Source organism: Streptosporangium sp. NPDC003464 (assembly GCF_053588315.1).
Genome location: NZ_JBSFPS010000031.1, coordinates 1 through 50,514, shown reverse-complemented (window position 1 = coordinate 50,514; position 50,514 = coordinate 1). Strand labels below are relative to the sequence as shown.

The following is a 50,514-nucleotide window of genomic DNA, read 5'->3' as shown; positions in this document are numbered from 1 at the left end:
CCCTCAGTTGATGCCCAGGCCCACGCGATGCTGTCGTGATCGCCGAGGTGGGCCGCGACGACCTGCGCCACGACGCCCACCCCGAACAGGATCAGGATCAGCGTGCCCGCGAACTCGGCAGCCATCTCAGCGGCGAGTACGGGGGCTTTCCTTGGGTTCGCCATGTATGCCCCTTCTCGAAGCCGTACGGCTCGCCCTTGCCGCGGGCCGCCTCCCGGGACGGGGACCGGTCACGGGCGGAGCGCCGGGGCCTCACGCCCGCCGGCCGGAGAACTTCCCCCACGGCCGGCGGTCGCCGGACCCCCGGGCGGTCGCCGCGCCTCAAATGCCGGACGGCATTTTCCGATCGCTATTGAGATCTCCGGATATGCCACCGATAACACGTATTCGACCATCAACAGATGGTGCGGACTGCCTAAAGAACAGCACTGACCAGCACGTCGGCGCCGGCGCCGCCCGATCACACGGCGGACGTCTGACGGCGGGTCACCAGCCAGTTGACCACCCACAGGAGCAGGCCGACGCCCATCAGGACGCCCGCCCGGATGTAGACCTCGGCGGGCCGGCCCGTCAGGGGACTGGCCAGGACGAACGCCAGGACGGCGCCGAGCACGGGCAGGATCGTCGGCACCCGGTAGTGCGGGTGGTCCACGGTGTCCTTGCGGAGCACGAGGACGGCCACGTTCACGACGGTGAAGACGCACAGGAGCAGGAAGGCGGTGGTGTCGCCGAGCCCCGAGATCTCTCCCGTCGAGATCAGGGCGATGGCGAGCGCCGTGGTGAAGAGGATGCCGACCACGGGGGTGCGGCGGCGCGGATCGACCCGGCCCAGGGCGCGCGGCACGACCCGTTCGTTGGCCAGGCCGTACACCAGACGGGAGGCCATCATCATGTTGATCAGCGCGGAGTTCGCCACGGCGAACATCGCGATCACCGCGAACAGCTGGGGCGGGAAGCTGATCCCCCCGGCCTTGACCACCTCGAGCAGGGGCCCGGACGACTTCTCCAGGACCCGGTAGTCGACCAGGAGGGAGGAGGTGAGGGCGACGAGGATGTAGATCGCGCTGGTGATCGCCACCCCGAGGAAGATCGCGCGGGGGAAGTTGCGCGAGGGGTCCTGGGTCTCCTCGGCCATGTTCACCGAGTCCTCGAATCCGACGAACGCGAAGAAGGCGAGGGCGGTGCTCCCGAGCAGGGCGATGAACAGGCCGCCCTCCTGGTCGGTGCGGATCTCGGTCAGCCGGGCGGGCTCCCCCGCGCCGGTGGCGACCGCGTACACACCGATGACGATGATCACCACGAGCCCGGTCAGCTCGATGAGCGTGAACACGATGTTGGTCTTCACCGACTCCGACACGCCGCGGTAGTTCAGCAGCGCGACCGCCACGATGAAGACGATGCCGACGATGACGCCGGGCACCGTGACGAACGTCTTCAGGTAGTCGCCGCCGATGGCCCGCGCCGCCGCGCTGGCCGAGGTGAGCCCCGAGCACATCACCGCGAAGGCCACCATGAACGTCAGGAACGGCGTCCGGAAGGCGCGCTGGGTGTAGAGGGCGGCTCCGGCCGCCCGCGGATATTTCGTCACGAGCTCGACGTAGGACATCGCCGTCAGCACGGCGATCACGAACCCGATCAGGAACGGCATCCACAGCGCGCCGCCGACCTTGCCCGCGACCTTGCCGGTGAGGGCGTAGACGCCGGTGCCGAGGATGTCGCCGACGATGAAGAGGAGGAGCAGTCTGGGGCCGATGGCCCGCTTCAGGGATACCTGCCCGGCCTCGGGGGTGGGGGATGTCATGCCCGATCCCGTTCCCCGCTCCAGGCTCCTGACACGGCGATCTCCGGGATTTCACACCGCCGGTCCGGCACCGCCGCGGGCGGCGGTCACCGGCCGTCCCGCACGCCCTTCCCCTCCGCCCGCGTGCCCTTCCCTCCCCGCCCGCTCGCCCGCCCGGCCGTTCCGGACGGCCGCTCCCGCGCCGGACCGGGGTGTGGTATCAATTAAATGACCAAATAATCGAATCTGGTCATCTTTTGAACGAACGGCGGATGAGACCGTGGAACCACGGACCAGAAGGGCGGGGCGGCCACCCCAGGACGCCTCCCACCGGCTGGAGCGGGCCCACCGCATCCTCGACACCGCCGCCGACCTGATCCTGCGCTGGGGTTACGACAAGACCACCATCGAGGACATCGCGCGGCGGGCCGGGGTCGCCAAGGGCACGATCTACCTGCACTGGCGGACACGCGAGGAGCTGTTCGCCGCGCTGCTGCGCCGGGAGCGGGTCGAGATGCTCTCCCAGGTGCGGCTGCGCGTCGAGGAGGGAGCCGGCACGCTCCGCGACCTGCTCAGGCTGCTGGCCTCCGAGCTGCTGAGGAGACCGCTGATGAGGGCGAGCCTCCTGGGCGACTCGGAGGTGCTGGGCAAGCTCACCCGGCTGAAGCGGGACCGCGCGGCCACCGCCGACCTGCCCGCCGGGTTCGAGGGCTATCTCAGCGCGCTGCTCAGGCTCGGCGCGCTGCGGACCGACCTCTCGCCCACCGAGCACATGACCACGCTCGCCTCCGTCCTCTACGGCTTCCTGCTCGTCCCGCCGATGCTGCCCGCCGGGTACGGGCTGCCCGACGAGCGGCTGGCCGAGCTGCTGGCCGATGTCGGGAGCCGGGCGGTGGAGCCCGGCGGCCCGATCCCGGCGGCCGGCGCCCGCGCGGTCCCGCGGGCGACCCTGGAGTTTGTCGACTTCGCCGTGGAGACCGCCCAGCGGAAGCTGCGCGCCTCTCTCGGCACTGAGGAGAATGCGACGTGAACGTCCTCCCCCTGCACGACGCGGCGGCCGATCTCGCCCTGGCGGGCGGTAAGGGGGCCTCGCTGGCCCGGCTGGCCCGCGCGGGCCTGCCGGTCCCCGGGGGCTTCCACATCACCACGGACGCCTACCGGGACTTCGTCTCCCGCGACGGCCTGCACGGACTGATCATGCGGGCCCTCGCCGACGCGTCCCCCGAGCAGGCCGCGCCGCGGATCGCGGCCCTGTTCGCCGGGCGCGAGATGCCGCCGGAGACCGCCGCGGAGATCCTCGCGGCCTACGCGGAGCTCGGCGACGACACGCCGGTCGCCGTACGCTCCTCCGCGACCGCCGAGGACCTTCCCGAGATGTCGTTCGCCGGGCAGCAGGACACCTACCTCAACATCCGGGGCGAGGCCCTGCTCGACGCGGTCAGGCGCTGCTGGGCCTCCCTGTGGACCGCGCGCGCCATCGCCTACCGGACCGGCAACGGCGTCCCCCACGACGACGTGGCGCTGGCGGTGGTGGTCCAGGAGCTGGTGCCCGCCGACGCGGCGGGCGTGCTGTTCACCGCGGACCCGGTCACCGGCGAGCGCGGCAAGATCGTGATCAACGCCTCGTGGGGCCTGGGCGAGGCCGTCGTCGGCGGACAGGTGACGCCCGACGTCGTCGTGGTCGACAGGGCCGGCGGCGAGGTCGTCGAGGAGCGCGTCGGCGACAAGGCTGTCATGACGGTCCGCACGCCCGGCGGCACCCGGGAGGAGCCGGTGCCCGAGGAGCTGCGCCACCGGCCCGTGCTCGACCGGGCGCAGGCCGTACGGCTCGCGCGGATCGGGACCCGGATCGAGGAGCTGTACGGCACGGCCATGGACGTGGAGTGGGCCGCGCACGACGGGGCGTTCTTCATCGTGCAGGCCCGTCCGGTCACCGGGCTCAGGCAGCCGGTCGAGGAGTGGAACGACAGCCTGACCGGCGACTACCTGTGGACCGGCGCGAATCTCGGCGAGGCCATCCCCGACGTGATGACGCCGTGCACGTGGTCGCTCGTCCAGATCTTCATCCACGAGGCCATGTCCGCCTCGGCCCTGCCCGGCTTCGACCTGGTCGGCAACATCGGCGGCCGGTTCTACATGAACCTGAGCGTCGTGTTCTCGATGGCCAGGGCGCTGGGCATGCAGGGCCGGATCAGCGCGACCGAGCAGGTCTTCGGCAAGCTCCCGCCGGGCCTGGACGTGCCACTGCTGCCCACCTCACGCCGGCGGATCATCAAGGCCGTGCTGCCGCTCGCCCTGACCCTGCGCAGGAGGGTGGCGGCCGGCCTGGAGAGGATGCCCGGCTTCCTCGCCACGGCGCAGCGGCGCTGCACGGAGCTGCGCGAGCGGGCCGCGACCGCGGCCACCGCGGACGAGCTGGCCGAGCTGTGGGAGCAGGAGCTGCTGCCGTACTTCGTCGACGCCTGCCGGATGCTGGAGGCCGCCGGACGCCAGGGCGGCAGCTCCCTGGTCTGGACCCGCGACAGGCTGCGCAGGATGGTGGGCGAGACCGACGCCGAGGCCATGCTCACCGGGGTCAACTCCGACGGGGAGCTGGCCAGCCTCGGCCCGCTCGTCGGCCTGGAGAAACTCGCCCGGGGCGAGATCGACCGGGAGGCGTTCGCCCTCGCCTACGGGCACCGCGGCCCGCACGAGTTCGAGGTCTCCGTCGCCCGCCCCGGCGAGGACCCTGACTGGATCGACGCGCAGCTCGCGGCCATGTCCGACACCCCGCACGACGCGGACAGGCTGCTGGAGCGCCAGCGGGAGGCGCGGGAGGCGGCCTGGGCGCGGTTCGAGAAGCGCCGGCCCGTGAAGGCGGCGAAGATGCGCCAGCGGGTGAGCCGGTGGAACGCGATCGTCCGCGACCGGGAGACGACCCGCTCGGAGGTGATCCGCGCCTTCTGGGCACTGCGCGCCTTCGTCCGGCGGGCCGGAGAGCTCACCGGCCACGGTGACGACCTCTTCTTCCTGTCGATCCAGGAGATCGTCGCCGTCCTGCGCGGTGACGGCGCCCCGCCGGCGGAGGTGGCGGTCCGGCGGGCGACCTACGAGCGCTACGCGGCCCTGCCCGCCTACCCCACGCTGATCGTCGGCCGTTTCGACCCGGTCCGCTGGGCCGCCGACCCCGACCGGCGCGGCGACATCTTCGACGCCCGGGGCGGCGGCGCCCCGGTGAGCGACACGGTGACCGGCTTCCCCGGCGCGCCGGGCGTCGTGGAGGGCGTGGCCCGCGTCATCGCCGGCCCCGAGGACGGCGACCGGCTCGCCCCGGGCGAGATCCTCGTGACGACACTGACCAACATCGGCTGGACCCCGATGTTCCCCCGCGCCGCCGCCGTCGTGACCGACATGGGCGCGCCCCTGTCGCACGCCTCGATCGTCGCGCGCGAGCTCGGCATCCCCGCGGTGGTCGGCACCGGGAACGCGACCATGCGCCTGCCCGACGGCGCCAGGATCCGGGTCGACGGCGAGCGTGGCACGGTAGAACTGCTGACGACGTGACCGCGCTCCGGCGCCGGTGAGGGAGTCGGAGGGAGAATCGATGGGTGTGGGACGGAGCCGTACGGGAGCCGGCCGTGGGTGAGACCGCGGCGGCGCCGGCGATGGATGGGCACGGCGGATGCTGAAACTGGACCGGCTGGTGAACGTTCTCGGTGGTTACGGCGCCCGGCTGTGCTGCGCTCCCGCCTCGCGGGAGGTGGAGCTGCGCAGCGTCGTGGTGCACGATCCGACCGACACCCGCCCGGCGACCGGTGACGTGTTCCTGTCGGTCGGCGTGGACTCGGCGGCCGACGCCGTACGGCTGGCCCGGGCCGCGCGCGCCGCGGCGCTGCTGGTGCGCGGTAGCCCGCCGCTCGACGGCGACGCCCTGGCGGACGCCCTGGACAGCGGGATCGCCGTGCTGCTCGTGGAGCCGGAGGTGTCCTGGAGCCAGCTCTTCGGCGTGGTGTACGGCCTGGTGCTCGAAGGCCGCGAGACCGAGGCGGGGCGGGGGCCGACCGACCTGTTCGCCTTCGCGGACACCCTCGCCAAGGAGATCGGCGGCGCGGTGACGATCGAGGACCAGATGTCACGTGTCCTGGCCTACTCCGGTTCGCAGCAGACCGCCGACCCGGCGCGGCTGGAGACGATCCTGGGCAGGCGGGTGCCCGACACCATGCGCCGGCTGTTCGAGCGGGAGGGCGTCTTCGCGCACCTGACGACCTCCGACGAGCCGCTGTTCGTCGCCCCCTTCCCGGCGCACGGCCTCAGGGGCCGCATGGTCGTCGCCGTGCGCGCCGGCCGCGAGCTGCTCGGGTCGATATGGGTCGAGTGCGAGCACCCGCTGGCCGGCGAGCGCCGGACCGTCCTGGGCGACGGGGCGCGGGCGGTCGCGCTGCACCTGCTGCGCTCCCGGGTCAGCGCCGACCTGGAGCGTCAGGTGGAGTCCGACCTCGTCATCCGGCTGCTGGAGGGCACGGCCGACGCGCCCGCGGTGGTCAGCAGGCTCGGCCTGCCCCGGGGGCGGTTCCGGGTGATCGCCCTTCAGGCGCACATCGCCGAGGAGCGGCATGCCGCGATCCTGCTGGCCTTCGAGCGCGCGACCACGGGCTTCGGGTGGTCGCGGCCGGGGCGCAGCGCCCTGTTCGGCAACACCCTGTACACGCTGCTGCCCTGCGAGAACGACGTCACACCCGCCCGTGACTGGCTCGCCGCGATCGTGGGCGTCCTGCCGCGACAGGTCACCGTCTTCGCCGGCGTCGGCGGGGCGGCGGGGCCCACCGAGCTCTCCGCGAGCAGGCAGGAGGCCGACGAGAGCCTCGCCCTGCGGGCGGCGCGGCCCGGCGGCGACCTGGCGGTCGTCTACGACGACTCGTGGGACGAGATCCTGCTGCAGCGCCTGCGCGCGGCCGCCTCCTCGGGGCGGACCCCCGCCCGCGGCCCGGTCGCCGAGCTGACCCGGCACGACGCGGAGCACGGCACCCGCTACATCATGACGTTGCGCGCCTGGCTGGAGGCGCAGGGGGACCTGGCCGTCGCCGCCGGCCGCCTCGACGTCCACCCCAACACCGTCCGCTACCGGCTCCGGAAGATGGCCGAGATCACTGACCTGCAGCTCGAACTGCCGGAGAAACGGCTGGCGATGATCATCGCGCTGGCCGTCGGCCAGGGCAGGCCGTCCTGATCCCTCCCTGTTTGTCGGAGCCGGACAACGCCTCCCCCGGTGCTTGTCCAACACGCACAGACCGTTCCGCCGTCACGGCGGCGATGCTCGTCTCACGCGGGCGACGCCCGTGGCAGGCAGCGCATGTCAGAGCGGAGAAGTGGTCATGGGTATCGATGGTGGGCCGCGCACGGCGGTGGTGATCGGCGCCGGTGTGGTGGGGCTGTCCACCGCCTGGTTCCTGCAGGAACGCGGCGTGGACGTCACCGTGGTCGACCGTGACGGGGTGGCCGCGGGCGCGTCGTGGGGCAACGCGGGCTGGCTCTCGCCGGGACTGGCCATCCCGCTGAACGAGCCCGGGATCCTCCGCTACGGCCTGCGCTCCCTGCTCGACCGGAGCGCCCCGCTGCACGTGCCCGCCACCCCCGACGTGGGGCTGTGGTCCTTCCTCACCCGGTTCGCCATGAACTGCACCTGGAAGTCCTGGGGCCGCGCCGTCCAGGCCAATCTCCCGTTCAACGAGGAGTGCCTGGAGGCGTTCGACGTGCTCACCGCCAACGGCGTCGAGGCTCCCACGGTGGAGGCCCCGATCATGGCCGCGTTCGAGAGCCCCCGGCAGGCCGTGGGCCTCCTGCACGAGCTCCAGCGGATCAACCGGTCCGGCCTGGAGATCCAGTACACCGCCTTCGAGGGCGACGAGGTCGGCCGGCAGGCGCCGCAGCTGTCCTCCCGCGCGCGGGCCGGGATCCGGCTGGACGGGCAGCGCTACGTCGACCCCGGGCAGTTCACCCAGTCGCTGGCCCGCTCCGTCACCGCCCGCGGCGGCACGATCCGCTCCGGCTTCCGGGTGACGGAGGTGCGCTCCGGCTCCGGCGGGCACACCGTCCTGTCGAGCGAGGGAGACTCCGTCGGGGCCGACGTCGTCGTCCTGGCCACCGGTGCCTGGCTGAACGGGCTCGGCAAGGAGTGGGGGGTCCGCGTGCCGGTGCGCGCCGGACGCGGCTACTCCTTCACCGTGCCGACCGAGCAGCCCGTGCGCGGGCCGATCTACCTGCCCGCCGTCCGCGTGGCCTGCACGCCGTACCAGGGCAAGCTCCGCGTGGCGGGGACGATGGAGTTCCGCGACGCCGACGCCCCGCTGTACCAGAGGCGGGTCGATGCGATCATCGCGTCCGCCCGGCCGCTGCTCGACGGCGTCTCCTGGGAGGAGCGCACCGACACCTGGGTCGGCCCGCGCCCCGTCACGCCCGACGGCCGGCCCCTCGTCGGCGCCACCCACGCCCCCGGGCGATATGTCGCCGGCGGGCACGGCATGTGGGGGCTCACCCACGGGCCGATCACCGGGCGCATGCTCGCCGAGCAGATCACCACCGGCAAGCAGCCCGCGGCCCTGCGCGACTTCGTCCCCACCCGCTGAGGCCCGGCCCGGCCGGCGCGGTGCCGCCGTACGGCTCCCGCCCGGCCGGGAAGAGCTCCGGGCGGGGCCATGCCCTACTATTCTGCGATGCTTGATCACAAGTATGACGATCTTGACAGCGCCATCGCGAACGGGGACGTCCCGGGCCTCTTCGAGGCCATGGGCGGGCTTTGGCAGGCCGCCCAGCAGGCCGGCCCCGGCGATCTGAGCCGCGTCGTGGCCCGCGCCCCCGGCCTCTTCGAACAGCTGCCCTCCATCGGGCTGCGGGCGCACCTCGCCGTGCTGTTCGGCGGGCTGGCCGAGCTCGGCGCCGACCCCGCCCCCCTCGCCGGGCAGCTCGGCGAGGGCCTGACCGAGGCGCTGGAGCTGGTCGTCGAGTACGCCGCGGTCTGGAAGGACGCCGTCCCCGAGGAGCCGCCGCCGATGGAGAGCAAGTCCTTCGAGGTCTCCGTCCCCGTGCTCGCCCCTCTCGTCGGTGACGAGCACGCCCAGCGGCTGGCCCAGGGCTGGGCCGAGATCGGCCAGTGGAAGATGGCGGCCATCACGATGCTGCAGAGGTCCAGCACGGTCCGGGGCCACCTGGCCGGCAGCGAGCGGCTCATCGAGGCGATCACCACCGCCACGACCGTGGACCACGATCTCGACTGGCCCACCCGGCTGCTCGCCGTGCTGGACGACGAGCCCCTGCTCGTCCTGCATCCCGCCACGGGGCGCGGTTACGAGCTCACCATCGGCGGCATCGGCGACAACTTCCAGCTCCACACCCTGCTCGCCGACGCGCTCGGCGACTCCCTCGGGGTCGACAGGCCCGACCCGAGCTGGGTCGCCTCCGCCGTCGACGGCCCGCTCGAACCCGAGGTGTGGCCGATCCGGGGCCAGTTCAACCTGGTCGACGCCTACGGCTCCGCGATCTGGAACGAAGGGGTCCCCGCGGACATCCCGATCTTCGAGGGCCGGCGCGTGGTCGTCCTCAAACCGCCGCCCTACCCGCGGACCTGGAACATCGGGCGGCTCTACCCGATGATGCGCCCGCTCCTGCGCGTCGACAGGCCCCTCCCTCCGGAGGAGGCCGCCACCTGGCTGGGGAAGATCGCCTCTCACGCGTGAGCGCCGGAGGGGCGCCCTGCCACGTGTGAGCGCGGAGCAGGCGCCCCGCCACGCGTGAGCGCCGGAGCAGGCGCCTCGTCACGTGTGAGCGTCGGAGAGGTGCCCCGCCACGCCCCGCACGAGTGAGTCGCCCCGCCGGAACGGGCACTTCTGCATATTTCAGCAAAAGTACTTAATCCTCAATCAAAAGTATTGACGCTGCTGCCGTAAGTACTTACATTCACGGCAAAAGAACTCCAAAGGGAGAAGCTCGTAATCTTCGCGGAACAACGGGCGCGGAGGTACGCACGACGGTCCCGGCAGCCGGCGGCCGGAAGTCTGTGCGTCACCGGTCGCCGCGCCCGCTGAGGGGCGTCGACCCGCTCCCCGGGCCGGGGCCCGGCCGCCCGCGCGCCCGGACGGCGCCGTCCCCCACCTCGGCGGCGTCCCGCCCGGGCGCCACCGCCCGACCGTCCAACGTCCTACCGGCTCGCCGCTGAACCTCCGGTGGCGCGGTCCGTCCAACGCGCATGCCGTCCTGCCGCCGGCCCGCTCGCGTGCCGTCCGGCCGTGCCCAGATACACCCATGCCCAGATACACCCCCACGCCCAGGTAAACCCCCCATCCCTGGAGAGCCCGTGTATCACAGGAGAAAACGGACACCGAGCGCGGCGCTGGCCGCTGTTCTCGTCGCCGGCGCCACAGCGTCCGCCCTGGCCGCCGGCGCCCCGGCGGCGCACGCCGCCGTCATCGACCCGGCGGACTACCAGCAGGTCACCCTCGCCAAAGGCGTGGCCGAGATGGGCGAGCCGATGTCGCTCGCCGTACTGCCGGACCGCTCGGTCGTCCACACCTCCCGCGACGGCGCGCTCCGGCGCACCGACGCCGGCGGCAACACCTCCGTGGTCGCCACGCTGCCGGTGTACAACCATGACGAGGAAGGTCTCCAGGGCGTCGGAGTGGACCCCGCCTTCTCGTCCAACCGGCACATCTACCTCTACTACGCGCCGCCGCTGTCCACCCCGGGCGGCGACGCCCCGGCCACCGGCTCCGACTGGTCGGCGTGGCAGGGCGTCAACCGCCTGTCACGGTTCACCCTCACCACGGACTGGAAGCTCCAGGCGGGCAGCGAGGTGAGGATCCTCGACGTGCCGGCCGACCGCGGCATCTGCTGCCACGTCGGCGGGGACATCGACTTCGACGCCGCCGGCAACCTCTACCTGACCACGGGCGACGACTCCAACCCCTTCGACTCCGACGGCTACAGCCCGATCGACGAGCGCGCCGGCCGCAACCCCTCCTACGACGCGCAGCGCACCTCGGCGAACACCAATGACCTGCGCGGCAAGGTGCTGCGGATCAAGGTGAACGGCGACGGGAGCTACTCGATCCCCTCGGGGAACATGTTCCCGCCCGGCACGTCGGGCACCAGGCCCGAGATCTACGCGATGGGGTTCCGCAACCCGTTCCGGATGAGCGTCGACAGGTCGACCGGTGTCGTCTACCTCGGCGACTACGGTCCGGACGCGGGCGCCTCGAACGCCTCCCGGGGGCCGAGCGGCCAGGTCGAGTTCAACCGGATCACCGGGCCGGGCTTCTACGGCTGGCCGTACTGCACCGGCGACAACACCGTGAACGAGACTTACAACGAGTACGACTTCGCCTCCGGCGCCTCCGGCGCCAGGTACGACTGCGCCGGCGGGCCGACGAACAACTCCCCCCGCAACACCGGCCGGCCCACCCTGCCGGCCGCGAAGCCCGCCTGGATCAAGTACGGCGGCGACGCCGGCTCGCCGCCGGAGTTCGGCGGCGGCTCCGAGTCGCCGATGGGCGGCCCGGTCTACCGCTACGACGCCGCGTCGAGCTCGGACGTCAAGTTCCCCCAGTCCCTGAACGGCGTGTTCTTCGCGGGTGAGTTCGGCCGGGGCTGGATCAAGGCGATCGAGGTCGGCTCGGACGGCTCCCGCGGGGCCATCAGCGCCTTCCCCTTCACCGGCAAGCAGGTGATGGACCTGGCGTTCGGCCCCGACGGAGCGCTGTACGTCCTGGACTACGGCACCGGCTACTTCGGCGGTGACGCCAACTCGGCCCTGTACCGCGTCGAGTACATCGCCGGCCGCAACCGGGCGCCGACCGCGAAGGCGGCGGCCGACCGGACCTCCGGGCAGGCGCCGCTGACGGTGGCCTTCTCCTCCTCCGGATCCTCCGACCCGGAGGGCGGCGCCCTCACGTACTCGTGGACGTTCGGCGACGGCGGCACCTCGACGGCGGCGGCCCCCTCCCACACCTATACCGGCAACGGCACCTACACCGCCACGTTGAAGGTCACCGACCCGCAGGGCGCGACCGGCACGGCAAGTGTGATCATCACGGTCGGCAACACCGCCCCGGTCCTCACCATCACCTCTCCGAAGAACGGGCAGCCGTTCACCTTCGGTGACACGGTCCCCTACTCGGTCACGGTGACCGACCCCGAGGACGGTCCGATCGACTGCTCCAAGGTCACGATGACCTACCTGCTGGGCCACGACAGCCACGGACACGCCATCACCTCCAAGACCGGCTGCACCGGCTCGATCGCGACCCAGGTGGACGGTGAGCACTCCACCGAGGCGAACACCTTCGGCATCTTCGCCGCGGAGTACACCGACGCGGGCGGCCTGAAGGGCACCGCCCAGGCGACGCTGCAGCCCCGGCACCGCCAGGCCGAGCACTACGGCTCCGCGTCCGGGGTGGACCCCATCAACCACACCGGCGCCGAGGGCGGCAAGACGGTCGGCAACATCCACAACGGTGACTGGATCGCCTTCCAGCCCTACCAACTGGACGGCGTCACCTCGATCACCGCCCGTGTCTCGTCCGCCGGCGCCGGCGGCACGCTGGAGGTGCGGGCCGGTTCCAGCACCGGCACCCTGCTCGGCTCGGTCCCGGTGCCGGTGACCGGCGGGTGGGAGACGTTCCAGAACGTCACCACGGCCCTGGCGAAGGGGCCCGCCGGCACCACCGCCCTGTATCTGGTGTTCAAGGGCGGCTCCGGCGCGCTGTACGACCTCGACGCGTTCACCCTGTCGACCGGCACCCCGCCGGCCCGCACCGGTCCGGTCAGGGGGCTGGCGGGCAAGTGCCTGGACATCAGCGGAGCCGCCACCGCCGACGGGACCAAGGTCCAGCTGTACACCTGCAACGGCACCGGCGCCCAGCAGTGGACGGTCACCGGCCAGATCCTCAAGGCCCTGGGCAAATGCCTGGACGTCTCCGGCGGCGGCAGCGCCAACGGCACCAAGGTCCAACTGTGGACCTGCAACGGCACCGCCGCCCAGAACTGGACCGCCCAACCCGACAGCACCCTGAAGAACCCCAACTCCGGCCGGTGCCTGGACGTCGAAGGCGCCAACCCCGCCGACGGCACCCAGACCATCATCTGGGACTGCGGCAACCAGGCCAACCAGAAATGGACACTGCCGTAGCCGTCCCGACCTGCGGCCCGCCGTCGGGCCCCGGGGGTTCCGGCGGCTCCGTCCCGGAAGCTTCGGCGGCTCCGTCCCGAAAGTTCCATCCCGAGAGTTTCATCCTGAGAGCTTCATCCCGAGAAGGGAACGCAAGGTGAGAAACTTTCTGCGCCGGGTGTTGCCCCTGACGGTGGCGGGCATCACGATCATCGCCTGCACCGGCACAGGTCTGGCGGCATCGGCCGCCGACAGCGCCTACAAGGTGCTCGTGTTCTCCAAGACGGCCGGATTCCGGCACGACTCGATCGCCGCGGGCATCCAGACCATCCGCGACCTGGGGGCGGCCAACGGCTTCGCCGTCGACGCCACCGAGGACGGCGGCGCGTTCACCGCCGCCAACCTGGGCCAGTACGCCGCGGTGGTCTTCCTCAACACCACCGGCGACGTGCTCGACGCCGGCCAGCAGAGCGCGTTCGAGTCCTACATCGGCTCGGGCAAGGGCTTCGCGGGCGTCCACGCGGCCGCCGACACCGAGTACGGCTGGCCGTTCTACGGCGACCTCGTCGGCGCGTGGTTCGCCTCGCACCCGGCCATCCAGCAGGCCACCGTCAAGGTCGAGGACCGGGCGCACGCGGCGACCGCGCACCTCGGCCAGACCTGGCCCCGCACCGACGAGTGGTACAACTACCGCACCAACCCCCGCTCCAGCGCGCACGTGCTCGCGGCCCTGGACGAGACGTCCTACTCCGGCGGCTCGATGGGCGGCGACCACCCCATCACGTGGTGCAAGGCCACGGGCGGTGGGCGGTCCTTCTACACCGGCGGCGGCCACACCGTCGAGTCGTACGGCGACAGTGCCTTCAGGGCCCAGTTGCTGGGCGGCATCCGGTACGCGGCCGGCCAGACGGAGGCCGACTGCCGGCCGGAGACCGGCTACACCAGGTTGTACGACGGCTCGACGGCCGGCTGGTCCCAGGCCGGCCCCGGCGGGTTCACCAACGCCAACGCCACCCTCACCTCCACCGGCGGCCTGGGCATGCTCTGGTACTCGGCCAGGGAACTGCGCTCCTACTCGCTGAAGCTGGACTGGAAACTGGCCGGCGACGACAACTCCGGCGTGTTCATCGGCTTCCCCGCGAGCGACGACCCGTGGTCGGCGGTCAACAACGGCTACGAGATCCAGATCGACGCGACCGACTCCGCCGACCGCACCACCGGCTCCGTCTACGGGTTCAAGTCGGCCGATCTCGCCGCCCGTGACGCCGCGCTGAACCCGCCGGGAGAGTGGAACACCTACGAGCTGCTGGTCGAGGGCGAGCGGGTGCAGGTCTTCCTCAACGGCTCCAAGATCAACGATTTCACCAACACCGACCCGGCGCGCAGCCTGCAGCAGGGCTACATCGGCATCCAGAACCACGGTGACGGCGACGAGGCCGCCTTCCGCCACATCCGTCTCAAGGAAATCGGCGCGTCGCAGGACAGGACCATCGAGGCCGAGTCCTACAGCGCGGTCAGCGGGGCCTCGCCGTTCAGCAAGACCGGCGCGCACGGCGGCAGGACGCTCGGCTACATCGATCCCGGTGACTGGTCGTCGTACGCGGGCGTCGACCTGACCGGCGTGACGGGGTTCCGGGCGAGGGTCGTCTCCGGCGGGCCTGGCGGCACGATCCAGGTCCGGACCGGCTCGGCCACCGGCCCGATCCTCGGCACGGTGAACGTGCCGAACACCGGCGGATGGGAGACCTTCGCCGATGTGCAGACCGGCCTGACCGGCGTGCCGTCGGGTGCCCAGACGCTGTATCTGACCTATGCGGGGACCGGTGCCGGCCTGTTCGACCTGGACGACTTCACCCTGTCGACCGGCACCCCGCCGGCCCGCACCGGTCCGGTCAGGGGGCTGGCGGGCAAGTGCCTGGACATCAGCGGAGCCGCCACCGCCGACGGGACCAAGGTCCAGCTGTACACCTGCAACGGCACCGGCGCCCAGCAGTGGACGGTCACCGGCCAGATCCTCAAGGCCCTGGGCAAATGCCTGGACGTCTCCGGCGGCGGCAGCGCCAACGGCACCAAGGTCCAACTGTGGACCTGCAACGGCACCGCCGCCCAGAACTGGACCGCCCAACCCGACAGCACCCTGAAGAACCCCAACTCCGGCCGGTGCCTGGACGTCGAAGGCGCCAACCCCGCCGACGGCACCCAGACCATCATCTGGGACTGCGGCAACCAGGCCAACCAGAAATGGACACTGCCGTAGCCGTCACCGGGGACGGACGCCCCGTGGCCGTCGGCGCCGGGCGACGGCCACGGCCGGGCAGGCGGCCACGGCCGTGGAGGCGGTCCCCGGCCCGATAAGCGGTCCTGGCCAGGTAGGCGGTCCCGGCCGGGTAGGCGGCCACAGTCGGGAGGGCCGGTAACCCGGTGGCCGGGCGGTAGCCGTACATGGCACGGTAGGACGATGTCCGATCTCAGCACACTGCCCCGCTCGGTCGCCGAGGCCGTCGCCGCCGAGCGGGACGGCCGGCGGTTGCGCCACCTGTTCTTCTGGGGCCACCGGCCACCGCGTGCCGGCGGTGTCGGGGCCGGATGCCTCAGCCAGTGGTGGGAGGCCGCCTTCACCGTGGACGGGCACGTCTTCCGGTCGGCCGAGCACTACATGATGGCGCACAAGGCGTGGCTGTTCGGCGACGGCGAGACCGCCGCGCGGATCCTCGCGGCCGGGCACCCCGCCGAGGCCAAGAAGCTCGGCCGCGAGGTCCGCGGCTTCGACGAGGCCGCGTGGGACGAGCACCGCTACGAGATCGTGGTGCGCGGCAGCACCGCCAAGTTCGGCGCCCACCCCGAGCTGAAGGACTTCCTGCTCGGCACCCGTGGCCGGGTGCTGGTCGAGGCCAGCCCCGTCGACCGGATCTGGGGCATCGGGCTCACCGCCGACGACGCACGCGCCGCCTCCCCCGCCACCTGGCGGGGCCTGAACCTGCTCGGCTTCGCCCTCATGGACGCCCGCGACGCCCTGGAGGCCCACGGCGCCCCGGAGGCCCGCTACGCCCACGACGCTCCGGAGATCGCACCGGGAAACGCTCCGGAGGCCGCATCGGGAAACAGGGCCGGCCGCGGGCGGTGATCCACCGACCGCGGGTGGCTGGGACAATCTGTCCATGACACAGGAGCCGACGCGCGATCCGCAGAGCGAGGGCGAGAAGCTCGTCGCCGCCGCGCACGCCGGAGACAGGGAGACGGCACGCCGTCTCACCAGTGCGTTCGTCATGGGCGGGCACATCGACGAGGGCCTCCCCCACTGGGAGCGGGCGGCGGCGGCCGGGGACGCCTTCTCCGCCTTCACCCTCGCCCGCTACCGCAAGATCCGCGGAGACCGGCCGGCCGCCGAGCGGCTCTACCGCGGTGCCGCCGAGACCGACGCGGGCTGCGCGTACGGGCTCGGCGTCCTCCTCAGGGAGAACGGCGACCCCGAGGCCGCCCACTGGTTCCGGCGCGGCTGGGAGCTGGGCGACCTCGACTGCAAGATCGAGCTCGGCAAGCTCCTCGCCCGCGAGGGGAAGCTCGACGAGGCGCCGAAGTTCCTGATGAGCGACGCCGACCTCGGTGACATCGCCGTCTTCCGCTGGGTGGAGCTCTTCGAGCGCATCCGCGGCGACTTCGACCGGGTCGACGCCGACCTCGCGGCGGCCGAGCAGGAGGGCGACGCGGAGGCGGCGGCCGAGGCGCTGTATCCGCTGTCCGGCATGGAACGCCACTTCCAGGACTACCCGGGCCTGCTCGACGAGGCCGAGGGCTACTACCGCAGGGCCGCCGCCCTCGGCAGCGCGCCCTCGCTCGTCGACCACGCGATCCGCGTCGAGGAGGTACGGGCCCGGGACCGCTGGCCCGAGGCCCGCGAGCTCCTCCTCCGCGCCCACGGGCAGGGCTACGACGGCGCCGCCTACGTGCTCGGCGTCCTCCACGAGCAGCGCGGCGACCTGGCGGAGGCCGAGCGCTGGTACGCGGACGCGGCCGCCGCCGGTCACGAGTCCGCCCAGTGGAACCTCGGCAACCTGTGCAGACGGCAGCGCCGGCTCGACGAGGCCGAGCTGTGGTTCCGCAGGGCCGGCGAGAGCGGCGAGGACGTGGCGGACCAGCTCGCCACCGTCGCCCGGCTGCGCGAGGAGGACGCCGTCCCCCCCGACCGGGATCTGCGCCGCCTGCCCGAGCTGCGCCGGCAGGCCGAGGCCGGCGACGTGCGGGCCGGATACGCCTACGGGCGGATGCTGCACGCCTGGGGCGGTGCCTCCGCCCGCCACATGGCCGCCTGGTTCAGGCCCGCGGCCGAGGCGGGCGACGCCGAGGCCGCCTTCCGGCTCGGCGAGCTCCACAAGGAGCTGCGCGAGCCCGAAGCGCGCGACCACTGGCACCGCCGCGCCGCCGAGCTCGGCCACCACGAGGCCTGTTTCGCCATGGGCATGCTCTCCCACCACCACAAGGACTGGCAGGAGTCCGAACGCTGGTTCGTGCGCGCGGCCGAGGACGGCATGGGCCTGACCGCGATGTTCGCGGGCAAGCTGAAGGCCCAGCGCGGCGCGTACGCGGAGGCGGAGCCGCTGCTGCGGCATGCCTGGGAGAAGGGACACGACCGCGCGTACGGCGTCGAGACCGCGGGCTACTACGGCATGGTGCTGCACCGCCTCGGCCGGCCCTCCGAGGCGGTGCCGCTGCTGCGGATCGCCGCCGAGCGCTGGCGCGAGGTCAGGCGGCGCTACGACCCGGACGACCTGGAACTGCTCGCCAGGATGGTGGACCCGGGGAAGGAACTCGCCGGGGCCGAGGCCGCCCTGGTCGACGGATAGCCACGGGCCGGCAGCCGGACACGGCCGAAGGCGCCCCCCTCACTCCGCGACCGCCCCGCCCAGATCGAGATCGTCGTCCTGGGCGGTCGGCGGCCGGCCCCGACGCTCCCGCGCCGTGCGGCCGCCGCGCAACCGGACCAGCCAGGCCGGCGCGGAGCCCCCGCCCGGCCCGAGGCGGTAGGCGCCCAGCAGCCAGTCGGCCAGCCGGTCCCGGTCGATGACGATCATGTCCTGCTCGCGGGCCGTCCGTGCGGCCTGCGCGCTGAGACGGTGCGAGGTCACGAAGACGCCCTGATGGTCTCGGTACGGGCGGGCCTGCAGCGCGCCCACGAAGTCGCGCACCGCGCCGGGACCGATCGCCCGCGTGTAGTACTTGCACTGGATCGCGTACGGCCGGCCGCCGGGTGCGACGCCGAGGACGTCCACGCCTCCGTCCCCGGCACCGCCGACGACACGGACCCGGCCGAAGCCGTCGCGCCGCAGCAGCTCGGCCGTCAGCTCCTCGAACCGGCGCGGATCCAGCCGGTCCAGCTCGGCGCGTAGCAACGCGTCCCTGCGGTAGGCCGCACCCATGTGGCGCACCACGAAGGCGGCGGCGGCCAGCAGCACGGCGAGCACGGCGGCGACGCCGAGCAGCGTCGTCCAGACCGATTCCAGGGCCTTGAGCGCCGCGGGCGCCACGACGATGACCGCCAGCGGGACGATCAGCCACAGCGGGCTGATCCCGCTCTTCTTCCGGCTCCGCCGGGTGGTGCGTTTCCGTGCCGGTGGTCTACGCCTCGCCATCGGAGCCTCCAGGAGGAGAACGGGAGAAGACACCGAGTGTGAACGACGGCTCCGACAGAATCCGCCACACCGGTACGGCCACACCGCGCCGTGACGTCCCAGCCGGCCCGCGCCAGTACGGCCACGCCGGTACGGCCACACCGCGCCGTGACGTCCCAGCCGATCCGCCCGGCCGACCTCCCGGAGCCGGTCCACTCAGCCATCCTCCCGAGGCCGGACGGTGAGCTCCTCTCGTCCGAGGCCGATGGCATGACCCGTCCGGTGGCGGGCCCGGGAGGCGGTGAGGGGCCGATCACCGGCCAGCTCACACCGGCCGTGTGGTCCGGACCGATCAGCGGACCGCTGTGGACAGCCGGCGAGACCGCCGTACCGACTGCCGACTGCCGAATGCCGAATGCCGAATGCCGAATGCCGACTTTGGTCGTAGCACGCACGCCCAAAGTTCGATGTGCGCCATCGGCCGGATTCCTACGATCGAGGACATGATCCCGACCGTGGCGCCGACGTCCAGCCGCATCCAGGGAATCGATGCGGTGCGCGGCTTCGCACTGGGCGGCATCCTGGTCGCCAACATCGGTTTCTTCGCCGACCCCGGATACTCCGTCGGCGTCGGCACCATGCCCATCAGCGAAGGGCCTGTCGCCCTCACCGTCAGCACCCTGGTGCTGACGAAGTTCTACGTCATCTTCTCGTTCCTGTTCGGCTATTCCTTCACCCTGCAGATGCGCGCGTGGGGCGAGAAGGTCAGGGTCCGCACGCTCCGCCGCTGCCTCGGCCTGGCCGTCCTGGGCGTGGTGCACGGATTCCTGCTCTGGATCGGCGACATCCTCACCCTCTACGCCGCACTGGGTCTCCTCCTGCTGGCGATGCGCAACCTCCGGCCCAGGACCGCCGTCAAGGCCGGTTGCTGGATCATCGGCGTGACGGCGGTGCTCTGGCTCCTGCTGGCCGGGCTCACCCTGCTCGACCCGGGCGGCGGAGCGGGCCCGGTCCCTGATCCGGCGGCCGCCGCCCGGGCCGAGGCGCTGGTCACCGGAGGGCCGCTGAGCTTCCTGCGGTTCCAGGCCGAGACCTATCCGATGCTCGCGATGTTCGTGTGGATCGGCCAGGGGCCGATGGCGATGGCGCTTTTCCTGTTCGGCCTGGCGGCCGGCAAGTCACGGCTGTTCGAGGAGCCGGAGCGCTGGGCCCACCTGGTCCCCCGGATCCTGTGGCTGGGTTACGGCGTCGGCCTGCCCGGCGCGATCTTCTTCACCTGGTCGTCCCAGGCGTACGGCGCCATGGAGCTGGTCGGCGTGGCGGTCAACAACGTGACCTCGCTGCTGCTGTCTGCCGCCTACGTGGTCACCCTGCTCGAACTGGTCAAGCGCGTCCCGGCGGTCGGCAACGCGCTGGCCCCTGCCGGCATGGTCGCGGCCTCCAACTACATCGGCCAGTCGGTGCTGGCCTGTCTGGTCTTCACCGGATACGGCCTGGCGCTGGCGGGTGAGCTGGCGCCGACAGCGGTGATGGGTGTGGCCGCGGCGATCTACGCGATCCTCCTGACGCTGAGCGCCTGGTGGCTGCGTCACCATCGGCGGGGCCCGGTCGAATGGGGCCTCAGACGCCTCACCTTGCTCTCCGCGACTCCGCCGCGGCCCCGTGGACCGTCATCCGATCCTGCGGCCGGAGCCACCGCCGGCGCGGACGCCGCCCTCGGCCGGCCCGGCCGGGTCGACGATCCCCGGCTGCCGTGACCACTCCGCCGATGTCCGCGGCCGGAGGAACGGGCGGGACCCGGAGCCGGCCGGGCTGCTCCGGGACGCCTACCGGCGGCGCCTGGAGGCTCCGGAACCGGCCGGACCGGCGGCCGGGTAACCGTCCACGTGCGTGAAGGTGCCGCCGATCCGCGGCAGAGCATGATCAGAAATTCACAACAAGATCGAAATATGTCACTCCACCGTTATATACAGCAAATTTCGTCGCCACATAAATTGATCAATGATCCGCCGTCAATAACAGGGAGAACAGATGAATCTCCGACTGAAAATGCTGGCCGGAACCACCCTTCTCGCGTTGGGCGCCCTTACCGCGACCAACTCGGCGAGCGCGAGCGTGACCACAGCCGCCGGCTGCTCCGCGATACCTCCGACCTACATGGATTTCCAGAACAACACGCCCGTACATTCCTGGTACAGCGGGAGCAGCAGCGTAATCGGTTGGATCTCCACCTCTAAGCTCATTGAGGCCTCATGCATCAGCACCGCCGGCATGCAGTGGTGGAAGTTCTCCGTGGGCAGCGGATACGGATATGTCTACGACGGATACCGCGTTTGATCCCGGTCGGCAGGTGAGCATTCCATAAGCTCCCCTTCAGGGGCCCCCGTCTCGGGTCCGGGTCATGTCCCGTGCGATCGCCACGTGAAACGGACCGGCCGCGAGCCCGGTGTGCGGTAGGACCCCGTGGACGGCGGCGTAGGCGCAGCTCATGCCGGTCGCCACACCGGGGATCCGCCCGCGCCGGGCAGACGGAAAGATCACCGATCTCGGAACCGCCCGCGTCGAGGTGGAATACGCTGCCTCCGTACTGCCGGCCCCCTGGCCGGCGGCGACGGCACCGATCCCGGCTGCCCGCGCATCCGTATCAGACCGAGGAGCCTCCCCGTGGAATTCCAGCCGATCGAGCGCAGCGCGCGGGCGTTCCAGCAGACGGTGACCGCAGAGGAGATCCAGGCGATCTGCCACCGTGTCTTCGGCGCCGGAGCCCGTGCCGTCTCCGCCGTCGAACTGGGTCTGGGGATGTACAACACGACCTACCGGATCACCGTGACCGGGCAGGAACGACCGGTGATCCTGCGGGTCGCCCCGGAGCCGGAGCGGCAGTTCCGGTCCGAGCGGCAGCTGATGCGCAACGAGTACGCGAGCGTGCCGTGGCTCGCGGTGATCGCGCCGCTGACGCCGCAGGTGATCGCGGCGGACTGGTCACACGAGGTGATCGGCCGGGACTGGATGGTCCAGAGCCTGCTCGACGGCGTGCCCGCCCCGGACCGCCTCGGCGCCTATCCGCGCTCGGCCTGGCCCGGCTTCTTCCGGCAGATGGGCGCGATCGCCGGAGCGGTGCACGCGGTGCGCGGCCCGCACTTCGGCCCCGTCGCCGGCCCGTCGCACGCCACCTGGGGCCAGGCGGTGATCGCGTCCCTGGAGGACATCGCCGCCGACCTGGACGGTATCGGCCTGGACTCCGCCGACGTGCGCAAGGTGGCGGCCGTGGCCGCCGAGCACCACCCGCTCCTCGACGAGATCACGGAGCCGCGCATGCTCACCGGCGACCTGTGGACCGTCAACGTGATGCTGGACGCCACGGCCCCGGAGCCCGTGATCACCGGGGTCCTGGACATGGACCGCACCTTGTGGGGCGATCCCGCGGCGGACTGGACGATCCGGATGGCGCTGGCCAAGCCCGGCACCGAGCGGGACGCGTTCTGGGACGGCGACGGCTACGGCGCGCTGGACCGCTCCGCCTCCGCGGTGTGGCGCTCGCGGATCTACGAGGCCCGCCATCTCGGGGCCGTCCGCCTGGAGCGCCACCGCCTGGGCAGCGCCGAGGGTGTCCGCGGCACCTACGACGACCTGGCCGCCGTAGTGGCCGAGCTGACCTGACCGCGATGCCGTCCAGCCGCGACAACACTTACAGCGAGACGTGATCGACGGCCGCTCCGGCACTCATTCGGCACAGCGCTGATCCACCGGGGGCCGCCCGGTGCGGCTGCCGCGCCGGAACGTGACGCCCCCGCCGACGTCCGCCCCGGCCGGCGGTCATCCGGCCATGGCGCGCCGGCAGCGGGCCAGTTCCGCGCGCAGGTCACGGCGGAGCGCCCGGTCCAGGCCGGGCTGGGCGAGCGCGTGGGCGAAGTCACGGGCGGCCTCGTCCCACCGTCCCAGCCGCATCAGCGCCGTGCCCCGGTTGTAATGGGGCACCGGCGCCGCCGACAGCGCCACCGCCCGGTCCAGGTCGGCCACGGCGGCGGCCACGTCACCGCGTTCGAACCGGACGGCGGCCCGGTTCGTCCATGCCTCGACCAGCTCCGGATCACCGGCCAGTGCCCGGGTGAGCAGTCCGTCGGCTTCGGCGAGGCCGCCGCGCTCCGAGCGGATCAGCCCGAGGGTGCACAGCAGCGCGGGCTCCTGCGGGGCCAGCGCCAGCCCGGCCCGCGCGTCCGCCTCGGCCGCGTCGAGCGCGCCGCGCTCCACCTGCAGGTTGACCAGGGCGATCCGGGCGTCGAGGTGCCCGGGGTCAACGGCGAGCGCGCGCTCCAGGTCGTCGCGCGCCCGCTCGGAGCGGCCCCGCTCCTGCTGGAGCACGGCCCGGTTGTAGTACGCCTCGGGCAGGTGCGGGCCCAGGCGGATCGCGGTGCCGTAGTCCCTGATCGCGGCCTGGGAGCGACCCGCCGCACGGTGCAGGGCGGCCCGGTCCACGTAGTACTCACAGTTGCCGGGGTCGTGTGCGATCACGGTGTCGAGGTCGGCCAGGGCCTGCGCCGGATCGCCCAGGGCCAGGTGCACCTGCGCCCGGTTGTGACGTAACCGGGCCAGGTCCTGCGGGCGCTCGCCGGGGGCGAGCACCGCCGTCAGCCGGGCCAGCCCGTCGTCGATCAGCCGCAGCGCGCGGGCGGGCTCACCCGCCCTGCTGTCCAGCAGCGCCAGGCCCTGCTCGTAGAAGACGGTGGACAGCACCCGCTGCCGCGGGTCGTTCAGTCCGGCGGCGAGGTGGAGCGCCTGTTCCAGCCAGTGCCGCGCCTGCGCCGCGTCCTGGTCGGCCGCCGACAGGTGCCTGGCGTACAGCATGGCGGTGGCGTACGCGGCCGACATGGTGATCTTCGGGTCGTCAGTGGCGGCGCGCGCCTCGTGGTAGAGGTCGAGCGCTTCGGCGGCGCGGTCCAGCGCCGCCAGTGCGGTGGCCAGGCCGGTGGTGAACGCCCACCAGTGCCGCAGGTCGCCGTCCGGGGTGACCGTGGCGCGCCCGCGCCGGGCGGTCCGGGCCGCGTGGTGGTAGAAGCCGCGGGCCAGGCTCTCGCCCAGAGCCGTACGCATCGCCTCCGGCGCCGGGTCGGCCGCTGCCGGCTCGCGGGCGCCGCCGTCGCGCAGGTCCAGGTGCACCGGGGACGGCCCGATCCGGCGGATCAGCGCGTCCAGCAGCTCGCGGGTGGTCTCGTCGGCCTCGCCGACGTGGTCGAACCGCACCGTGACCGGGTGCCGGAGCGTGTCCGCCCAGGCCGCCACGTACTCCGCCGCGCCGTAGGCCAGACAGGCGGTGCGCCGGGCGGGATGGAACCGGATCGGCTCCTCCTCGGCGGCCGGTCGTGCCGTGCGGTCGAGCCAGGGTGCGATGGCGTGCAGCTCGACCTCATGGCGGGCCGCCAGGCGGGGACGGTCGGCGGCGATCCGGGCCAGGAAGGCCGAGACCCCGGCGTACGGGCCGTGGTCGCGGTGGCAGTCGTAGCCGCCCGGCCCGCCGGTCACGGCCGGGCCGATCGCCGCAGGGGCGGACGCCCGAGAGCGCCCGCCGTGTCGGCAGCTACCAGCACCACTCGATCCAGAGCCGGCGGGCACCGGACATCAGGCGCAGCGCGCTCTTGCGGCGGATGGGCATCTTCTTCATGAGCACCTCCGTGTGATCCACTTCAGGACTGCCCAGAGCATAATCACGATCAACGGAAATATGAAGACTGCTCGCGATCGCAGTGGCGCGGCAGACGATCACGACACCCGCGAACAGCCGGATGCAGCAAGTTCTCATCGCCCCCACGAGGGGCCGCAAAGAGGTGGCCTCGCCCCCGCTCCACGACCGTGGACGGGCACGAACTTCTCCTGGTGGACGCTACGCCGCCGGATGGCCGCGGCACGTGCTCGCCGCTCTAGGCGTCCAGCGCGGCCAGGGTTTCCCGTAGCCAGCCGATCTCGGTCCTGCTGGTCGCGGTGGCGATCGTGAACAGCCCCTTGCGGAACGGGTCGTCGAAGTCGGCGGCCCGCAGGGGCCGGTCGCCCTCCCAGAAGAAGCTGGCCGGTTCGGTGAGGAAGGCCAGCCTGCGTCGGAGCACACCCGCCTGGAGCGTGGGCTCGCCGAGGTGGCGCAGGAATGCCAGCATCGTGAACCAGCGGTTCTCATCGGTGATGAACGGCTCATCCGGTTCGGCGAGCCGCCGCCGCAGCTCGGCGCGCCCGGCGTCGGTGAGGATGAGCACGTGCCTGGGCGCGGCCTGGGCACCGGGCTGCAGGTCGCGTTCGAGCAGGCCGTCGCGCTCCAGGCGTTTGATCGCCGGGTAGAGGGTGCCGTCGGCGATGGGCCGGACGTGGCCGGTCAGGGCGGCGACGCGTTTGCGCAGCTCGTACCCGTGGAGCGGCTCGTCGTAGAGGAACCCCAGGATCGACAGCTCAATCATGCCGCTATGCTACCCCGAAGACTTAGTACATCGATGACTATGTATCTCGGAGGAGATGGTTATGAGGGACGCACAGGTGCTGCCGGACGGGAGCCGCATCCGCTGGGCCGAGGTGGCCGGGCGGGAGCCGGTCCGGGTTTACGTGCACGGGCTGGGCGCGGCGGCGGCGCCGTACTTCCTGGAGGCCGCGAGCCGGCCGGAGCTGGCCGGGCACCGGAGCCTGTTCGTGGACCTGCTGGGGTTCGGGACCAGCGACCGGCCCACCGGGTTCGGCTACACGATGGAGGAGCACGCGGACGCGCTCGCGACCGCGCTGCGGGCGGCGGACGTGCGCGCGGCGCAGGTTGTCGCGCACAGCATGGGTGGGGCGATCGCGGCACACCTGGCCGAGCGGCATCCGCAGCTGGTGGCCGGGCTGGTGCTGGTGGACTCCAATCTGGACCCGATCGAACCCGCGCTGCGGCCGGGCAGTTCGGGCATCGCCACCTACACGGAGGAAGACTTCGTACGGCGCGGCTGGGACGAGACGCTGGCGCGGGTCGGGCCGCATTGGGCGGCCACGATGCGACTTGCCGGACGGGAGGCGCTGTACTGGAGCGCGGTCCACCTCACGCGGGCGAACACGCGGGAGCGGCTGCGGCGGCTGCCGATCCCACGCGCCTACCTCTACCCGGAGGCGGACGGCGAGCCCATCGGGGCGGCCGAGCTGGTGGCCTCCGGGGTACGGCTGATCGCCGTCCCGGACACCGGCCACAACATCATGATCGACAACGTGGAAGGGTTCGCCCGGGAGGTGAGCGGCCTTCTCGTGGGATCGCAAGCGGGTTGACCGTCCCCCCGCTGGGATCGCAAGCGGCTTGGTCGGCCCGCCGTCCCGCCCCGCAGGACCGCGAGCAGGCTGACCGGACCCATCACCCCGCCTCACAGGAGGGCGAGCGAGCAGGCCAACCGCAGACGCTGTGCACAGCAGGAACCGGAGCAGCAGATCGCATTGCCGCGAGCTCTCCAGCGCAATCGCCGGCCACAGTTCGGGCAGCGCCGCGCCTCGGCCACAACCGCCATCATCCGTCGCGGCTCAGGAGCCGAGCGGCAGGCGACCCAAGCCGTTCTTCGCGGTCATGCACTACGCCGGTCTACGTCCCGAGGAAGTCGTCAACCTCCGTACGTTCAACGTCATCCTTTCTACGCCAGATGCATCGCCGGTCAGGATGAGAACGCCCGGCGCCGGATCTCCGACGCGCCCAGGGAGACGTGATCCCGTGGGGAGGCATCGGGAAGAGTCAACCGGAAACGATCGGTGACAGTCGGATACGGCCGGACATGACGAAAGCGCCCCTGACTGTAAATACGCAGGTCAAGGGCGCTTTTCGTATGATCACGAGGGGTAGGGCGGGCGGGACCCGAACCCGCGACCCAGGGATTGTGAGACACGAATACAAAAAACCTGCGACCATGCCGTCTAGCTGCGACAACGCTTATGGCGAGACGTGTCTGAGGGGAGACTTGAACCGTTCGCCTGTCTCCTGCATGGCCAGGTAGAGCCATAGGCGGAGAAGGCCGGCTGGGCCGTTCAGGTGATGCGGCCGGTCCAGTACGAGTCCGCGGCACGGAAGATCGTGAACAGCCCGCTGTCGAAGTACGGGGAGACTCCCGTGTCGTAGCGACCCGTCGCCGTCGGTGTGGGAGACGCCGGTCGTGATGCCGTTGAGGTAGCCGAGGCGCTCGTCGTCGCTGCAGCTCTCGCGAAGTGGCAGAGGTACGCCTCGGATCCTCCCTACGGTGATTACGAGACGGCGGCCGGACGGTTGCGCGTTGCCGTGTATGCGCTCGCTGTCAAGGAACACTACACGCTCTGGTAAAGACTCTGATGATCAGCCGCAAGCATACTGAGCAGGTCGGATCCACCGAACGGGTTTGACGCCGTCAATTTCCAAAGGCTTCTCAGCATAGGGGCAGGGAATGAAAAGAAGTCTCAAGCGATGGGGTGCCCTCGGCGCCGCGGCCGTCTCCCTGGCAGGGGCCATGGTCATCACGGGCGGGGCCACATCGGCGCACGCGGACACCCGGTGCAGCTGGGGCTGGATCTGGATCAACGACAGCTCCGGCGGAGACCCCAAGACGCAGGCCCGCGGCCACTCCCACGACACCGGCAACCACTACGTCCGCGACTACGGATGGGACGCGGTTTCGGGGCAGTACATCTGGAACTGGTGGGCCGACAACGACGGCGGGTCGGACGGTGACACGGCGGACACCTATTTCAGCTCGCGCTGGTGCAGTAACGCCCCGTGGTAGTGGCACTCACGAAGGAGCGAGACCCCGGTCCGTGAAAGCCTCCCCGGCCACGGGGGGGAGGCGTCGAAGAAACGTCGGCGCTCTTCCGTCGCGGACCGTCGCGGACCACGGGCGCGGGTGGGTAAAAGCGCCGGTCCGTCGGCCAGGAAGAGCACCTTGGCAAGACACGTCGTGGCCTTCCCGGTTTTCCCGGGAAGGCCATTGCCTTCCCGGGAGTTTCCGTTCTTGTTCGAAAGGCGTTTCACCTTCGGAAAACCTCGATGTTTGAACGATCCCTCCGGCCGCCCCGGACGGTTGCGGCGCCATGGCGCCCCATTCGCCGGGTTATGCCGTGCGGATCTTCCACACGATGCCGTTGAGGACGCGCCGGTCATCTTTACCGGGTGTAAGGGGCATCCCAGTCCCGAGACACCCCTACCAGTAAGCCTTCAGCCCGGTCTTCCTCCGGTGCCGGCCCGCTGCCGCCACTTCTCCAGGAGCGTCGGCACCTCCAGCCGGAGGAACTCCAGGAACTCCTGGCTCTCCGCCAACCGCGCCGCCGCCCGGCTGCCCGTGCCCGTGCCCGTTACCTCGATCCCGTCGAGCAGGGTCCGTTCCCACTGCCTGAGCAGTGTCTCCTTATGGTTATGGGCGATGCTCTGGCACCACACGTTGCCGCGCATCCGGTAATGATCATGGCGTGCGCCCGGCTCGCACTCCCGGATCATCGGAGCCGTCTGCGCCAGGCAGCGGACGGCGCCCGAGATCGCGGCTGGGCTCACCTGAAGGAACTCGGCTGTCTCGGCGGCGTGCAGCTCACCCTCCTCGGCCACCGGGATCGCGGCCCAGGCACACGCCGGCATCCGGGACATACCGGGCCCGGTCAGGTCGAGGGCGAAGCGCTCGACGGACCGTCGCACCGCCTCCTCGTCACGTCCGGGGCCGGCCACCCCGCGCTCCGCTGACTCTGCCATGTCGATCTCATTCTGCAGCCGACCGTGACAGCGAGTTTATACACTTCTAATTTTTTATTAATTTGTAAAAAATGTGTAGCTTGGGAATGTGATCAGCAACCGCAGCCCCCAGGAAACCATGGACCGCGAAAAGATCACATTCGCCGGTGCTCAGGAGGTCATGACGGCCCACGCGAGCCCGAGGGCCGGCACGACGGACCGAAGTGCCTCGACGTGCCGCGCAGCGTCGTTACGCCCCGCCTGGACGGACTGCCCGCCTCCAGCCGGTCGGCCATGTGGGTGATGGCGCGCCTGCCCGGTTCCCACGATGTGGCCCGCACCCTCCGTTACCGGTTCTGGCATCCACCCCGACGTTCGCCGCCTGGCCACCGCCCGGCCGGCCGCCGGCGCCCACACCACCTCGGTACAGGACGCCGGTGCGGGCAAGACTGCCGTGGTGTCGCCGACCGGGTCCGGCGTCCCCGAGGCGGCAGGACGGCGTCCACTCGTGCCGCCATCGCGAGACCCATTGAAACGCAACCGATGTGTCATGAGAGGTGCTCGATGAACTTCATCGCCTTGCAGAGCACGGACCTACCCCCCGGTCAGCGATTCGACTGGTGGTGCGATCTGATCAGCCATGACGTGGCCCCCACCCGGATCACCAGCGATCACACCGACGACTTCAGGGCCACCGCCGGGGCCGTGGACCTGAACGACCTGAGGATCACCACCATGTCCTTCCCCGCGCTGAGATCGGAGCGCACCCCGGCACTGATCCGCCGCTCCGACCCGGAGATGTACGAACTCACCCTCATCACGGGGGGCGAGATGTGGATCTCTCAGGCGGGCAAGGACGCCAGAATCCATGCCGGGGACCTGGTCATGTGGGACACCTCCCGCCCATATGACGGGCGTGGCCTTGAGGGAACGTCACGGGCGATGATCCTGCACCTGCCGAGAGCCCAGCTGCCCCTGCCCGTGAAGAAGGTCGACGAACTCCTCGCCCGCCGTATGCCCGCGCGTGCCGGTATGGCGGCGATCCTTGCCCATTACCTCAGGAGCCTGGTCCGCCAGACTTCCTCGATGGCGCTTCTGGACGTGAGGCGGCTGGGGACGCTCACTCTGGATCTGGCCATGGCCTTCCTCGCGCACCGCCTGAACGCGCAGGACCGCCTCCCGCTCGAGACCCGGCAGCAGGCGCTGAGGGTGCGCATCCGGGCCTTCGTCGAACACAACCTCGCCGACCCGCACCTGTCTCCCGCCTCCATAGCCGCCCACCACCACATCTCCGTGCGTTACCTGCACCTGCTCTTCCAGCGGCCGGAGACCACCGTAATGGCGTGGATTCGGCAACGCAGGCTGGAGAACTGCCGCGCGGACCTCGCCGACCCCCGTCTGCGAGCGCACTCCATACAGGACATCGCAGCCCGATGGGGGTTCACGCACGCCACGGACTTCAGCCGCTCCTTCCGCCGGGCGTACGGGATGCCCCCCAAGGACTACCGCCACTCCATGCTGGACTCCCCGTGATTCCCGAGGGCTGACGATCTCCCCGAAACTTCGGCACGTATTCGGCACAGCCAACCGCAGAGAGCCGGGGGCAGCCGTGAACAGCCGGACACGACGAAAGCGCCCCTGACTGTAAATACACAGGTCAGGGGCGCTTTTCGTGTGATCACGAGGGGTAGGGCGGGCGGGACTCGAACCCGCGACCCAGGGATTATGAGTCCCCTGCTCTAACCGGCTGAGCTACCGCCCCTCATGCATGCCGTACTGCCGCATTCAACCAAAGGTCCGGCCGGTTCGCACATCCGCCGGGCGGGGCGCGTTCAAGATGTGACCTTCGGCGGCGGAACCGGCGTTCCGGGGAGTCGCTAACCTACGAGGGGACGTTGTTTAGGAGTGTTGGATCATGCGCGTTATTGAAGCTTTTCGTGAGTCGTTCGGCGTGGAGCCGCAGGGGGTGTGGCACGCTCCGGGGCGGGTCAACCTGATCGGCGAGCACACCGACTACAACGACGGGTACGTACTGCCGTTCGCGGTGCCGTGGGGGATCACCGCGGCGGTCACGCCGCGCGAGGACGGCGCCGTCCGGCTGCGGTCGCTCCAGGCGGGCGAGCCGGTGACCGTCGAGAACCTCGACCAGGCCGAGGGCTGGGCGCGCTACGTCATCGGGGTGTTCTGGGTGCTCCGCGAGGCCGGGCATCCGGTCAGGGGCGCGGATCTGGTGATCGACGGGGATGTGCCGCAGGGGGCGGGACTGTCGTCGAGCGCGGCCCTGGAGGTGGTGGTCGGGACGGCGCTCAACGAGCTGTACGGCCTGGGCCTGACGAAGATGGAGATCGCCCTGGCCGCCCAGAAGGCCGAGAACGACTTCGTGGGCATGCCGTGCGGAATCATGGACCAGGCCGCCTCCGCCCTCGGGGAGGAGGGGAAGGCCCTGTTCATGGACTGCCGGAGTCTCGGCACCAGGAACATCCCGTTCGACCTGGCCCAGCACGGTCTCCAACTGCTGATCATCAACACCGGGGTCCACCACGAGCTCGCCGACGGGCAGTACGCCCGGCGCCGTCAGGACTGCGAGAACGCCGCCAAGCACCTGGGGGTGGCCGCGCTGCGCGACGTCACCGACCTGGCGGGCGCCCTGAGCAGGCTCAGCGGCGACGAGCGCAAGCGCACCCAGCACGTGGTGACCGAGAACCACCGGGTCGAGGCGCTGATCGGACTGCTGCGTGCCGGAGCCGTGCGGGAGATCGGGGCCCTGCTGAACGCCTCCCACCTGTCGCTGCGCGACCAGTTCGAGGTGTCCTGCGCCGAGCTGGACGTGGCCGTGGAGTCGGCGGTCCGGGGCGGGGCCAGAGGCGCGCGGATGACCGGCGGCGGGTTCGGCGGGTCGGCGATCGCGCTGGTGGCCGACGACCGGGTGGAGGCCGTACGGGAGTCGGTGACCCGGGCCTACGCCGAACGCGGCTGGGCCGCACCGGAGATCTACCCCGCCACCCCGGCGGCCGGAGCTCGCCGGCTCCACTGAGGGGATTCTGTTATCTTGGTAACATGGTAACAGTCGAGCGCACCCAGACCGGGCTCCGGATCGAGAAGAACGTCCTGAAGGTCCTCAAGGGCCTCGCCGAATATCTGGACATGTCCCTCGGCGACCTCGTCGAGGGCATCGTCCTGCACTCCTTCGAGGGCAAGGCCCCCTTCTCCCCCGAGACCATGGCGAAGATCGATCAGCTCAAGGCCGTCTACGGGCTGACCCTGACCTCCGCCGACGCGCACCGACTGGAGGAGGGGCGATGAGGCTCACCGGCACGCTCACCGTCGGCCTCCCGCCACGCGAGGCTTTCCGCCTGTTCACCGCGCGTGGCGAGCGGGACTGGGCGGCGGGCTGGGAGCCGCGGTTCCCGGTCCCGGTCGACGACGACACCGTGCCCGGCACCGTCTTCGAGACCGACGCCGACGGGCGGACCACCACCTGGATCGTCACCGGCCGCGACGAGGGCGTGAGCATCTCCTACGCCCGCCTCACCCCCGGCCACCGGGCGGGGACCGTGACGGTCGCCCTGACGGGCGGCGAGGGAGGGAGCGAGGTGACGGTCACCTACGACCTCACCCCGCTCACCGGCGAGGCCGCCCGGGAACTGGCGGAGTTCGCCGACGGCTACCCCGCCTTCCTCCGGTCGTGGCAGGAGGCGATCGAGAGCCTGCCACGCGGCACCTGACAGCCCCCGACCGACCCGCGGCGGCGGGACGTCACCGGGGACGTCACCGGGGACGTCATCGCGCCGTCATGACGGGCCGCCGTCCGGCTTCCGCCCGCCCGAAGGCCATTCCGGCATCAGCGGCGGCCCGTTCTCCTCCACGCCGCGGACCAGCCGGCGCAGCAGGCCGTCGAGCAGTCCGAGCTCCGCGGGGCCGAGCGTGCCGAGCAGGGCCCGCTCCGAACGGTCCCCCTCCTCCATCCGCTCCTCCCACACCGCGCGCCCCTCTGCGGTCAGCGCGACAAGCAGGCGGCGGCGGTCGCCGGAGTCGTGCGCACGGGTGATGTAGCCGGCCTGCTCCATCCGGTCGAGCCGGTTGGTCATCGTGGCCGGATGGGTGTCCAGCCACTCGGCCAGCAGTGACGGCGCCACCCGGTAGGGCGGCCCGGCCGCGACCAGATGGTGGAGCACCTCGAACTCCCAGGGCTTGAGCCCGGAGGAGGCCAACCAGCCCTCCTTGTTGCGCCTGAGCAGCCGCACGAGCATCTGCATGCGCGTCACGATCCCCTCGATCTGCGGATCGAGGTCGGACAGCTCGCGCGACCAGTGCGCGATGTGCCGATCGACAGAGTCCGGCCCCGGGGCGCCGAGCCGATCGGCGGAGTCCTGCGCTGACATGCCCACAGGGTAGCGGCCATCGTTATACGGATGCATATATTTTGATTTCGTAGTAACTTCCAGCCATGACCCCCTTACGAGATCCGCGCTTCCGCCTGCTCTGGAGCGGTCAGGCCCTCTCCCACATCGGCGACGCCGTCACCCCCGTCGCCCTCGCCCTGGCGATCGTCACCGCGACCGGCTCGGCCACCGACCTCGGCCTGGTCCTGGCCGCCCAGTCGACGGCGACGGTGGCGCTGATGCTGCCCGGCGGCGTCTGGGCCGACCGGCTCCCCCGCCAGCGCGTGATGCTGGTCGCCGACCTGGTCCGGGGGCTCGCCCACGCCGTGATGGGCGTCGGGCTGATCACCGGCACGGTCGGCACCCTCCACCTGGCGGCGCTCGCCGCGCTCTCCGGCGCCGCGTCGGCGTTCTTCCTGCCCGCCACGACCGGCCTGCTGCCCGCCACCGTGGCCCCCGAGCACCTGCCCCGGGCCAACGCGCTCATGGCGATCGCCAACCGAGGCTCCACGCTGCTCGGCCCCGGGATCGCCACCGCCCTCGCACTGACCGCCGGGCCCGGCTGGGCGCTGGTCCTCGACGCCGCGACGTTCGCGGTCAGCGCCGTGCTGCTGAGCCGCCTCCGGCTCGCGCCGGTCCCGCCCGTGCCGCATGAGCGCTTCGGCAGGCAGCTCGCCGAAGGCTGGGCCGAGCTGCGCCGCCACCGGTGGTACTGGACGAACCTCGTCGGCCACTCCCTGTGGAACCTGGGCCGCTGCGTCCTGATCACGATCGGCCCGCTGATCGCCGTCACCGGCCTCGGCGGCGAGCTGGCCTGGGGGACGATCGTGCAGGGCGGCACGGTCGGCGCCCTCTGCGGGGCGCTGCTGGCGCTGCGGGCACGACCGCGCCGGCCCCTCCTGGCGGCCAACCTCGCCCTCGCGCTCGGCGCGCTGCCCTTCGTCACACTCGCCGCCGGGGCGCCCGCCCTCGCGGTCGCGGCGGCCTACGGGCTGATGACCGGCGGTCTGGCGTTCATGGCGCCGTTCTGGGAGACGGCCGTGCAGGAGCACATCCCGGCCGAGGCGATCTCCCGGGTGTCCGCCTATGACTGGATGCTCTCCCTGGGATTGATGCCGCTCGGCATGGCCCTGGCCGGACCGCTGTCCTCGGCGGCGGGGACGGCCCCCACCCTGTACGGCGCGGCGGCCCTGATCGCGCTCTCCTGCCTGGGCGTCCTCGCCCTGCCCGACGTCCGCCGGCTCGGCCGGGCACCCGCCGGAGCCCCGCCGTCCGGTCAGGCCCCGGCCGACACCAGTTTGGGCACCGCGCCGAGCAGCTCCCGGGTGTAGTCGTGCTTGGGGATGAAGAACACCTCGTCCACATGCCCCTCCTCCACGACCCGGCCCGCGCGCATGACCAGCACCCGGTCGCTGATGTGGTGGACCACCCCGAGGTCGTGGGAGATGAAGATCAGCGCGGTCCCGTCGGCCGCCTGGATCTCCGCGAGCAGGTCGAGCACCTGCGCCTGGACCGACACGTCCAGCGCCGACACCGGCTCGTCGCAGACGAGCACGTCGGGCCGGGGGGCCAGGGCCCTGGCGATGGCCACCCGCTGGCGCTGCCCGCCGGACAGCCGCCGGGGGTGCCGTCCGGCGATGTCGGCCGGCAGGCCCACGCGCTCCAGCAGCTCGGCCACCCGGGCCCTGCGGTCCGTGCCAGACCCGTCGAGAGGCTCGGCGACCAGGCGGCCGACGGTGTAGCGGGGGTCGAAGGAGCCCAGCGGGTTCTGCGAGATCACCTGGATGCCGGAGCGGCGGGCGCGGCGCCTGCGCTCGGGGACCGCCGACCACGGGTCGCCGTTCAGCCGGACCTCGCCGGAGGTGGGCGCCATCAGGCCCAGGACGAGCCGGGCGACGGTCGTCTTGCCCGAGCCCGACTCCCCCACGATGCCGACGGTCTCACCGGGATGGACCTCGAAGGAGACCTCGTCCACCACCCGGCGGGAGCCGTACGCGGCCGACAGGCCCGAGACCTCCACCACCGGCGAGCTGTGATCCACGGTCCGCTCGGGCAGCGGGGTGCGCAGCGCCACGCCTCCGGCGGCGACGGCGGCCAGGCGGGTGCCGCGCGAGGCCGCCGAGGGGACGGCGGCCAGCAGCAGCTCCGTGTAGTCGTGGTCGGGCTCGGACAGCACCCGGGCGGTCGGCCCCTCCTCGACGACCACGCCGTCCTTCATGACCAGCACCCGGTCGGCGATGGAGGAGACCACGGCCAGGTCATGACTGATCATGAGCAGCGCGGTGCCCGTGGCCTTGCGGGCGGCGAGCAGGCGCAGGATCTGGGCCTGCACGGTGACGTCGAGCGCGGTCGTCGGCTCGTCGGCGATGATCAACGGCGGATCGGCGGCGATGGCCGAGGCGATGAGGGCCCGCTGGCGCAGCCCGCCGGAGAGCTGGTGGGCGTACTGGCGGGCACGCAGCTCCGGCTCCGGCACCCCGACGGCGTCGAGCAGCTCGATCGCCTTCGCCGTACGGCCCGCGCGCGGCACCACGTCATGGGTGGCGAGCACCTCGGCGATCTCGTCGCCGACCGTGCGGAGCGGGTCGAGCGAGACGAGCGCGTCCTGTAGCACCAGCCCGGCGAACCGGCCGCGCAGCCGCCGCCAGTCCCGCGCCCCGAACCGGAGCGCGTCCCTGCCGTTCACGGTGAACTTCCCGGCCGTCACCTTCCCGCCGGGACCGGTCAGCCCCACCAGGGTCCTGGCCGTGACACTCTTGCCCGAGCCCGACTCCCCGACGATCGCCACGCACTCGCCCGCCGCGATCGACAGGCTCACCCCGCGCACGGCCTCCACCCCGGAGGAGGGGAAGCCGACCCTCAGGTCCTCCACCTCGATGAGGCTCATCGGTCTCTCCCTTCGAAACGGCGCTGGAGGCCGCGCCCGACCAGGGTCAGGCTGATGACGGTCAGCGTGACGGCGAGGCCGGGGAAGAGCGCCGTCCACCAGGCGACGCGCAGGTAGTTACGGGCCTCCGACAGCATCGAGCCCCATTCGGGACTCGGCGGCTGCGGTCCCATGCCGAGGAAGCTGAGACCCGAGGTGGCGATGATGGCGGTGCCCATGCCGATCGTGGCGAGCACCGGGAGCGGGCCCAGGACGTTGGGCAGCACGTGACGCAGGACCAGGACCGGCCGGGGCAGGCCGAAGGTGACCGCCTGCTCGACGTAGCCGGACCGGCGGACGACGAAGGTCTGGGCCCGGATCACACGGGCGTAGTTGGGGACCTGGGCCAGGCCGATCGCGAGGACGACGTTGCCGGTCCCGGGGCCGGTGACCGCGATGACCAGCAGGGCGAGCAGCAGCTCGGGGAAGGTGGCCAGCACGTCGAACAGGCGGCTGAGCAGCTCGTCGAGGTATCGGGGGGACAGCCCGGCCAGCATGCCCAGGACGGTGCCGGTCCCGGCGGCGAACAGGATCGCGGCCGCGCCGATGCCCAGCGAGTGCCCGGCGCCGTGGACGACCCGGGCCAGCACGTCCCGGCCGAGGTGGTCGGTACCGAACCAGTGCCCGGCGTCCGGCCCGGCGAGGGCGTGCAGCGGGTCGGCGGTCAGCGGGTCCACCCCGCTCAGCAGGTCCGGGACCAGGGCGGCGACCGCGACGGCGGCCAGGAACAGCAGCGGGACGACCAGCCGGGGGCGCAGGCCGTACCGGCGCCCGGTCCGGGCGGGAGCGACGGCCGTGACCGGCGGCGCCTGGGTGACCGTCGTCATCGGCCCCTCCCCGGGCGGAGAACAGTTTTGATCGTCGGCTCCTCCAGTGAGGGGGCGACCCTCACCACCGGCACCTCCTCGGCGGCGACCCTCGCCGCCGGCGCCTCCGGGCGGGGAACGGTCCTGATCATCGGCTCCTCCTCAGGCGGGGGTCGATCGCCAGGTAGGCGAGGTCGACGACCGTGCTGACCGTCACGTAGACCAGGGCCGACAGCAGCACGATCGCCATCACCACGGGCATGTCCTTGCCGGTCACCGCCGAGACGGTGACCTGGCCGAGGCCGGGGCGGCCGAACACGGCCTCGACGACGATCGCGCCGCCGAGCAGGACGCCGGTGAACCATCCGGTGAGGGTGACGGCCGGGAGCAGGGCGTGCCGCAGGGCGTGGCGGGTGACGAGGCGCCACTCGGTGATGCCGCGCGAGCGCGCGGTCACCGCGAACGGCTCCTCCAGCGCCCGTTCGAGACCTTCGCGCAGCACCTGGCCGAGCACTCCGGCGATCTGCAGTCCCAGCGCTGCGGCCGGCAGCACGAGCGCGGCGGAGCCCTGGTCGCCGGAGACCGGGAACCAGCCGAGGCTGAAGGAGAAGACGGCCAGCAGCAGGATCCCGATCAGGAACGGCGGCACCGAGACCGCCACCAGCTCCGACAGCCCGGCCAGGTCGTTGGTCCAGGACCTGCGGCCCGCGGTGACCAGCGCGAGAACCAGGGCCAGCGCCACCCCGAAGACCGCCGCGGCGAGGGCGAGCCTCACGGTCGGCCCGATCTGCGAGGACAGGACGTCGCCGACGCCGCGCTGCAGGATGTAGGAGTGGCCAAGGTCGCCCTGGAGCAGCCGGATCAGATAGTCGCCGTACTGCTGCAGGGCCGAGCGGTCCAGCCCCCATTCGGCGATGATCTGCGCCCTCCGCTCGGGGGTGTCGAGACCGTCGCCGATGAGGACGTCCACGGTGTCGCCCGGGGCGAGCAGCAGCGCGACGTAGGCCGCGGTGGCGGCGGCCCAGAGCACGGCCACGCCGGATCCGAGCCGCCGGGCCACCGGGCCCAGCCACCCGGCGGCGGCCAGCCCCCGCCGCCGGGTGAGTGTGAGGGTGCTCATGTCCCTGTCCGGATGTCATAAGCACTGTTGGGGGTGCCGGAGACCGGCTCGAAGGTGAGCCCGGTTACGGAGGCGCTGTAGGCGATCTGGTCGGCCGGCACGTAGAGCGGCAGGAGCAGGGCCTCGTCGGCGACGAGCTTCTGCACCTTGGCGTAGAGCTCCTTGCGCTCGGCGGCGTCGGAGCTGGCCGACGCCTCGGCGAGCAGCCTGTCCAGGCCGGCGTCCGCGAAGTGGGTCCGGTTGATCGCGGCGCCCTTGGGGAGGATCAGGTTGAGCGCGGCCCCGGCGTCGGTGTCGCCGCGGGAGTTCTCGAAGACGTCATATTGGTTGTCGTCGTAGGCCTTCTGCGCGGTGCCCTGGTCGACCAGCTTGACCTGGAAGTCGATGCCGGCGCTCTGCTTGACCGCCGCCTGGATCGCCTGGGCGAGGATGTCGCGGCGGTCGCGGACGAACGGGGCGGAGTTGACGGCCCGCACGGTCAGCCGCCTGCCGTCCTTGACCCGGTAACCCTCGGTGTCGCGCTTGTCCCAGCCCGCCTCGTCGAGCAGCCTGGCCGCCCGCTGCGGGTCGTTGCCGAAGGTGTTCTCCAGTGAGGCGTCGTAGAACTGCGGGCTGCCCTGGCCGATGATGCTCCAGGCCCGTTCCGCCGTGCCCTGGTAGACCGAGTTGAGGACGGCGTCGACGTCGACGGCGTCCCGGAAGGCCTCGCGCACCCGTTTGTCGTCGAAGGGCGGGTGCGACTGGTTGAAGTAGTAGGAGAACGCGCTGCCGGAGTTGAGGCTGGTCTCCAGCTTCAACCGGGGGTCGCCCTTGATCAGGGCGATCTCCGTGGCGGGCACGCCCTCGATCACCTGGACCTGGCCCGAGGTGAGCGCGCCGACCCGGACGGCGGCCTCGGGCAGGAAGCGGTAGGTCACCTCCGCCAGGTGCGCCGGCCCCTGGTGGGCCGAGCCGGCGGGCGGCCAGCCGTAGTCGGGGTTGCGCTTGTAGTGGACCTCCTGTCCCGGGGTGAACCGGTCGAGGACGAACGGCCCGGTGCCGACGACGTCGACCCCGCCGGCCTTGAGGTCCTTGGCGTTCCTCAGCGACTTCGGGGAGATCTGGCCGGCGTACGGCGAGGACAGGAAGTCCAGGAACAGCCCGTCCGGCGCCTTCAGTGTGATCTTCAGGGTGTGCGGGCCGGCCACCTCGGCCCTGCCGAAGTTACGGAGCTGGACGGCGGCGACCGCCGGGTTGTAGCCCGGTGTCAGGAACTGGTCGAAGTTGGCCTTCACCGACGCGGCGTCGAACTTCTCCCCGTCGTGGAAGGTGACGTCGTCGCGGAGGTGGAGGGTGTAGGTCAGGCCGTCCTTGGAGACCTCCCAGGACTTGGCCAGCCACGGCAGGAACTCGCCGTCCTTGCCCCGGGCGACCAGCGAGTCGAACTGGTTGTGCACCAGCAGGCGGGCCTTGTTCTGGCCCCACTGCTGGGGGTTGAACGTGATGGGCTGCGTCTCCACCGCCCACACCAGCGACCCGCCGCCCCCGCCGCCGGCCGCGGCTGTCGGGGCCTCCGTCTCGGCCCCGCACGCCGCGAGCGCCAGCACCGCGGTCAGCGTCAGGGCGCCCCATCGGACTTTCACGTTCTTCTCTCCTTACAGCTCAGGCGACAGGCAGCTCGGGCGACAGACAGCTCAGGCGACGTGTCTGATCTGGGTGGTGACGGCCTCGGACAGCACGATCCGGGCGAGGGCGTCGGCGTGCCGGAAGAGCGGGGCGTTGAGGCCGGGCCGGGCGAACCCGCCGGTGGCCCTGCCGCCCACGACCCAGGGGCCGAAGGCGAACCTGCGGGGGTGGGGGGTGTCGGAGCGGTCGAGCAGGCGGCGGTCGGCGGGCCGTACCTTCAGCAGCCCGGAGTCCTCGTCGATCTCGCCCCGGTCGCGGAGCGCGGAGATCAGCGGGTCGGTGGCCCGGCTCACGCTGGGCGCGGGCAGCCGGGCCTCGATCAGGGTCCGGGCCGCCACCGTGCCGGGGACGGTGGGGCTGTGCGCCTGCCACCGCCGGTCACGGTGCTCCACCTTCAGGTCCGCGCCGAGGAAGGTGACCACGCCGGCCCTGGCCAGCGCCCGCAGCTCCTCCAGCCGGGGGCCGGGCGGACCGCTGGCGACGTAGCTGAAGAAGCCGTGGAACCAGGGGTCGGAGACGCCCAGCTCGGCCAGGACGCCGTAGACGGACAGCAGCCCGAGGATCATGGCGTGGTCGGCGCTGTGCGCGGGGTCGGAGCGCCGCTCCAGGTCCGCTCCCAGGTAGCCGTGCATCCACCTGCGCAGCCCCGCCGGGTCGCCGAACCGCATCCGCTCCAGCGGCCGGTCCAGCCGGTCGAAGTCCAGCCGGTCCAGGTGCCGGGGTACGGCCCTGCGGATCAGCGCGCGCATCCCGGGACTGCGCCACTCCTCGGCCGCGTACGCCTCCTCGAACTCCGCCCAGCCCGTCCGGGCCCGCTCCGGGTGGGCGGTGATCAGCTCGTGGTAGTAGGCGTGGCCCAGCTCCTTGGCGGCCAGCGGCCACACGTCCCTGCGGAAGTTCCACGGCCCCTCGCCGAGCGCCTGCGCGGTGAGGAAGCGCGGCACCGGCGGGCGGGCGCCGCGGAAGGGGTATCCGGTCTTCGAGTGGTACGGCACGCCGCGGCGCGAGCCCACCTGGAGCAGCGGCTCCCGCCCGCTGGGCAGGTAGACGAGCTCCCCGTCGTACTCGCGGACGAACCGGCCGCCCCGGCCCGAGGTGAGCAGCACCATCAGGTCGACGAAGGCCAGCCCCATGCCCCGGACGATCACCGGCTCGCCCCCGGGCACCCGGTCCAGGTCGAGGTCGGCGGCGTAGCCGGTGGGCAGGTAGTGCAGCCCGCTGCCCGCGGCCGTCTCCGCCAGTGCCCGCTCCTGCCTGGTCGGGATCACGTCGCCGTGCCCCTGCGCCAGGATCACCGCGTCCACCTCGATCGTCCGGTCGCCCTCCAGCGTCACGACCTGCCCGCCGGGGACGTCGGTGAGGTCCAGCGCGCGGGCCGCGTGGACGTGCACCCGGACGCCGCGTGGAGCGGTGTCGACCGCCTGCTGGAAGACGTGGGACAGGTAGGCGTTCTGGACCGGCCGGGAGGCGAACCTGCCGGGGTCGCCGCCGAGCCACTGGGCCAGCGAGGGGCCGGGGCGGATCGGGCCCCGGCACTGGACCGACGCGTCGGTGAACAGCGTCACGTCGGCGGCGGTGGAGTTCATCCAGAGCAGCTCGGGCTGCTCCCTGCGCCAGACCCGTCCGCCGCCCGGGGGGTAGGGGTCGATCACGTGGACGTCCAGCGACGGCCAGTCGAGCAGGTCGGCCGCGTTGGCGCAGATCCGCTCCACCAGGCAGGTCCCGGTCGGCCCGGCGCCGACGACGGCGACGGAGGCGCTCATGCGATCTCCTCGCCCGGCCGCACGGGGGTCGCGGCGCTCGCGGGGCTCATACGGCGGCTCTGCGGTGCGGCTCGTCCCAGTCGGCGTGGAGCGGCTCGACCGGGATCCGCCAGGGGTCGGTCTCCGTGGCGGCCGGGGAGGTGATCGCGGAGAAGTCGGTGCTGTCGCGGAAGGCGGGGTGCCGGTAGAGGTCCCGGGCGTAGGCCCACAGATTCGGGAAGGCGGTCAGCGGGCGCTCGCTGATCCTGGCGGAGGGGTTGTCGGCGAGGTCGAAGCGGAGCAACGTCGGCCAGAGCCGCACGTCCGCCTCGGTGATCCCGGAGCCGAACAGGAACCTGCGGTCGGCGAGCCGGGCGTCGAGCTCCTCCAGGAAGGAGATCACGGCCTGCCGTGCCTGGCCGTACTCCGTCTCGCCGGCGGCCGAGGCGACGCGGCCCGCCGCGGTGTTGGCGTACTCGTAGATCCTGACGTTGAGCGCGTCGATGTCCGGCCGGAGCTCCTCGGGGTAGAGGTCGATCTCCGGGTCGCCGCCGAACCGGGTGCCCAGGTCGATCGTGATGTCGGGGAAGTCGTTGCTGACGATCCGCCCGCCCGCCCTGTCCCACAGCACCGGCACCGAGACGTGGCCGTCGAAGCCCGGCTCGGTCGCCTCGTACGCCTCGCGGAGCGTGGTGAAGCCGTTCACCGGGTCGGCCCCGCGCCGCTCGCGGAAGGCCCAGCCGCGCCCGTCACGCTCGTCGTCCACGTAGGACAGCGAGATCACGTCCTGCAGTCCCTTGAGCGAGCGCACGATCACCGCGCGCTGCGCGTAGGGACAGACCGCCGCGACGTAGAGGTGGTAGCGGCCCGGCTCGGCGGGGAACTCGCCGGCGCCGTCGGCGGTGATCCGCCCCTGGAAGGGGTAGCGGGGGCCGGGCCGGTCGCCCGGCCGGTAGCGGCCGTAGGCGTCGAGGTCGACGGGGCCGGCGTAGTTGAGTGTGATCTCGGACATGTACTGCTCCCAGGCATGCCTCGGTGACCCGTTGAGGGGTCCGCGCTTGCGGCACGCCGACCGTGCCGCCAGGTCTCCCCCGGGGGCACCCCGCCGCGGGTGCGAGGGTTGCCGGTCAGTGAGCCGGGGCTCTGCACTGACACTCTTAACCTAGTTAGAAGGTAGGAAATACATAGATCTCTGTCAACCCTTATGGTCGGGGGATGACACGCGAGATCGTGAATGTGGTCTACCGCAAATACGACGGCTCACTGCACTGGCACCACCCCGCGCTGCTCCTCGGCGAGGACGAGCACGGCGTCTGGACCGGCTGCGTCGCCGGCTCCACCGGCAGCAGGGGCGACGAGCCTCCGGTGACCTGGACCGACGCGTTCGTGATGCTCTTCCCCCGCGACGCCTGGTGGACGGCCACCTTCAACGCCGAGCCGAACAGGGTCGAGATCTACTGCGACATCTCGACCGTCCCCGAGTGGCGCGACGGCGAGGTGACCATGGTCGACCTCGACCTCGACGTCCTGCGCATGCGCGACGGCCGGATCATCCTGGACGACGAGGACGAGTTCGAGGAGCACCAGGTCCGCTACGCCTATCCCCCCGAGGTCATCGAGAACGCCCGCGCCACGGCCGCCCGGCTGATGGAGGCCGTCACCACCGGCGCCGCCCCCTTCAGGACCGCCCCCCACTGGCTGTCCCACGTGACCTGACCGCCCCGCGCCACCGCCGCGGGCGAGGCCCGGCGGCGGGCGGGCTCACAGGGGCGGGAACCTGGGGGCGCGGCGCTCGACGAAGCTGGCCACGCCCTCGGCGAAGTCGGGGCGGCCGAACGACTCGGCCATCAGGCGCACGGCGGCCGACTCCGACGCCTCCAGGGTCCGGCCCCAGTCGCCCCAGACCTGGCGCTTGATCACGGCCATCGACGCCGGCGAGCTGTGCGTCGCCAGCTCGCGGGCGTAGGCCAGGGTCTCCTCCAGCAGGTTCTCCCCGGGCACCGACCGGCCGGCCAGGCCCAGCCGGTACGCCTCCGCCCCGGTGAACGTGCGGCCCGACAGCAGCAGGTCCATGGCCCGGGCCTGGCCGATGAGCCTGGGCAGGATCCACGACAGGCCGTACTCGGCGATCAGGCCGCGGCGGGCGAAGGCGGTCGTCCACTTGGCCTCGGCGGCGGTGAAGACCAGGTCGCAGACCAGGGCGTGGACCATGCCGAGCCCGGCGCAGGCGCCGTTGACGGCCGCGATGACCGGCTTGCCGATGGTGGCCGGGAAGGTGGTGGGCCGCCTGTCCGGCTCCCCTTCGTAGGAGCCGTCCTGGATGGCGTTGAGGGTCTGGAAGTCCGCGCCGGCGCAGAAGCCCCTCCCCGCCCCGGTCACGACGATCACCCGGACCTCCGGGTCCTTCTCGGCCTCGGCGAGCTGGTCGAAGTATCGCCGCCCCATCGTGTCGGTCCAGGCGTTGAGCCGCTCGGGCCGGTTGAACGTCAGCGTCAGCACGCCCTGCTCGACCGACGACAGCACCAGGTCCATCATTCCGCGCCCTCCTTACCCGGCCACCATACCGAATCATGTTCTACAGCTTCTCCGCAACGCCCCCGCCCCGCCGTCCCGCCCTCCGTCACCATCCCGGCACGGGCCAGCGGCCCGTCACCACCCCGGTACGGGCCAGCGACCGAGCCCCCGCTCCACGGAATCGGGGTGGTGGACGTAGCTCGGCGACAGCTCCGCCTCGTCGTAGTAGCGGTGGAAGACCGGCGTGGCCGAGCCCGAGATGGGCGGGACGATCCAGCTCCAGTCGGCCGGGCAGACCCGGCCGGCCTTCTCCTCGCGCGCCAGGTGGGTCAGGAAGCGCCGCGACTCGGTGTGGTGGTCGGCCATCGTCACCCCGGCCTGGTCGAAGGAGTGCAGGACCGCCACGTTCAGCTCCACCAGGGCGTGGTCGCGCCAGAGCGAGCGGTCGGTGGAGGTGTCCAGGCCCAGGAGCTGGGCCATGATCGGCATCAGGTCGTAGCGGTCGATGTCGGCAAGGTTGCGCGCGCCGATCTCGCTGCCCATGTACCAGCCGTTGAACGGCGCCGCCCGGTAGTGGATCCCGCCGATCTCCAGGCACATGTTGGAGATCGCCGGTACGGCGTGCCAGCGCAGCCCGAGCTTCTCGAACCAGCGGTAGGACGGATGGGTGAGCTCCACCTCCAGCACGGCGTCGGCGGGCACGCCGAACATCAGCGGCGAGCCGCCGCCCGCCGAGACGACCAGCGGCAGCACGTCGAAATGCGTGCCGGGGCCGCCGGGCCAGCCGAGTTTGCGCACCATCGTGGTGAAGTCCACATACCGGGGGTCGCCGACGACGGACCCGTCGTCCATCGCGTATCCGGCGTAGCGGATGAGCTGCTCGTTCCAGATCCTCGGGCCCGGCCTGCCCGGCCGGTCGGGGGCGAACACCGTGATCGTCGGCCGGACCTTGCGGTTGGGCGCGGCCTCCCTCAGGTGGTTGACGCACTCCACGGCCACCTCCTCGGCCGTGTTCACCCAGCGCCGGTCACGCACCTGCAGCGAGTGCCAGTACAGCCGGCCGATGCACCTGGAGCTGTTGCGCCAGGCCACCCGGGCGCCGAAGGCGAGCTCCTCCGGGGTGTGCGTGTAGCTCCCCGTCCGGTAGATCTCGATCTGGACTTCGCGCATGCGGGCCTCCACCGGCCCCGCCTCGGGGTTCTCGGCGTGGAACAACCTCAGGAAGTCCGCGGCCGCCGCGATATCGATCTCTTGCACGACCGGGACAGGCTCCTTCGCCCTCAAGAACTTGGCCGCCGCGCGCCGGACACCGCCCATCAGATCCGGTGCACGACGCCGAGACCTCCGCCAGATCAGCACAGAACAACCACCCATGCGTGCTCACGGGCACGGACGGCCGTTCCGGGCGGCGCGGTGCCCTGTGTGCAGCGGCCCTGCCCCACTGCGATCGCTGTGTTCCGCGGCAACCGCGCCGTCCTCGCTGACTGGCGAGCATAGCGATACATGACGCGGTATCTGACATCTTCTACGGCCAGGGAGGATTTGTCTCCCGAATCGGGCCACAGCACGCCGAAGGCCCCCGGAGCTGGGCTCCGGGGGCCTTCTGTGTGTTGCTCCCGCGATAGGACTCGAACCTATAACCTGCCGGTTAACAGCCGGCTGCTCTGCCGATTGAGCTACACGGGATCGCGCTTTGCGCCGCTCTGACCGGGAAGTTTTCCCCGCTCCTTGCGGCGCAGGAATAGATTAGCGCACTCTGAGCGTGTGTGTCGCATCGCTACACCGGGGTAGGTCGGAAACGACCCGCGATCCGCGGGTAGGGTCCGGCGGAGCATGGCTGTGGAGGTGGAGATGCGTTACCGGATGATGTTCGGGGTGGGTCTTGCTGTGGGCTACATCCTGGGGAGCCGCGCCGGGCGGGAGCGTTACGAGCAGATCAAGCGGATGGCCCTGCGGGTGTCCGACAGTCCGAGGGTTCAGGAGACCGCCGGCCTGGTCGGCGCCCGGGTCTCGAAGGTCACCGGCGCCGCCAAGACGAAGGTGACCCATGCGGCCAAGAACCGGCTGCCGTTCCTGCACTCGGACAACGGCTGGCAGGCCGACAAACACGACGAGACGGGCACCGGCTGGCCGGAGGATGACAGGGCCACCTCTCCACACCCATGACGGACACCCCTGACGGACGGAAGGCCCCCGCGGGGGCCTTCCGCGCGTCCGGGCCGAGACCGCCGGCCCGGACTCGGGCTCGGGCTCCTGCCCGCGTCCGGACGCCCGTCCGGACCCGGGTCTCCGCGCGGGCTCAGATCTCTGCCCGGACCAAGGTCTCTGTCCGGGCTCGGGCCTACGCCCGCGCTCAGACGCCGAAACTGCGGCGCGTCTCCTCGAGCGCCTGCTCGGCCAGGGCCCGCAGGCCGGGGTCGGTGGGGTCCATGCCGGGGTCGAAGACGAACTCCCAGATCATCTGGTCGTCCCCAGTCCTCCTGGCCACCAGCCGGACTCCCCCGCGCGCGTCCAGCGGGGCGTACTGGTTCACCACGATGGAGGCGGTCACCCGCTCCCGCACGGCCTCGGGGATCCGTCCCGGCTCGGGCAGCAGCGCGCGGTGCGACCCTCCCGCCGTGGTGACGACCGTCAGCCCCTCCTCGTCCCACACGCCGCGGTCCACCTGGAACCACGGCAGCCTGACCCCGCCCAGATAGAGCGCCTTGTCGGTGGCGATCACGTAGCCGTCCGGCCCCTCGGCGTAGGTGAGCACCCGGTCGGTCGGCGCGACGGCCGCGCGGACCTCGGCGGGCATGCGGTTGAAGAGCTTCATGCGTCCACGTTATCCGCGAGCAGATCGAGGGTGAGCGCGGCCGACCAGGAGAAGTCCCGGCTGCCCCGGCCGCTGCCGTCGAAGGGGTCGAAGCACTCGCGGAAGCCCGCCTGCCGTACCAGGCGCAGGGTGCCCGCGCCGAGCAGTCCCGCCGGCCCCGTCAGGCCGTGTACGGCCAGCGCGCGCCGGAGCAGCCAGTTGGTGTTCACCCAGGAGGGCCCCCGCCAGTAGCAGGACCGGTCGAACTGCGGCGCGCGGATCTCGCAGCTCGGCACCGGGTATCCCGCGGCGCCCATGAACCGGGGCGACTCCAGCACGCCCACCAGCTTCTCCACCCGGTCGGCGGACAGGCCGGGATCGAGCATCGGCCCGAAACCGCCGACCGTGCAGACGGGGCTGAGCCGCCCGCTGCGCAGATCCCGGGCGCGGAAGACCCCGTCGGCCCAGAGCCGCTCCAGCACCCCCGCACGGATCCGCTCGGCCGCCTCCCGGTGCGGCCCGGGGTCGGCGCCCGCCAGCGGGGCCAGCTCGGCGAGCACCTGGCAGGAGGCCAGCCAGATCCCGTTGAACATCGGGTCCTCCACCGCGAACGGATGTTCGTCACGCAGATAGGCGCCGTCGTAGCCGGAGTCGCGGTAACGCAGGGCCAGCCAGATGTAGCGGTCCTGGTGGCTGTCGGGGAGCTCCTCGCCCCGGTAGGCGTAGCGGACCGCGGGCAGCGCTCCCAGCGGGGCGTCCCATACGGGGCTGTCGTCCATCCCCGACTCCCACGGGTGCACGATCGCGGCCAGCCCTCCCCCGCCCAGGTCCCTGGTCGTGGCGAGATAGTCGTGCTGGGCCACCAGCATCGGATACAGCCGGCGGACGAGGGCGGCGGCCTCGGCGCGGTCCGCCGCGTGCCGCCACACCCACCACAGGGCCAGGGCCTGCAGCGGCGGCTGGGTCAGCCCGGAGGTGATCCCCTTGTTGGGGGAGGCCGGATGGTCCTGCGAGCGCCAGACGGAGGGGCCGGGGAAGTAGGCGTCGGAGTGGGACGGGTGGAAGACGATGTGCGGCACCATGCCGGTGCTCCACTGCCCGGCCAGCAGGCTGAGCAGCTCGGTCCCCGCCCGCCGGGTGTCCCAGCGGGCCAGGCCGATCGCGACGAAGGTGGAGTCCCAGTTCCACTGGTGGGGGTAGAGCCCGGGTGCGGGCACGGTGGCGGACCCCGTCCAGTTCGCGTCGAGCACGGACCACGCCTCGCGCCCGAGAGCGGCGTCGTCTACGGCCGGCCGCGCCTCCATCCGCTTAGTCTGCGCCTGTATCCGCCAGGAAAACAGGGGTTAAACCCAATAGTCGTCGCAATACCCTCCAAGACGGGTCGAAGGCCGCTATGACCGGCGGTCGGGATCACGCAGATGGGCATAGATCTCCTCAGCGCTGATCTCCTCGACCTCCGGGACGCCCAGGTCGGTGAGGATGTCCAGGGCACGCCGCCACAGCTCGCGGGCCTCCTCGTGCCGGCCCAGGTCACGGTGGGCGCGGGCCAGGCCGTGCAGGGCGCGCACCTGGCCCGCCGGGTGGCCGAGGTCGTGGGCGATGTCGAGAGCGGTCCGGTGGTAGGTGAAGGCCCGGTCGGGGCGGCCGGTGGCCTGGTGGACACGGCCGAGGCCGTACAGGCCCTCGAACTGGGCGTTGCGGTCGCCGATCCGGCGGGCGATCCGCAGGGCGCGGCGGTAGCAGTCGGTGGCCGGCCGGTGCTCGCCCCGCATGAGGTGGGTGATGCCGAGGCCGGTCAGCGCGCGCAGCTCGCCGTCGCGGCTGCCGGTGACGTCGGCGATCTTCAGTGCCTGCTCGAAGTGGTCGGCGGCCCGCCCGAACCAGCCCTGCGCCCGGTGCACGTGCCCCAGACCACACAGCGCGCCCAGCTCCCCGTCCCGGTTGCCGGTCACCCGGGCGATCTCCAACGCCCGCTCGAAGCAGTCGGCGGCCCGCCCGAACCAGCCCTGCGCCCGGTGCACGTGCCCCAGACCACACAGCGCGCCCAGCTCCCCGTCCCGGTTGCCGGTCACCCGGGCGATCTCCAACGCCCGCTCGAAGTAGTCGGCGGCCCGCCCGAACCGCCCCTGGGCGAGATGCACGTCGCCCAGGCCGCACAGGGCGGCGAGCTCCCGGTCGCGGTCGGCGAGGACGCGGGCGGCGTGCAGGGCGTTGCCGTGCAGGGTGCGGGCGTGGGTGTAGTGCGCACGGGTGTGCAGGTGGCGGTGGAGGGACGCCCACAGGTGCAGGGCGTGGGCGGGCCAGCCGTGCCGGGCCGCGTACGCGGCGGTGGCGAGCAGGTTGGTCAGCTCGGCGTCCAGCCACTCCGACGCGCGCGCCCGGTCCCCGGGGGCCCCGGAGCGGGCGTCCTGTCCCCGGGCCCGGACGGGGTGGTCGGTCTCGTAGGTGTGCGCCGTGTCCACGGCGGCCGAAGCGGTGCGGATGTAGTGGTCGAACAGGCGCATCAGCGCGGTGCGCCGGTCGGCGTCGGCGTCCTCGTCGGCCAGGGTGGCGGTGGCGTGCGTGCGCACCAGGTCGTGGAAGCGGTAGCGGCCCGGGACCGGTTCCTGCAGCAGGTGGGCGTCGACCAGGTCGTCGAGGAGATGGCCGGCGTGCTGGGGGGTGGTGCCCGCCAGGGCCGCGGCCGCGTGCCGCTCGATGTCGGGCCCCGGGTGCAGGCCGAGCAGCCGGTACATGCCCTGCCTGCCGGGGCTGAGGTGGTGGTAGGACAGGTCCATGGTCGCCGTGATGCTGAGCTGGCCGACTTCGAGCTCGCTGAGCCGGTGCTGGTGGTCGCGGAGCCGGCCGGCCAGGTCCGCCGGGGTCCAGCCGGGCCTGACGCGCAGCCGGGCGGCGGCGATGCGGATCGCCAGCGGCAGCCGGCCGCACAGCTCGACGATCTCGGTGAGCAGCCCGGGCGGCTGGCCGGCCAGGCGCTGCTCACCGGCGGTGCGGGTGAACAGGGTCAGCGCGTCGCCGGGCGGGAGGACCTCCAGGGAGAGCGTCCGGACGTCGTCGAGGCCGGCCAGGCGCCTGCGGCTGGTGATCAGCGTCAGGCAGCCGGGAGTGCCGGGCAGCAGGGGCCGCACCTGGGCCTCGCCGAGCGCGTTGTCCAGCAGGATGAGCACGCGCCGGCCGGCCAGCCGGGTCCGGTAGAGGGCGGCCCGGGAGTCGAGGTCGTGCGAGATCTGCTCACCGGGCACGCCCAGGGAGCGCAGCATCTGGTCCAGCGCGTCGGCCGGGTCGACCGGCGCCACCCCCTGGGTGAAGCCGTGCAGGTCGACGAAGAGCTGCCCGTCGGTGAAGCGGTCGGCCAGGAGGTGCGCGGCGTGCACCGCGAGCGTGGTCTTGCCGACCCCGGCCATGCCGCGGATGGCGCCGATCACCGGCACCCCGGGGCCGGACGCCGGGGCCCCCGCACCCGGCGCGGGCGCGTCGGGGCGGTCCGCCGGATGGGCGAGCGCCAGCAGGTGGGCCAGTTCCGCGGCCCGGCCGGTGAAGCTGGCGATGTCCCGGGGGAGCTGCCTGGGCACCGCCGGCGCTCCGGCCGGGCCACCGGAGGCGACCCCGGAGGCGACCCCGGACGCGGCTCCGGACAGACCACCGGACGGACCGGAGGCGGCCCCGGACGGACCGCCGGACACGACACCGGACGGACCGCCGGGCGAGGCACCGGACGGGGCTCCGGGTGGGCCGGCGGGGGCGTCCGCGGGCGGGGCCAGGCCGGCGTGACCGGCCAGGATCTGGCGGTGCAGCCGCTGCACCGGCGGGCTCGGCTCCACGCCGAGCTCGTGGACGAGCTGCCGGCGCAGCTCCCGGTAGGCGCGCAGCGCGTCGGCCTGACGGCCCGAACGGTACAGGGCGAGCATCCACTGGGCCTGTAATCGCTCCCGCAGCGGCTCCTCGGCGACCAGCGCCCCCAGCTCGGCGAGCAGGTCGCCGTGGTGGCCGAGGGCGAGCTGGGAGTCGATCCAGGTCTCCTGCGCGGCGAGCCTGCGCTCCTCCAGCCGGACCAGCTCGGTGCCCAGCGCCTGGTCCAGTGCCGGGTCCAGCGCGACGTCCTCGAACGGCCGGCCGCGCCAGAGCCCGAGCGCCCGCCGCAACCGCTCGGCCGCCAGTCCCGGCCGCCCGTCGGTCAGCGCCTGGCGTCCCTGCGCCGCGAGCTCCTCGAAGGTCAGCAGGTCGAGGTCGGCCGGGGAGAGCCGCATCTGGTAGCCGCCCGGCACGGTGCACAGCAGCGGGGGCTCGGTCCGGTCGGCCGGCCCGAGGGCCTGCCGGAGCGCGGACACGTAGGTGCGCAGGCGAGCTGCTTGCCGTCGACCACGCACTCCGGCACCTG

At 72.1% G+C, this 50,514-nt stretch carries 38 protein-coding genes, 2 tRNA genes and 1 riboswitch; of the genes, 21 read left to right on the top strand and 19 right to left on the bottom strand.

Annotated elements, in window-relative coordinates; translation table 11 throughout:
- Positions 1–460: 460 nt before the first annotated feature.
- The gene (locus tag ACWDS7_RS10065) at positions 461–1,801 is read right to left on the bottom strand and encodes an APC family permease (RefSeq protein ID WP_306857288.1); all 1,341 of its coding nucleotides are present in this window, start codon (positions 1,799–1,801) and stop codon (positions 461–463) included.
- A 259-nt stretch (positions 1,802–2,060) separates the two neighbouring features.
- On the opposite strand from ACWDS7_RS10065, the gene ACWDS7_RS10060 reads away from it, so the two are divergent.
- From ACWDS7_RS10060 to ACWDS7_RS10020, 9 genes are all read left to right on the top strand, one after another.
- Positions 2,061–2,810, top strand: coding sequence for a TetR/AcrR family transcriptional regulator (locus ACWDS7_RS10060; protein ID WP_451928954.1), 750 nt, complete (start codon positions 2,061–2,063; stop codon positions 2,808–2,810).
- A complete protein-coding gene (locus ACWDS7_RS10055) occupies positions 2,807–5,323 on the top strand; it encodes a PEP/pyruvate-binding domain-containing protein (RefSeq protein WP_451928953.1) in 2,517 nt (838 codons plus the stop codon). The genes ACWDS7_RS10060 and ACWDS7_RS10055 overlap by 4 nt, the downstream gene beginning before the upstream one ends.
- Before the next feature lie 118 nt (positions 5,324–5,441).
- Positions 5,442–6,986, top strand: coding sequence for a PucR family transcriptional regulator (locus ACWDS7_RS10050; RefSeq protein ID WP_451928952.1), 1,545 nt, complete (start codon positions 5,442–5,444; stop codon positions 6,984–6,986).
- A 145-nt stretch (positions 6,987–7,131) separates the two neighbouring features.
- Entirely contained in the window at positions 7,132–8,382 is a 1,251-nt protein-coding gene (locus tag ACWDS7_RS10045) for an NAD(P)/FAD-dependent oxidoreductase (RefSeq protein ID WP_451928951.1), read from the top strand.
- A gap of 87 nt (positions 8,383–8,469) precedes the next feature.
- A complete protein-coding gene (locus ACWDS7_RS10040; RefSeq protein WP_451928950.1) occupies positions 8,470–9,489 on the top strand; it encodes a hypothetical protein in 1,020 nt (339 codons plus the stop codon).
- Positions 9,490–10,106: 617 nt separating this feature from the next.
- Positions 10,107–12,935: a carbohydrate-binding protein gene (locus ACWDS7_RS10035; RefSeq protein WP_451928949.1), complete on the top strand. Its 2,829-nt coding sequence runs from the start codon at positions 10,107–10,109 to the stop codon at positions 12,933–12,935.
- A gap of 136 nt (positions 12,936–13,071) precedes the next feature.
- Positions 13,072–15,171: a ThuA domain-containing protein gene (locus tag ACWDS7_RS10030; protein WP_451928948.1), complete on the top strand. Its 2,100-nt coding sequence runs from the start codon at positions 13,072–13,074 to the stop codon at positions 15,169–15,171.
- Positions 15,172–15,372: 201 nt separating this feature from the next.
- Complete coding sequence (locus tag ACWDS7_RS10025; RefSeq protein WP_451928947.1) at positions 15,373–16,038, top strand: NADAR family protein; 666 nt, start codon at positions 15,373–15,375, stop codon at positions 16,036–16,038.
- A 34-nt stretch (positions 16,039–16,072) separates the two neighbouring features.
- On the top strand, positions 16,073–17,755 hold the full coding sequence (locus ACWDS7_RS10020) for an SEL1-like repeat protein (protein ID WP_451928946.1): 1,683 nt from the start codon (positions 16,073–16,075) through the stop codon (positions 17,753–17,755).
- A gap of 39 nt (positions 17,756–17,794) precedes the next feature.
- Here ACWDS7_RS10020 and ACWDS7_RS10015 read toward each other — a convergent pair whose 3' ends face one another.
- The gene (locus ACWDS7_RS10015; protein WP_451928945.1) at positions 17,795–18,541 is read right to left on the bottom strand and encodes a restriction endonuclease; all 747 of its coding nucleotides are present in this window, start codon (positions 18,539–18,541) and stop codon (positions 17,795–17,797) included.
- Between the two features lie 482 nt (positions 18,542–19,023).
- Here ACWDS7_RS10015 and ACWDS7_RS10010 point away from each other — a divergent pair, with 482 nt between their 5' ends.
- The 3 genes from ACWDS7_RS10010 (at position 19,024) to ACWDS7_RS10000 (ending at position 22,180) form a co-directional block, all read left to right on the top strand.
- A complete protein-coding gene (locus tag ACWDS7_RS10010; protein WP_451928944.1) occupies positions 19,024–20,277 on the top strand; it encodes a DUF418 domain-containing protein in 1,254 nt (417 codons plus the stop codon).
- Positions 20,278–20,551: 274 nt separating this feature from the next.
- Positions 20,552–20,857: a hypothetical protein gene (locus tag ACWDS7_RS10005; protein ID WP_451928943.1), complete on the top strand. Its 306-nt coding sequence runs from the start codon at positions 20,552–20,554 to the stop codon at positions 20,855–20,857.
- Between the two features lie 327 nt (positions 20,858–21,184).
- Complete coding sequence (locus ACWDS7_RS10000) at positions 21,185–22,180, top strand: phosphotransferase family protein (RefSeq protein ID WP_451928942.1); 996 nt, start codon at positions 21,185–21,187, stop codon at positions 22,178–22,180.
- 156 nt (positions 22,181–22,336) lie between these two features.
- Here the strand turns inward: ACWDS7_RS10000 and ACWDS7_RS09995 are convergent, their stop codons facing one another.
- Both ACWDS7_RS09995 and ACWDS7_RS09990 read right to left on the bottom strand, forming a co-directional pair.
- Positions 22,337–24,040 carry a tetratricopeptide repeat protein gene (locus ACWDS7_RS09995; RefSeq protein ID WP_451928941.1) on the bottom strand — a complete coding sequence of 568 codons (1,704 nt, stop codon included), beginning with the start codon at positions 24,038–24,040 and terminating at the stop codon, positions 22,337–22,339.
- 395 nt (positions 24,041–24,435) lie between these two features.
- Positions 24,436–24,960, bottom strand: coding sequence for a PadR family transcriptional regulator (locus ACWDS7_RS09990; RefSeq protein WP_451928940.1), 525 nt, complete (start codon positions 24,958–24,960; stop codon positions 24,436–24,438).
- Between the two features lie 61 nt (positions 24,961–25,021).
- On the opposite strand from ACWDS7_RS09990, the gene ACWDS7_RS09985 reads away from it, so the two are divergent.
- Positions 25,022–25,789, top strand: a complete 768-nt coding sequence (locus tag ACWDS7_RS09985; protein WP_451928939.1) for an alpha/beta fold hydrolase — start codon at positions 25,022–25,024, stop codon at positions 25,787–25,789.
- Between the two features lie 1,130 nt (positions 25,790–26,919).
- A complete protein-coding gene (locus ACWDS7_RS09980) occupies positions 26,920–27,255 on the top strand; it encodes a hypothetical protein (protein ID WP_306857254.1) in 336 nt (111 codons plus the stop codon).
- Positions 27,256–27,683: 428 nt separating this feature from the next.
- On the opposite strand, the gene ACWDS7_RS09975 is transcribed toward ACWDS7_RS09980, so the two are convergent.
- A complete protein-coding gene (locus ACWDS7_RS09975) occupies positions 27,684–28,208 on the bottom strand; it encodes a GbsR/MarR family transcriptional regulator (RefSeq protein WP_451928938.1) in 525 nt (174 codons plus the stop codon).
- A gap of 543 nt (positions 28,209–28,751) precedes the next feature.
- On the opposite strand from ACWDS7_RS09975, the gene ACWDS7_RS09970 reads away from it, so the two are divergent.
- On the top strand, positions 28,752–29,720 hold the full coding sequence (locus ACWDS7_RS09970) for an AraC-like ligand-binding domain-containing protein (protein ID WP_451928937.1): 969 nt from the start codon (positions 28,752–28,754) through the stop codon (positions 29,718–29,720).
- Positions 29,721–29,875: 155 nt separating this feature from the next.
- Here the strand turns inward: ACWDS7_RS09970 and ACWDS7_RS09965 are convergent.
- Positions 29,876–29,949, bottom strand: a tRNA-Ile gene (locus ACWDS7_RS09965).
- A 153-nt stretch (positions 29,950–30,102) separates the two neighbouring features.
- On the opposite strand from ACWDS7_RS09965, the gene galK reads away from it, so the two are divergent.
- From galK to ACWDS7_RS09950, 3 genes are read left to right on the top strand one after another with little or no spacing between them, the layout of a single operon-like run.
- The gene (galK, locus tag ACWDS7_RS09960; RefSeq protein WP_451928936.1) at positions 30,103–31,221 is read left to right on the top strand and encodes a galactokinase; all 1,119 of its coding nucleotides are present in this window, start codon (positions 30,103–30,105) and stop codon (positions 31,219–31,221) included.
- A 23-nt stretch (positions 31,222–31,244) separates the two neighbouring features.
- Complete coding sequence (locus ACWDS7_RS09955) at positions 31,245–31,490, top strand: hypothetical protein (RefSeq protein WP_306857250.1); 246 nt, start codon at positions 31,245–31,247, stop codon at positions 31,488–31,490.
- Complete coding sequence (locus tag ACWDS7_RS09950; RefSeq protein ID WP_451928935.1) at positions 31,487–31,912, top strand: SRPBCC family protein; 426 nt, start codon at positions 31,487–31,489, stop codon at positions 31,910–31,912. Before ACWDS7_RS09955 ends, ACWDS7_RS09950 begins: the two co-directional genes overlap by 4 nt.
- A gap of 66 nt (positions 31,913–31,978) precedes the next feature.
- Here the strand turns inward: ACWDS7_RS09950 and ACWDS7_RS09945 are convergent, their stop codons facing one another.
- The gene (locus tag ACWDS7_RS09945; protein WP_451928934.1) at positions 31,979–32,569 is read right to left on the bottom strand and encodes a MarR family winged helix-turn-helix transcriptional regulator; all 591 of its coding nucleotides are present in this window, start codon (positions 32,567–32,569) and stop codon (positions 31,979–31,981) included.
- Between the two features lie 65 nt (positions 32,570–32,634).
- Between ACWDS7_RS09945 and ACWDS7_RS09940 the strand changes: the two genes are divergently transcribed.
- The gene (locus ACWDS7_RS09940) at positions 32,635–33,900 is read left to right on the top strand and encodes an MFS transporter (protein ID WP_451928933.1); all 1,266 of its coding nucleotides are present in this window, start codon (positions 32,635–32,637) and stop codon (positions 33,898–33,900) included.
- Here ACWDS7_RS09940 and ACWDS7_RS09935 read toward each other — a convergent pair.
- The 6 genes from ACWDS7_RS09935 to ACWDS7_RS09910 all read right to left on the bottom strand — a co-directional run bounded on the left by ACWDS7_RS09935 (position 33,846) and on the right by ACWDS7_RS09910 (position 41,840).
- Entirely contained in the window at positions 33,846–35,456 is a 1,611-nt protein-coding gene (locus tag ACWDS7_RS09935; RefSeq protein WP_451928932.1) for a dipeptide ABC transporter ATP-binding protein, read from the bottom strand. The two genes, ACWDS7_RS09940 and ACWDS7_RS09935, sit on opposite strands and share 55 nt — an antisense overlap.
- Entirely contained in the window at positions 35,453–36,322 is an 870-nt protein-coding gene (locus tag ACWDS7_RS09930) for an ABC transporter permease (protein WP_451928931.1), read from the bottom strand. Before ACWDS7_RS09930 ends, ACWDS7_RS09935 begins: the two co-directional genes overlap by 4 nt.
- A 127-nt stretch (positions 36,323–36,449) precedes the next feature.
- Positions 36,450–37,421 (bottom strand): ABC transporter permease, encoded by a 972-nt coding sequence (locus tag ACWDS7_RS09925; RefSeq protein ID WP_451928930.1) that lies wholly within the window; start codon positions 37,419–37,421, stop codon positions 36,450–36,452.
- Positions 37,418–39,043 carry an ABC transporter substrate-binding protein gene (locus ACWDS7_RS09920; RefSeq protein ID WP_451928929.1) on the bottom strand — a complete coding sequence of 542 codons (1,626 nt, stop codon included), beginning with the start codon at positions 39,041–39,043 and terminating at the stop codon, positions 37,418–37,420. Before ACWDS7_RS09920 ends, ACWDS7_RS09925 begins: the two co-directional genes overlap by 4 nt.
- Before the next feature lie 51 nt (positions 39,044–39,094).
- Positions 39,095–40,849 (bottom strand): FAD/NAD(P)-binding protein, encoded by a 1,755-nt coding sequence (locus ACWDS7_RS09915; protein WP_451928928.1) that lies wholly within the window; start codon positions 40,847–40,849, stop codon positions 39,095–39,097.
- A gap of 46 nt (positions 40,850–40,895) precedes the next feature.
- Positions 40,896–41,840 carry a glutathione S-transferase C-terminal domain-containing protein gene (locus ACWDS7_RS09910; RefSeq protein WP_451928927.1) on the bottom strand — a complete coding sequence of 315 codons (945 nt, stop codon included), beginning with the start codon at positions 41,838–41,840 and terminating at the stop codon, positions 40,896–40,898.
- Between the two features lie 37 nt (positions 41,841–41,877).
- A riboswitch (SAM riboswitch) is annotated at positions 41,878–41,991 on the bottom strand.
- A gap of 52 nt (positions 41,992–42,043) precedes the next feature.
- Here ACWDS7_RS09910 and ACWDS7_RS09905 point away from each other — a divergent pair.
- On the top strand, positions 42,044–42,544 hold the full coding sequence (locus ACWDS7_RS09905) for a DUF402 domain-containing protein (protein ID WP_451928926.1): 501 nt from the start codon (positions 42,044–42,046) through the stop codon (positions 42,542–42,544).
- A 45-nt stretch (positions 42,545–42,589) separates the two neighbouring features.
- Here ACWDS7_RS09905 and ACWDS7_RS09900 read toward each other — a convergent pair whose 3' ends face one another.
- The 3 genes from ACWDS7_RS09900 to ACWDS7_RS09890 all read right to left on the bottom strand — a co-directional run bounded on the left by ACWDS7_RS09900 (position 42,590) and on the right by ACWDS7_RS09890 (position 45,028).
- Positions 42,590–43,363: an enoyl-CoA hydratase-related protein gene (locus ACWDS7_RS09900; protein ID WP_451928925.1), complete on the bottom strand. Its 774-nt coding sequence runs from the start codon at positions 43,361–43,363 to the stop codon at positions 42,590–42,592.
- A 114-nt stretch (positions 43,364–43,477) separates the two neighbouring features.
- On the bottom strand, positions 43,478–44,599 hold the full coding sequence (locus ACWDS7_RS09895; RefSeq protein ID WP_451928924.1) for a nitric oxide synthase oxygenase: 1,122 nt from the start codon (positions 44,597–44,599) through the stop codon (positions 43,478–43,480).
- A gap of 356 nt (positions 44,600–44,955) precedes the next feature.
- A tRNA-Asn gene (locus ACWDS7_RS09890) sits at positions 44,956–45,028 on the bottom strand.
- 165 nt (positions 45,029–45,193) lie between these two features.
- On the opposite strand from ACWDS7_RS09890, the gene ACWDS7_RS09885 reads away from it, so the two are divergent.
- On the top strand, positions 45,194–45,508 hold the full coding sequence (locus ACWDS7_RS09885) for a YtxH domain-containing protein (RefSeq protein ID WP_306858553.1): 315 nt from the start codon (positions 45,194–45,196) through the stop codon (positions 45,506–45,508).
- Between the two features lie 187 nt (positions 45,509–45,695).
- Here ACWDS7_RS09885 and ACWDS7_RS09880 read toward each other — a convergent pair whose 3' ends face one another.
- The 3 genes from ACWDS7_RS09880 to ACWDS7_RS09870 form a co-directional block, all read right to left on the bottom strand.
- Positions 45,696–46,157: a hypothetical protein gene (locus tag ACWDS7_RS09880; protein ID WP_306857233.1), complete on the bottom strand. Its 462-nt coding sequence runs from the start codon at positions 46,155–46,157 to the stop codon at positions 45,696–45,698.
- Entirely contained in the window at positions 46,154–47,440 is a 1,287-nt protein-coding gene (locus ACWDS7_RS09875; RefSeq protein WP_451928923.1) for an MGH1-like glycoside hydrolase domain-containing protein, read from the bottom strand. Before ACWDS7_RS09875 ends, ACWDS7_RS09880 begins: the two co-directional genes overlap by 4 nt.
- Before the next feature lie 87 nt (positions 47,441–47,527).
- Positions 47,528–50,503 (bottom strand): AfsR/SARP family transcriptional regulator, encoded by a 2,976-nt coding sequence (locus ACWDS7_RS09870; protein WP_451928922.1) that lies wholly within the window; start codon positions 50,501–50,503, stop codon positions 47,528–47,530.
- Between the last annotated feature and the right edge of the window lie 11 nt (positions 50,504–50,514).

Excerpts from the sequence above, each read along its gene's own strand:
- ACWDS7_RS09925 (WP_451928930.1), bottom strand. The coding sequence starts at position 37,421 with ATGAGCACCCTCACACTCACCCGGCGGCGGGGGCTGGCCGCCGCCGGG.
- ACWDS7_RS10065 (WP_306857288.1), bottom strand. The coding sequence starts at position 1,801 with ATGACATCCCCCACCCCCGAGGCCGGGCAGGTATCCCTGAAGCGGGCC.
- ACWDS7_RS10020 (WP_451928946.1), top strand. The coding sequence starts at position 16,073 with ATGACACAGGAGCCGACGCGCGATCCGCAGAGCGAGGGCGAGAAGCTC.
- ACWDS7_RS09880 (WP_306857233.1), bottom strand. The coding sequence starts at position 46,157 with ATGAAGCTCTTCAACCGCATGCCCGCCGAGGTCCGCGCGGCCGTCGCG.
- ACWDS7_RS09990 (WP_451928940.1), bottom strand. The coding sequence starts at position 24,960 with ATGATTGAGCTGTCGATCCTGGGGTTCCTCTACGACGAGCCGCTCCAC.
- ACWDS7_RS09975 (WP_451928938.1), bottom strand. The coding sequence starts at position 28,208 with ATGGCAGAGTCAGCGGAGCGCGGGGTGGCCGGCCCCGGACGTGACGAG.
- ACWDS7_RS09985 (WP_451928939.1), top strand. The coding sequence starts at position 25,022 with ATGAGGGACGCACAGGTGCTGCCGGACGGGAGCCGCATCCGCTGGGCC.
- ACWDS7_RS09945 (WP_451928934.1), bottom strand. The coding sequence starts at position 32,569 with ATGTCAGCGCAGGACTCCGCCGATCGGCTCGGCGCCCCGGGGCCGGAC.
- ACWDS7_RS10010 (WP_451928944.1), top strand. The coding sequence starts at position 19,024 with ATGATCCCGACCGTGGCGCCGACGTCCAGCCGCATCCAGGGAATCGAT.
- ACWDS7_RS10015 (WP_451928945.1), bottom strand. The coding sequence starts at position 18,541 with ATGGCGAGGCGTAGACCACCGGCACGGAAACGCACCACCCGGCGGAGC.
- ACWDS7_RS10025 (WP_451928947.1), top strand. The coding sequence starts at position 15,373 with ATGTCCGATCTCAGCACACTGCCCCGCTCGGTCGCCGAGGCCGTCGCC.
- ACWDS7_RS09950 (WP_451928935.1), top strand. The coding sequence starts at position 31,487 with ATGAGGCTCACCGGCACGCTCACCGTCGGCCTCCCGCCACGCGAGGCT.
- ACWDS7_RS09940 (WP_451928933.1), top strand. The coding sequence starts at position 32,635 with ATGACCCCCTTACGAGATCCGCGCTTCCGCCTGCTCTGGAGCGGTCAG.
- ACWDS7_RS09915 (WP_451928928.1), bottom strand. The coding sequence starts at position 40,849 with ATGAGCGCCTCCGTCGCCGTCGTCGGCGCCGGGCCGACCGGGACCTGC.
- ACWDS7_RS10040 (WP_451928950.1), top strand. The coding sequence starts at position 8,470 with ATGCTTGATCACAAGTATGACGATCTTGACAGCGCCATCGCGAACGGG.
- ACWDS7_RS10005 (WP_451928943.1), top strand. The coding sequence starts at position 20,552 with ATGAATCTCCGACTGAAAATGCTGGCCGGAACCACCCTTCTCGCGTTG.
- ACWDS7_RS09930 (WP_451928931.1), bottom strand. The coding sequence starts at position 36,322 with ATGACGACGGTCACCCAGGCGCCGCCGGTCACGGCCGTCGCTCCCGCC.
- ACWDS7_RS10050 (WP_451928952.1), top strand. The coding sequence starts at position 5,442 with ATGCTGAAACTGGACCGGCTGGTGAACGTTCTCGGTGGTTACGGCGCC.
- ACWDS7_RS09980 (WP_306857254.1), top strand. The coding sequence starts at position 26,920 with ATGAAAAGAAGTCTCAAGCGATGGGGTGCCCTCGGCGCCGCGGCCGTC.
- ACWDS7_RS09875 (WP_451928923.1), bottom strand. The coding sequence starts at position 47,440 with ATGGAGGCGCGGCCGGCCGTAGACGACGCCGCTCTCGGGCGCGAGGCG.
- ACWDS7_RS09955 (WP_306857250.1), top strand. The coding sequence starts at position 31,245 with ATGGTAACAGTCGAGCGCACCCAGACCGGGCTCCGGATCGAGAAGAAC.
- ACWDS7_RS09970 (WP_451928937.1), top strand. The coding sequence starts at position 28,752 with ATGAACTTCATCGCCTTGCAGAGCACGGACCTACCCCCCGGTCAGCGA.
- ACWDS7_RS09905 (WP_451928926.1), top strand. The coding sequence starts at position 42,044 with ATGACACGCGAGATCGTGAATGTGGTCTACCGCAAATACGACGGCTCA.
- ACWDS7_RS09910 (WP_451928927.1), bottom strand. The coding sequence starts at position 41,840 with ATGTCCGAGATCACACTCAACTACGCCGGCCCCGTCGACCTCGACGCC.
- galK (WP_451928936.1), top strand. The coding sequence starts at position 30,103 with ATGCGCGTTATTGAAGCTTTTCGTGAGTCGTTCGGCGTGGAGCCGCAG.
- ACWDS7_RS09935 (WP_451928932.1), bottom strand. The coding sequence starts at position 35,456 with ATGAGCCTCATCGAGGTGGAGGACCTGAGGGTCGGCTTCCCCTCCTCC.
- ACWDS7_RS09900 (WP_451928925.1), bottom strand. The coding sequence starts at position 43,363 with ATGATGGACCTGGTGCTGTCGTCGGTCGAGCAGGGCGTGCTGACGCTG.
- ACWDS7_RS09885 (WP_306858553.1), top strand. The coding sequence starts at position 45,194 with ATGCGTTACCGGATGATGTTCGGGGTGGGTCTTGCTGTGGGCTACATC.
- ACWDS7_RS10045 (WP_451928951.1), top strand. The coding sequence starts at position 7,132 with ATGGGTATCGATGGTGGGCCGCGCACGGCGGTGGTGATCGGCGCCGGT.